The organism is Pseudomonas sp. CFBP 8770, from assembly GCF_014841705.1.
GTDB lineage: Bacteria > Pseudomonadota > Gammaproteobacteria > Pseudomonadales > Pseudomonadaceae > Aquipseudomonas.
Genome location: NZ_JACYUL010000007.1, coordinates 339,802 through 385,713, shown reverse-complemented (window position 1 = coordinate 385,713; position 45,912 = coordinate 339,802). Strand labels below are relative to the sequence as shown.

Here is a 45,912-nt window from a genome sequence, read left to right as displayed (position 1 = left end):
GCAGTGAAACGATGCATCGCCGATGGTAGTGTGGGGTTTCCCCATGTGAGAGTAGGTCATCGTCAAGATTCAATTCCGAAACCCCTATCTGCGCGAGCAGGTAGGGGTTTTGTCTTTTCCGGCCCTGTAGTTCGGGCGTCCCCGAAGCGTTGAATGCCAACAGCGGGCCTTAAAAAAGCCCCGCGATGGCGGGGCTTGGTGTGAACCGTTCGTTTATTGACTTGCCTCGACTTCAAGTGCCGCAACAGCCTTGGTCAACTCATCGTGGCGGCGGATGAATTTCCAGTCCGTTTCATCGATGTAGATGCCGTCACTACTGCTGCCGCCTTCGAGGTCGATGGCGACATGGGCGGATACCTGCGGCTTTACGCTGGCCAGAATCGGGGTAAAACCCAACTGCTGGCTGGTTTCGAGCAGGGCCGCCTGATTGCGCTCGTCGATGTCGGCGGCCTCATCCAAGTAGTAAGGCAGACGAATCCGGCCGGCCTGATCGCGGTCCATCAGGTGCAGCAACAGGTACATGTTGGTCAGCGCCTTGATGGTCATGGTGGTGCCATTGGACGCTGCGCCATCGATGTCCGTGTGGATGACCGGCTGACCGTTGACCTTGGTGATTTCGAAGGCCAGCTCGAACAAGTCCTTAAGGCCGAGTTGATTGTGGTTGGCCGCGACCATGCGGGCCAGATACTCCTTCGCCTCCTCGTTCTTGCTGTCCTGCTCCACACTCTGGTTGAGGTCGAACACGGACAGGGTCTCGCCTTCTTCGTACTGGCCTGCACTGTGGATGATCTGATCAATATGCTTGAGGGCATCCTTGTTGGGCGCCAGCACGATGCGGAAGCTTTGCAGATTGGACACCTGGCGTTTGTTGATCTCGCGGTTGAACAGGGCCAGCTGATGTTCGAGGCTGTCGTAGTCGCTGCGAATGTTGCGCAGGGTCCGGGCGATGTCAGTGACCGCGGCACGACGCGCCTTGCCCAGGGTCAGGGCCTCGTCGGTGCGATGGGCATAGGCGTTGATCAACAGCTGCAGGCGTCGCTCGACGTTGTCTTCGCTGTCGAACTTGGCCACGCCCTTGAGGCGCACCTGGGCGTACAGGGCTTCGATCTGTCCATCGACACGTTGCAGGCCTTGCCAGCTGTCCTGATAGTCATTGAGCAGGGGCAGCAGATTGTCCATCGAGTCGTCGACCTGCTCCATGAAGGGCGTACCGAAGGGCAGGTCGGCCGAGAGCAGGTGGCGACGACGCAGGGCATCGTCCAAGGTGCGCTGTTTGCTTTCCAGATCGGCGATCTGCCGGCCGACCAGTTGCAACTTGGCCGACAGCTGTCGGACCCGTTCGGTGAAACCGTCACTTGCCCGCGCCAGTTCGTCCTGAGCCGCCTCGAGTTGGGCGAGCTGCTCGAGTTTGTCCTGTTCCTCGACACTCAGGGTTTGGGCACGGCGGTAGTCTTCCAGGGCCTTCTGCGCATCCAGGACCTGTTGGTACAGCGTCTCGGATCGAGATTTGCTCGCGGACAGGTCGGCCGCCACGCCTTGCTGGGTCTTGAGCTGCTGCAGCTCCTTTTCCAGACGTGCACTCTGCTCACGCAGCGCGGCGCGATCGGCCAACGCCTGCAGCACCGGCGGCTCGATGGTTGAAAGGTCGATGGACATTCCGGGCAGCTCGAAGCGCTCGCCCTTGAAGTGGTCAAGCACGTTCTGCACGGTATCGACCCAGGCGTTGCTGTCATCCAGGTCCAGGCCTCGTGGGCCTGTGGGCAGGCTGAACAGGGCGCCATTGAACAGGCGCATCAGTCGATCGACATCCTGTTGCGAGAACTCCTCGCGCAGTCGCGCGTAGCTGTTGTTGTCGGCGTGTTCCAGTTGCTGGCGGATGGATTTGAGGCGTCGTTCGATGTCGCCGACGCGCTCCTGCAGATCTTGTGCGCTGAACTGCCGAGACTGTGCCAGGGCGCCGGCCAGCTCGTCGTGGGCATCCTTGGCAGCCAGCAACTGCTGCTCCAGCATGCGCACGTCGGTGACCAGCGCGAAGCGGTTCTTGAGCACTGAAAGCTCGCCAAGCCAGCGCTGGACACTCGAGATGTCACGCGCCAGGCGCATCAGTTCCTGGGTGCTCCCGCGTTGATTGTCCTGCAGTACGTCTTGTTCGTTGCGGTAATGTTCAGACTGGATGACCAGCTCTTCCTTGCGCGCCCCGGCGTAGTCCTGCCAGGTGCCGAGCAGCGCATCGAGCAGGGGTGACAGGCGGTGCAGCTTGCCGCGCAGCACGTCACGCTGGGCGACGCCGTTGGCCAGTGCTTCGACCAGAGGGCCGGCGGCGACCAGTGCGTTGTAGTCCTGCTCCATGCGGCGGACATCACGGAAGGCTTCTTCACAGGCTGCAATGTAGTCGACGCTACCTGAGCGCAGGCTGTGCTCGAACGCATCGAGGAACAATTGCTTGAGTTTCGCCGCGGTGATTTCGCGCATGTGCAGCAGGTTGATGAACAGCGCGCGAAAGGTCTTGAGGCTCTGTTCGCTGGTCGAACGCAACGGAATCAGGGTGAGGTCGAGCGGTACGCTGGTGTGACCGCCCACCAGTAGGCGGCGCAGTTCCTCGGGCTTGAGTTCGTAGGCCTTGAGGCCCTGGCGTTCCAGGTTGCCGAACAGCTCCTTCTGACGCAGGCAGGTGCCGTCCTGTTGATAGTGGGCAAGGTCCAGTTCACCCGCGTAGGCGAAGAACTGATGGCCGAACCCACCGCCGGGGCCGCGACCGACCACGCCGATCACATGGGGGCCGTGAGCCAGGACCACTTCGCAAAGGATGTAGCTGGTATCGGTCGCGAAATAGAAGCGGCGCGATTGTTCCAGCGTGTACTTGCCGAAGCTCATGTCGGACATGCGCGCCAGGATTGGAAACTGCAGGGCGTTGATCGAGGCGCTCTTGCCCAGGTTGTTGGCGCCGTACACCGACAACGGCTGCTCCAGCGGAAACAGTCCGAGGCTGTAGCCTGCGGTATTGAGCAGGGCGAAGCGGCGGATGCCGTAGCGTTCCTGAGTCATGTGTCGAACTCCTCTCGTTCCTGGGCTATTGCACGGGCCAAGGCCTGTTCGTCGGTGCTGTCGTCGCTATCTTCGTCGACAAGCATCGGCACCGGCAGGGGCAGAGCGCTGTGCAGGCTGGCGGCCAGGTCGCGGTCCTGCTGCACTGAAAGGCACACGTCGAGAAACCGATGCATCGGCGCCAGGAAGCGGTAGATGCCGTTGTCTTCGGCGGTGAAGCCCAGTTGGGTCATGCGTCGAAGAATCTTCTCTTCCAGTTCTTCCTGGGTCTGTACTTCTGCCTGCAGGAACAGGTCGCGGTACTTGTCCAGAAGCGCCGGCAGCTCATCGCGGCCAAGGCTTCCGCCATCCAGCACAGCGATCGGATCACGGCCTTGGTCAGCCAGGTGCTCGACCAGGATGAAGGTAAACAGGGAAAGGCGCTGGGCGGTCTTGTTGACTTGCGTGGCAGCCTGTTCGGGCACGAAATAGTAGAAGCCGCGGGTGTCGCACACCAGCTCGTAGCCCAGGGCCTTGAACAAGCCCCGGTACAGGTCCTGGAGATTGGACAACTGTGAGTACAACTCGGGATCGCGGCGGCTGATGTGGAAGCCTTTGAGCAGTTCGCGGAAAATCGGCGCCAGGTGGGTCAGTTCGTTCAAGTCAAGATGCATGATCGGTGCTCGCAGAGTGTGCCAGGGCGGCCGCGACGGCGGGCTCGGCGCTGGAAAGCAGGGCGAAGGAGCGCAGGCTCAGCTGATGCTCGCGGGTGTGGTAGTCGCGGCGTTCGAGGCGCTGTCGGGCAAAGCGTTTGTCACGCGAGAGGCGTGAGAACCAGTACAGCAGGTCGTCGGTGGCGCCATCGGGTTCCTGGTCGAGAAGCCAGAGCATCAAGTCGGGCATCGGCAGGGCATTTCCGCAGCGTTCGAGCATTTCCTTGACCGTGCGGGGCGCGCGCTGGGTGCCTGCCGTGTCGCTCTTGTGCGCCTTGGGAAAGGGCGCCGGCTTGGCTTCGAAGCGGGCCAGAGCGTAGACGTAGGCCTCGACTTGGCTGGCGCTGCCCAGGAATGTGCTTTGCGGGCGGCTGAATAACGGCAGGGCGGCTTGCGGCACGGCGTCCAGGCCCCTGCGGCGAATGGCCGAAAGCGCGAGGGCCGCGCCGCGGGTCACGGCGTTGTGCCGACGTGCTTCCTCGCGCAGCGGCAACAGCAGTTCGCGGGCGTGGCGCAAGGTCAGTTGAGCGCAAGTCTGCATTTCCAGAATGCGCGCGTGGGTACGCAGCAGCATGTCGTCGTCGACCAGGTGGCCGAGGCGCTGCTGCTCCCCAAGCAGGCGCAGGAGGACGTTCTCGACCTTGCGCACGCCTTGCTCGAACGCTCCATCGGCGTTGACCAGCTGGATCATCGGTTCGACGTATTCGTCCCAGGTCGCGAGGACCTCGGCGTAGCGCTGGCGCAGGGCTACCTGGCGGTCGCGGGTCTTCGCCCGCTCGGCCACGGCGACCAGGGCCTGTTCGTCATTCGCCAGTTTCTTCAGGACATCGCGCACGCGCATGTCGAGTAGCCGCAGTTGCCGAGCCAGGTCATTGCCGTCGCGGATATCGAATGCATCCTGAATGTGTCCGGCCAGACGTTCGAGGTGGCGCAGGTAGGCTTCGATCTCCAGGCACAGACCCAGCCGGTGCTCGCGCCGCAGATAGGCGAGAAAGTCGTGGATCTGCGCATTGAGCTCGAAGCGGTTGGGGCTTTTCGCGACAGGCACCAGAATGTCCAGCCGGATCCAGGTGTCGAGCAGGCTGGTGATCTCCTGAGCAGTGCTTTCCAGGCGCTGGGCAGCCAGTTGCTGGCGCAGCTCGACCAGGCTCAGGGTGCCTTGGTCGAAGTGCTCGCACAGCGGCTCCAGAAGGGCCCAGTGGTCGGCGAGGGCGCGCAGCACGCGCTTGGGTTCGATCATCGGCTGGTCGACTCATGCCAGTTAAAGGGTCGCGATTGTACTGCATGACGAGGCGGGTATTTGCGCTGCACGCGACGGCGTGCGCAAAACTTGGCGGCACATTGTGTCGAACATCGGTAGAATCCACCGCCTCGACTCACCCACAGATGGCTGACCTTTGCTCAACGAGTCCCGTCGCCGCGCCTACCTGGACGCCATGCAGGTCGTGCACTGGCTGCCCCGTACCGAACTGCCGTTCGCCGCGTCTTCGTGTGCCAGCGTGCTGGCGCATGTCGAGGCGTTGCCGCTGCCAGTACAGGCCGTGGATCAAGACGTGCCGGCGGCAGCGGTGGCCAGTGCGCCACCCGCGGTGGCGGCTGCCAGGTCCGAGCCTGCCAAGCCTCAGCGGCCCAGGATCGAGGTGCCGCGGCCGAGCAGCACCCGCCCGGCCGTGACTGCCGTGCCCGAGGTGGCCGTGGAGACGGCGGTCGCCAAGCCGGCCAATCTTCCGCCGCGCTTCGCCCTTCAGGTATTGCGTGCCGGACCTTGTCTGGTGCTGGTGGAATTGGCCACGGGGCAGGCGTTCCAGAGTCGTGACCCATCCTATCTCCTGCTCAAGGACATGCTGCGTGCTGCCGGTTTGCCCGATGCGCCACAGATTCTGGGCGAACCGATCCGCTGGCCGCTGCTGCAGCGCGGTCAATTGGACCAGGGGCCGGATGCAGCCTGCGATTTCGTTCAGGGCTTCGTCATGGCTCAGCTCGAACAGGCGCCGTGCACGTGCCTGTGGCTGGTTGGGCTGCCGGCGATTCGCTTTGCCGGGCGTGCCAATGCCGAAGACTACAACCGAGAGTTGGAAGTGGAGGGGCTTGGCGCCGCCTGGGCGCTGCCGGGCCTTGAGTTGTTGATGGATGAACCCGAGCGCAAGGCGGCCGTGTGGCAAGCCATGCGCCGTTTGATACCGCGTTGGAAAAACCGTGATGAGTGATGCCGTAAGCTTTCGTCGAATGACCGAGGCAGACCTGGATGCCGTACTGAAGATCGAATTCGCTGCCTACTCGCATCCATGGACGCGGGGTATTTTTCTCGACGGCCTGAAATCCTACGAGATCTGGCTGATGTTCGACGGGCAGCAGCAGGTCGGCCATGGCGTTCTAAACGTCATCATCGATGAAGCTCATCTGCTGAACATCACCGTGAAGCCCGAAAATCAGGGTCGTGGGCTGGGTTTGCAGCTGCTAGAGCGGCTGATGACGCGGGCCTACGAGCTGGGCGGGCGTGAATGTTTTCTGGAACTGCGAGCCAGCAATCAGTCGGCCTACCGTTTGTACGAGCGCTATGGATTCAATGAGATCGGCAAGCGGCGCGACTACTATCCAATGGCCGGAGGGCGCGAAGATGCGCTGGTGATGGCCTGCACCCTGTTCGAATAGCACGCCGGACAGCTGCCCGAGATTGCCTCGGACAGTGATCGGTGGTCGTAGTGGATTCAGCGTTTGCCATCGAGTGGGTCGATCAGCGCCAGTTCTTCTTCATCCAGGCCGTCGCCGCCGCCGATGTCGTCTTCGTCGACAAAACTGAGTTCCTGATCTGCGGCCCCGCTGTCGCCTGGCTCATCGGGCGAACGTGCGCCATCCTCATGAATCAGCGTCTCAGGGCTCATGTCGTCGTCGGTCGGGTTGTGATCATCCATCGAAGCGCCGGTCAGTCCTGCTTCGCGGGCGCGTTCGTCAGGCACCAGCTGCTCCAGCTCATCTGAAGGAATGACGTCGCCGATCTTGCCGCTTGGGCCGTCGGCATCATCGAAATTCAGCTCTCGAACCTGGCCCATGCGGTCTTCGGTGTCGTCGATCGGGCTGGGTTGTGGTGCATCGTAGGGGCGATGGGAGTCAGTCATTACGGCAATCCTCTGGTGTGTGTCTAGATAGGGTTGACCCCCACACGCGTGGAAAGATTCAGCATGATTTGTCCCCACTCACCGTGACCTTGTACAGCCAGGGCCAGTCATAATCCAAATGATTCTCGAGGGTTGAACATGCATGATCTACAGGAACTGATCGACAACAACGCGCGTTGGGCCGAAGCGATCAAGGAAGAGGATCCGGAGTTCTTCGCCAAACTGGCACGCCAGCAGACTCCTGAATTCCTCTGGATCGGGTGCTCGGACGCCCGCGTGCCGGCCAACGAGATTGTCGGCATGTTGCCAGGCGATCTGTTCGTCCATCGCAACGTTGCCAACGTGGTGCTGCACACCGATCTGAACTGCATGTCGGTGATTCAGTACGCGGTCGACGTGCTCAAGGTCAAACACATTCTGGTCACCGGCCACTATGGCTGCGGCGGTGTGCGCGCGGCGATGCAGGATCGTCAGCTGGGGCTGATCGATGGCTGGCTGCGGACCATTCGCGACCTGTACTACGAGCACCGCAAAACGCTGGCGACCTTGCCTAACGAAGAAGAGCAGGTCGACCGGCTGTGCGAGCTCAACGTCATTCAGCAGGTGGCCAACGTTGGGCACACCAGTATCGTCCAGAATGCCTGGCACCGCGGTCAGGAACTGTCGGTGCATGGCTGTATCTATGGCATCAAGGACGGCCGCTGGAAGAGCCTGGACGTGACCATCAGTGGCTTCGATCAATTGCCACCGCAGTACCGTTTGCGCGCGTTGGATTGATGGTCAGGAACGAGTGGGCTGCATTCGGGTTCTGAATCGGATGGGCGACGGCTTGGGTCGTGGCCTTTACGGTAATCAAACGCGAAGCGAGGGAGGCACGATGAAGTCTTATGGCTGGCTGGCACTGATGGCAGCGATGTCGATCGGTAGCGCCAATGCGGCATCCAAGGAAGTCCAGATCAACCTGGTCAGCGCCGAGGGCGCACCTCAGCCGATCGGCACGGTGATGATCGAGGAAACGGCCTATGGCCTGCAGTTCACCCCGCAGCTGAAGTCGCTGCCCGCAGGCGTGCATGGCTTCCATGTGCATGCCAACGGCAGCTGCGCGTCGGCGATGAAAGACGGCAAGATGTCGGCGGCGGAAGCGGCGGGCGGGCACTTCGATCCACAGAAGACCGGCAAGCACCTGGGGCCTTACGATGCGAAGGGGCATTTGGGTGATTTGCCGGCGATCTATGTGAACGCCGACGGTACCGCTACGTATCCTGTGCTGGCGCCGCGTTTGAAAAAGCTGAGTGAAGTGGAAGGGCATGCACTGATGGTGCACGCCGGTGGTGACAACCATGCCGATTCACCGGCGCCGTGGGGTGGTGGTGCGGCGCGGATGGCCTGTGGGGTGATCTGATCCCCGTATCAGGCTGGGGAGCAGCGGGCTCGCGGCCCGCTCCGCTCCCACACGTTTCAGAGCTGGACCGGTGTCAGCACAGGCTCGCCGGCGAAGAACGCGCTCAGGTTGCGTTCGACCATCTTCACTGTGTCTTGTGTGGCTTCCGGCGACAGGCCGGCCACGTGAGGCGTCAGGACTACGTTGCGCAGCGTTTTCAACGCATCGGGTACGTTGGGCTCGTTGTCGAAGACGTCCAGCGCAGCACCCGCGATGGCTTGCGTCTGCAGGGCGTCCAATAGGTCGGGCGTCGACACGACGCTGCCACGAGCGATATTCACCAGATAACCCTGAGGGCCAAGCGCTTCCAGCACGCCGGCGTCGACGATGGCGCGAGTCTGCGCGCCCCCTGGCGTGGCAACCACCAGAATGTCGCTGGTCGCAGCCAGCTCCACCGGGCTGGAACAGTACCCATAGTCCACACCGGCGCGTGGGCTCCGATTGTGGTACTTCACGCTCATGTCGAAGCCCAACGCGGCCCGTTTGGCGATTGCCAAGCCAACAGCGCCCAGCCCGATGATGCCCAGGCGCTTGCCCGCCACCGACGGGCGCATGGTCTTGGCCCATTCGCCTCGGCGTACCGATGCATCGGCGCCAGGGATGTCGCGCATCAGGGCCAGCAGCAGCGCCAGGGTGTGGTCTGCCACTGACGATGCATTCACGCCTGCCCCGTTGGTCACGGTCAGGCCGCGTGCCTTGGCGGCTGGCAGGTCAACGTTCTCATAACCCGCACCGAGCACACAGATGATGCGCAGTTTGGGCAGCGCTGCCATTTCATCTGCCGTCAGACCTAGTGGCCCGCGTGTGAGCACGGCGTCGATGCGATCTGCGTGTTGCTCGATGGCCTGCGCGCGGGCTACCGGTGAGGGCGCCATGATCAGCTCGTAGCCTTGATCTTCGAGAATCGAAACGTAGTCGTTGATGGTTTCGACCAGCACCAGCACGGTTGCGCGCATGTAGACCTCCGGGTGGGAAATGACGGTCATGGTAGCAATTTGCAGATGGGGAAAGTGGGTGCGCGAAAAAAAGCGCACGCCTACCTCCTTAAGTCGTTTAAGAGGGTTCTCCTGCGATAACAATAATGTTAATGCGAATCACTCTATGTTAATTTCCACCCCGATATATACCGTTACAAAATGGGCTGGCTTTCGCGGGATCTTCAGGGGAGGGGAAGGTAGATGGCTTGCAATAACAAGATGAATCTCGGCATGAATTCTTTGGCTTTGGTTGTTGCCACATTCAGTTGGCAGACGATGGCTTCTGCCGAAGAAGCAACGGCAAGGCCTGTAGGGAAAAACGCAGCTCTGCAATTACAGGACCTCGTCATCAGCGAACAAGCACCGGAAAGCCAGCAGACAGTGGGCTATCAGGTACGCAACAGCACTGCGGGTACTAAAACCAGCACACCTTTGTCCGAGACTCCGCGTTCGGTTTCGGTGGTGACACGCCAACGCATTCAAGACCAGGGCTCGCAGACCCTTACCGACATTCTCGGCTACGTGCCGGGCATTTTCGCGCCGCCTTTCGCTGTCGGTGACGGCCTGGCCGGTGATCTGTTTTCCATCCGCGGTTACAACGCCACCGACTATGGCTATGGTTTGCTGAAGGATGGTCTACGCCTGCAAGGTAACCGCTACGACACCACGACCGAGCCCTATGGCCTGGAGCGGACCGAAATCTTTCGAGGCCCCAGCTCGATTCTCTATGGTGAGAATGCGCCCGGCGGATTGGTCAATCTGGTGAGCAAGAAGCCGACCGAAACGGCGCAAGGCGAGGCCAAATTCACCTATGGCAGCAACAACCGTCGCCAGCTCTGAATCGATGTGTCCGGCCCGTTGACGGACGACAACCGCATTCTGGGGCGAATCGTGATGCTGGGCCGCAATGCCGATACGCAAGTTGACTCGGTGCCGGACGACCGCCTCTACATCGCGCCGTCGATGACGTTCAATTTCAACCAGGACACGGCACTGACCCTGCTCTCCAGCTACCAGCGCGACCGCACCAAACTGCTGCTGGGCTACCCTGCGGCAGGGACACTGCTCAATAACGTCAACGGCAAGATCGCCAGGGACCAGTTCAACGGCAATCCAAGTTGGGATGATTTCGAGCGCGAAACCTGGACCCTGGGTTACGAGTTCAGCCATCAGATCAACGACGTCTGGCAGTTCCGGCAGAACTCGCGCTACATGGAATCACGTTTGAACCGCCATGAAACCTGGCCGAACAATCTGAATCAGGCCGGCTTCGGAAGCACGTTGAGCAGCACTGCGTATGATCGCGACAACAAGTCGATCACTTATTCGGTGGACAACCAATTCGAAGGGCACTTCACTTCGGGGGCGCTTGAGAACACGGTATTGCTGGGCGCCAGTTACGACCGTACTTCATTCAATCAGGATTGGAATGCAGGCCTGGGCGGTACTTACAATGTATTCAGGCCGGTGTTTTCGACAGTTCAACCGAACGCGTCACAGTACGTGCAGAACTCCCAGCTCGATCAACACATGTACGGTGCGTATGGGCAATTGCAGAGCAAGTACGAGAACTGGATTTTCTTGCTGGGCGGGCGTCAGGACTGGGTGCAGAGCCAATACCGCAACCGTGCCAGCGCGGCTCGTCCAGGCAGTGCAGCGGTAGCGGCCACGGATCTTGACGGCTGGGATCATCGGTTCAGCTGGCAGACGGGCGTGATGTACCAGTTCGAAAACGGCATCTCTCCCTATGTCAGCTATTCCACTGCCTTCACGCCCGTACAGCAGTCGTCGCAGCCCAACGGGGATCTGCTCGATCCGATCCTCAGCGAACAGTATGAAGTGGGCCTCAAGTATGAGCCTGCAGGTTGGAACACCACCTTCAGCGCTGCGGTTTTCGACTTGACCAAATCTCGCGACGTAGTGACAGGCAGCAACGGTTTCAGCCAGCAAGTTGGCAAGAGCAAGTCCAAAGGCGTCGAGCTTGAGGTGAACAGTGATGTGACGCGCAATCTGAGTCTGGTTGCGTCATACACCTATACCGATGCGCGGGTGACCAAAGATGCGCCGGGGTCATTGTTCGAGGATCGTCAACTGACGGGCATTCCGCGCAATCAGGCGTCTACCTGGATGACATATCGCTTCCTGGAAGGTGCGCTGAGCGGTTTACGTCTGGGCGGCGGCGTGCGCTATTTCGACAGTACTTTTGCCTACACGGCGCCGACACTGTACGGCAAGCTGAAAGCGGGCGATGTGACGCTGGTTGACGCCTTGGTCGGGTATGACATCGACAAGCATTGGTCGGTGGACGTGAACGCGAAGAACGTGTTCGACAAGGAATACGTGTCGGGCTGCAACAACGCCGGTCGCTGCTATTGGGGTGATGAGCGCACGGTGCTGGGGACCGTGGCGTATCGCTGGTAATCCGCCTGGCTTGCCAGACAACCAGAAACAAGAAAGCCCGCACGAGGCGGGCTTCTTGAGGTGACTCACAGACTGCTGTAGACATCTGTGGATCGTACTTGGTGGCTGAACTCGATCATCAATACCCTTGCGGTCACTGATATGTTCCGATGAGGTGCACCCCTGCTCAGTCTCTTCTGATAGGCGCCATGATTTCTTTGAGGTAACCGAGTACTAGCCCTCCAAAAGCACTGCTGAAGAGCATTTTGTCCATGGACTGAAGCTCGGTGTCAGTCAGCCACCGTACGCTCTCTCCGAAAATAGCGTTCGGTCCGGCCAGATGCCAGAACCGAATAATGATTAGAACAGCGAAAAGGATGGCGCCAAACCTCAAAGCAAAGATGGCTAGCGAGTGGACCTCTTTTTGGACCTTAACTTTAGGATCCTCAAGAACGCTTTTTTCTTTTTCTGCTTTCTTCAGGTCTTGGGGAGTGGCGTTATGAGGTCCTGCCGATCCAATGGCGGCAAAGGGATCATCCTGCTGCATGCTGAGACGCTACCGCAATTTTGTGCTTGTAGTGTTCCTCGATCCAATCATTCGGAATGATGGCACCATGATATTGATCACCACCAGAAGCTTGCCATGTGCGATCCCATGGGGTGCCGTTCTGGTGAGTCATTGCCGAAAGCGCAACCCCATCGTAGTTGGCATATGAATTCCAAACTCTATCCAAAAGAGGCAGCGTTTGAGGATTAGGAGGAGGGTTCTGTGAGTCGCCAGCTACTCCATAACACTCGATGGGTGCGTAAATTTTATCTCGGCCATACTTCTTGACCTTCTGGTAGAGGTCAGGGATGACTGGACCGTACCGCCACGCTTGCACCGCATCGTTGATCAAATTCTGGGAAAAATACCCGCGGTGCCAGCCGTGAGCAATGTAAACGAGCTTGATCAGCTTCATGGGCGTAAGCGGGACACCCGTATCGAACGACTTTTGGATGAAGTAGTTGGCAACTGCTTCGCTGTCTAGCATGACCACTCCTCCCTAGGCTGGCTGATCGTCTGATGCTTGTAAAAATGGTGCGGAATTATGTAGATTTCAAGCAATATGTCAATGACCCATAGAAGTCAATACCTGTTCATTCATACAGTACGCTATGCCGTGCAGGTTATGTAGTCGACATTTGTATCTAAGTTTTGTAAGCCTTATCGTACGGTTCTCTTTGCATTGTCCGCAGCTTTAACGGAAGGGGCTATCGGTTTACCTGCCTGTAGATGCCGGAAACGGCGATACCCCTGCAAACCAAGACTGTATCCGAACGTCGACTGATTGAGAACAAATCGTCTGGTAAGAGACTTGCCAGGGTCTCGTAGGTTTGGTGACGCAGATTTGTGTCAGGACTGAAGGGCAATACCGCTCACGAAACGATCCTGATGATGCCGGAGATATCTGCATAGCAGATCGAGAAATACGCCAATGCTCATCTATAGCCAATGTCGAAGCCGAAGTGTTGGCATGGAACGACACTCACTCGTCATACGGCGGGAAGGTACAGCGAGAAACCCAGAAACAAGAAAGCCCGCACGAGGCGGGCTTCTTGAGGTGACTCACAGACTGCTGTAGACATCTGTGGATCGTACTTGGTGGCTACACAGGGACTTGAACCCCGGACCCCAGCATTATGAATGCTATGCTCTAACCAACTGAGCTATGTAGCCAAGTGGCGCGAATTATTCGCCTGAAACGAAATTGTGTCAACACCCCTTTGCAAAATATTTATGCGTGCGATCAAACGCTTAGGCTGCGCGTGGCATGCGACGGTGCGCGCAGCGCGGCGATCAGCCACCGAACCAGCCCAGTTTGATGACAAAGATGATCGACAACACGACCAGTGCCGAATTGAGTTCGCGCCACCGGCCACTCAGCAGTTTGACCGCTGTCCAGGTAATGAAGCCGAAGGCGATGCCGTTGGCGATCGAGTAGGTCAGCGGCATGGCCAGTGCGGTGACCAGGACCGGGGCGGCGACGGTGATGTCGTCCCAGTCGACTTCTGCCAGCCCGGAGGCCATCAGCACGGCCACGAACAGCAAGGCGGGCGCGGTGGCGAATGCTGGAACGCTGCCGGCCAGGGGCGCGAAGAACAGCGCCAGCAGGAACAGCACGGCGACCACGATGGCGGTCAGGCCGGTACGGCCGCCTGCGCTGACGCCGGCGGCCGATTCGATGTAGCTGGTGGTGGTCGAAGTGCCCAGCAGCGAGCCGGCCAGCGCCGCGGTGCTGTCGGCGATTAGGGCGCGGCCCATTTTCGGCATGTGGCCGTCCTTGCCCATCAGGCCGGCGCGCTTGGCCACGCCGATGAGGGTGCCGGAGTTGTCGAACAGGTCGACGAACAGGAAGGCGAAGATCACGCTGATCAGGCCCACATCGAATGCGCCTTTGATATCGAGTTGCAGGAAGGTCGGCGCCAGTGAAGGTGGCATCGATACCACACCCCCGAACGGGGTGACCCCAAGCAGGATCGACACCACGGTGATCAGCAAGATGCCGATCAGCACCGAGCCGCGGATCTTGAGGGCCTCGAGTGCGACGATGATGAAGAAGCCAAGGATCGCCAGTACCGGTTCGGGTTTCGACAGATCGCCCATGCCGACCAGAGTGGCTGGGTTGGCAACCACGATCTTGGCGTTTTGCAGCGCGATCAGTGCGAGGAACAAGCCGATGCCCGCAGCGATGGCCGACCGCAGCGGCAGGGGGATGCTGTTGATGATCCATTCGCGGATGCGGAAGATCGACAGCAGGAAGAAACACACCGCCGAGATGAAGACCGCACCCAGTGCAACCTGCCAGCTATGGCCCAGGTGCAGGACCACGGTGTAGGTGAAGAACGCATTGAGGCCCATGCCCGGCGCCAGCGCAATCGGGTAGTTGGCGATCAGGCCCATGATCGCCGAGCCGATGGCGGCGGCCAGGCAGGTGGCAACGAACAGCGCGCCCTTGTCCATGCCGGTTTCGCCAAGAATGCTGGGGTTGACGAACAGGATGTAGGCCATGGCCAGGAAGGTGGTGACCCCGGCGAGGATTTCCGTGCGCACGTTGGTGTTGTGCGCCTTGAGCTTGAAGAATGAGTCCAGCATGTTGCTCCCCTGGGGCGATAGGCGCCGTGGATCGTGCGGCGACGGTGTGTGTAGCGAGCAAGCCCGATCGAGCGTTGGCCGTGTGCTTAAACATAACTGCCTGGTCAGCTTTTGCGGTTTGCCTGTAGCAGATTCCGGGCCATATCGACGAAGCGGCTGCGCATGCGCCCTGGGTACTGCGCTGCGGTCTGCTTGCCACTTCCGGTTACACAACTGCTGCACTCATTGGAGGCATGCGCGGGTGGGTCGGTGCACCAAAGCGAAGCCGCAGCCGATGGGGCGTGATCCGCGCTGCAGGTAATGGTGGAGAAAGTCTGTTGGTCTGAATCTTGCTGCAGTGGCATTTTGCTGGCGCCACGTTTCCGTAGGTACCTGCATTCTCCGTGGAGTTGTCGGACATGCATGCTTTGTTGTCGCCGGGTATCCGGTTGCTGGGCCGCTATGGTTTCGCCCGCAAGTTTCAGCTGCTGTTTCTTCTGTTCATGCTGCCTCTGGTCGGCAGCCTGTGGTTGCTGGGCGAGGATTTTCGCGACCGGCTGGCGGTGATCGATGCCGAGCGCAGCGGCGTGCATCAGTTACAGGCACTCGACAGCCTGGATGCGCAGCTGTCTGCGCAACGCAATCGTGCCGCGCGCTGGAAGGCGGTGGATATCCAGCGTCAGCCGACCCCCGAGGCACAGGCCGCGATCGCCGCCCTGGAGGCGGCCGCGCCGGGAATTCAGGCATCGCTCGATAAGCTGGCCGCCGAGCTGGCGCACGAGAAAGCCCCAGCCGACACCCTGGAGCGAATGCAAGGGGCCCAGACCGCGACCAAAGGCCTCGACTTGGCGAGCCTGCGCCAGGTGGGCTGGTGGCCCGATGGATACGATCGTTTCACGGCGGCGCTGACGTCGGTGCAGGTGCTGCGCGAGCAGATCGCCATGGCCAGCGGATTGATCGTCGATCCGTGGCGCGAAAGCTATTTGTTGATGCAGATCGCCACTCAGCAAGCCCCTGATCTGATCGAGCGTGTGGGGCGTCTGGGCAGCATTGGCCAGTCCTCGCTGGTCGCCGGGCAATTCAGCCTGCAAAGTCGTTTGCAGATGCGTGACCTGCGCAGTCGTATCAATGATGCGCGCGAGCAACTGGTGAAAGCCGGTGGCACGCTGCAGCAACGCCTGCCGCAACAACTGCGCGGCTGGGACGAGCAGTATCAGCAGGCGCTGGGTACATTGGACGGTGAGTTGAAGCGTCTGGACGACAATCTGTTCGGCGGCGACATCAAGCTGTCTGCGGCTCAGTTCGAAAGCAGTGTGGACAGAATGCTCGGCGCCCTGAACGGTTTGCGCCACGAGTCGCTGATGTCGTTGGAGTTGCGTCTGGATCACTACCATGACCAGGCCGTTCGCCAGCTGATTCCGGGTGCGGCAGTGTTCGCCCTGCTGCTGTTGGCGGCACTCTATCTGTTCGTGTGCCTGCAGGCGTCGATTCGCCGCAGCGCCAGCGGCATCACCACGCTGGCGCAGTCGCTGCGCGACGGTGACCTGAGTGTGCAGGTGGCGGTGCAGGGACGCGATGAGTTGGCGGCGATCAGTACCGCGCTCAATGCCGCCGTGGTGCAGCTGCGTAGCAGCCTGCTGGGCGTCAACCATGAAACCGTGCAGTTGAGCCAGGCGGTGGTGACGCTCAACAGCCAATCCAGCGGCACGCTTGACGAGGTCGAGGCGCAGCAGCAGCAGATCAGTCAGATCGCTGCGGCCGCGACCGAGCTTGCGGCCACTTCGCAGGGCGTGGCACGCAGTTGCGAGCAGGCGTCGGGCAGTGCCCAACAGACCCGGCAGATCGCCGAGGACAGCAGCCGTGACAGCCAGCGCACGACGGCCAGTATCCAGCAGCTCAACCAGCGCTTGAACGACACGGCGCAGGCGCTTAGCCGGGTCAGCGAGCAGGGCCAGCAGATTCAGTCGGTGGTGGATGCGATTCGCGGCATTGCCGAGCAGACCAATCTGTTGGCGCTCAATGCGGCCATCGAGGCGGCGCGGGCGGGCGAGCAGGGTCGCGGTTTTGCAGTGGTGGCCGACGAGGTACGCAGCCTGTCACAGCGCACCCAGGCTTCGACTGGGCAGATTGCCGGCACGGTTGAAAGCCTGCGCTCGACGGTCAAGCAGGCCGTGGAACTGATGCAGGCCGCATGTGGGCAGGCGCAGGTCGATGCGCAGTCGGTCATGGGCCTGGGTCAGCGCCTGGGTGAGATTGCCGGGGCGGTGCAAGGGGTGACCGATACCCTGGCGCAGATCGCCACGGCAGTGGAGGAGCAGGCGGCGACGGCCGATGAGGTGAGCAGCAACATTCAGCAGGTGGACCAGGCGGCGGTGCGTCTGCTCGATGGCGCGCGGGCGGTGAACCAGGCAGCGGATCGGTTGGGGCAGGGGAGCCGGGTGCTGAGCGAGAATACGGCGCGGTTCAATCTGGGGTAGGGCGCGGGAATTGCGGTGCGGCTTTCGCGGCCGCGGACCGCTCCTACGAATGAGTGCGTGTGCAGTGCGTAGGAGTGGTCATCGGCCGCGAAGCAGTCGATGCGGTCTGTCTGACGGACCGCGGGGTGGCCTTCGCGGCCGCGGACCGCTCCTACGCGAGGGTGCTCATCAGGCCTGGGCGGTTTCGGCCGGGGAGACGATGCTGGTTTTCATGCCGCGCGAGCGGCCCGAGCTGAGGTAGGCGGCAATCGATTCCTGGGTCACCTCGCCGAGGAATACGTTCTCCGCGTCCAGCACCGGCAACCACGAGCGGTTGAACTCGTACATGCGCGACAAGAGGATGCGCAGGTGCTCGTCATACGCCGCCGTGGCGTTGAACTCGCGCAGGAAGTCCACACAGCTTCCGGTCTGGCGATGCAGGTCACGGCGGCGAACATAGCCCATGGCCTTGTTCTGCGCATCGGTCACCACGACGTAGCGGCGGTCGTGTTCGTCCATCAATTCCAGCGCATCGGCCACTGGCGTTTCCGGGCTCACCGAAGGCGCATTGTCGGCGGCGTCCTCGGCCTTGACCAGCAGCAGGCGCTTGAGCGTGCTGTCCTGGCCGACGAAGTTGCTGACGAAATCGTCCACCGGATGGGCCAGCAGGGTGTCGGGATGGTCGATCTGCAGCAGTTTGCCCGCGCGGAAAATGGCGATCTTGTCGCCCAGCTTGATGGCCTCGTCGATGTCATGGCTGACCATGATCACGGTCTTGTTCAAGGCCCGCTGCATCTCGAAGAACTCGTTCTGGATCATCTCGCGGTTGATCGGGTCGACCGCGCCGAACGGTTCGTCCATCAACAGCAGCGGCGCCTCCGCGGCCAGGGCGCGGATCACGCCGATGCGCTGTTGCTGGCCGCCCGAGAGTTCGCGCGGATAGCGGTGCAGATACTGCTTGGGCTCCAGTTTGATCATGCTCATGAGCTCGCGGGCACGCTCGGCGCAGCGCTTCTTGTCCCAACCAAGCAGGCGCGGGACCACGGTGATGTTCTCCTCGATGGTCATGTTGGGGAACAGGCCGATCTGCTGGATGACATAGCCGATGTTGCGACGCAGGGTGACCTCGTCCAGGCCGGTGGTGTCTTCGCCGTTGATCAGGACCTTGCCGGAGGTCGGCATGATCAATCGGTTGATCATTTTCAGCGTGGTGCTCTTGCCGCAGCCCGATGGCCCGAGGAATACGCAGATCTCGCCTTCGTTGACGGTCAGGCTTACCGCGTCGACGGCTTTGACTTCCTTGCCGTTGCTGTGGAAGGTCTTGGTCAGGTTCTGAAGTTCGATCATTTCAATAATCCTTTGGGGGTCAGGGCGCGTTGCAGCCATTGCAGGAGCAGGTCGGCGATGATCGCCAGGACACTGACCAGCACGGCGCCGACGATGAGCATCGACATGTCGCTGCGGCTGATGGATGTGAGGATGAGAACGCCCAGGCCGCCAGCGCCGATGGTGGCAGCAATGGTCATGACGCCGATGTTCATCACCACGGCGGTGCGCACGCCGGCGAGGATGACCGGTACCGCGATGGGCAACTCGACCATGCGCAGGCGCTGGCCGAAGGTCATGCCGATGCCTTTGGCGGCTTCACGGATGCCAGGCTCGACGCCGGTCAGTGCCAGGTAGGTGTTGCGCAGGATCGGCAACAGCGAATAGAGAAATACCGCAGTGATGGCCGGTAGCGGCCCCAGGCCTTGGCCGAACTTGGAGTAGAACGGCAGCAGCAGCCCGAACAGGGCAATCGAAGGGATGGTCAGCAGCACCGTGGCGCAGGCCTGCAGAGGCCCTGCCAGCGCTGGAAAACGGGTCATCAGGATACCGATGGGTACGCCGAAGACGATGGCCAGGCTGACCGCAATGCCGACCAACGTGATGTGCTGCCAGGTCAATTGCAGCACCAATGGCCAGTCGAGGTGGGAGAAGGTGTCGAGGAAACTCATGGCTTCTCCTGGGCTTGGACGTTGATCGGATGGGCCTTGAGAAACTCTGCCGCTACCACCGTCGGGCTGCGGTGCGCGACGTCGACCTGCGCGTTGAGTTCGCGCATGGTGGCATCGTCGAGCATCTCGGCCAGTGGCTTGAGCTGCGCGGCCAATTGCGGATGGGCATCGAGCAGTTGCTGACGGACCACCGGCGCGGCGGTGTAGTCGGGGAAGTACTTGAGATCGTCTTCGAGCAGCTTGAGCTTGAAGGCGTTCAGACGCCCGTCGGTGGTGTAGACCAGACCGGTGAACACCTGCCCGTTGCGCAGCGCGGTATAGACCAGGCCGGCGTCCATCTGGCGGATGTCACGCCGGGTGAATTTCAGGTCGTAGGTTTGGGTCAGTCCCACCAGGCCGTCAGATCGGTTGGCGAACTCGGTGTCCAGGGCCAGGATATGGCCTTTCTTCGGCTCGTCGATCAGCACCTGGTTCAGCTGGCTGATGGTGTTGACCTGAGGATAGGCCTTGGCCACTTCTTCAGGCAGCGCCAGGGCATAGGTGTTGCTGAACCGCGAGGGCGTCAGCCAGACCAGGCCTTTCTGGGCGTCCAGTTGCTTGACCCGTGCGTAGGTGGCCGCGCTGTCGAGTTTTTCGTCGATGTGGTTGTAGGACACCAGAGACACCCCGGTGTATTCCCAGAGCATGTCCAGCTGACCGCTTTCCTGAGCGCTGCGCGCCAGGTTGCTGCCCAGGCCGCCGGTGACGCGCACGTCATAGCCTTTGCTGCCCAGGTACTGGGCGGTGATTGCTGCCAGTACGGTCTGCTCTGTGAACACCCGGGCGCCGAGGCGGATCACCGGTCGGTCTGCGGCGTGCACGACGCCTGCGCACAACAGGGCCAGGCCCAGTACGATGCTTAACTTTTTCATTGGATTCATTCCTTCGCTCAGCGAGTCAGCCCACGTTCGAACCACAGGCGGCTGACCAGGGTCACGATGCCGTCCAGGATCAACGCCAGCAGCGCGGTGCAGGCAGCGCCCAGCAACAGCTGTGGCTGATTGTTCAAGGCGATGCCGGGGAAGATCAGGCTGCCCAGGCTGTTGGCGCCGATCAGGAACGCCAGGGGCGCGGTGCCGACATTGATCGCCAGCGCCACGCGCACCCCACCGACCATGATCGGCACGGCGTTGGGCAACTCGACCTTGAACAGCACCTGGCGCGGCGTCATGCCAATGCCGGTGGCGGCCTCCTTGAGCGAGCCCTGGACGTTTTTCAGGCCTTCGTAGGTGTTGCGCACGATGGGCAACAGGGAGGCGAGAAACAGCGCGAAGATGGCAGGACCGCTGCCGATGCCCAGAATGCCCAGAGCGATGGCGAGTACCGCCAGGGGTGGAATGGTGTTGCCGATGTTGAAGATCTGCATGAAGCGTTCGGCGCGCTTGACCATGCTGGGGCGGCTCAACGCGACTCCGGCAGGGATGCCCACCAGCAGTGCGGCGAACATTGAAACCAGCACCAGGATCAGGTGCGCCTGCAGGTAGAAAATCAGATCTTCGCGGTAGTGCTCGATAGTGCTTATGCCGATCCAATGGACCAGCAGGGCCAGGACGGCGACGATAACCGCGCCCCCTAACAGCCCTTTGCCATAGCGATTAGCCACAGGCGGACTCCTTTTTCAGTCGGCGCCTACCGGGCCTGCGATGAGCACTCGGGAGAGTGATCGGCCCAGGTAGGACGCGAATAGCAGCTCACGTGGTGCGAGCCATAAGCGCAGCCTCGTCAGGCTAACTTGCTGATTTTGCAGCCCCTGACGATAGCGCGAATCAGGGAATGGACGTCTCCGTGCGGCGAGAGGTTCCCACAGTGAGGCAGCATTTGGCCACCTTTAACCGATGTCACGGCCCACTGCGTGGCAGTGACAGACGCCTGGAACACGATTCGTACGGTACGTTTGCAGCGCAACGAAATCGGCAGGGGGCGAGTGGCGCAGGATGCGGTTTCGCCTGAAGCAGGCTATAATCCGCGCCCATTTTCTATCCCTCGCCAGGCGATCCCCCATGACCCAACAGGCCGCCGAAGTCGCGAAACGCCGCACCTTCGCCATTATCTCCCACCCGGATGCGGGTAAGACGACCATCACCGAGAAGCTCTTGCTGATGGGCAAGGCGATTGCCGTGGCCGGTACGGTGAAGTCGCGCAAGTCCGACCGTCACGCGACCTCCGACTGGATGGAAATGGAGAAGCAGCGCGGGATTTCCATCACGACTTCCGTGATGCAGTTTCCCTACCGCGAGCACATGGTCAACCTGCTCGACACCCCGGGCCACGAAGACTTCTCGGAAGATACCTACCGCACCCTGACGGCGGTGGACTCGGCGCTGATGGTGCTCGATGGCGGTAAAGGTGTCGAACCGCGCACCATTGCCCTGATGGATGTCTGTCGCCTGCGCGACACGCCCATCGTCAGTTTCATCAACAAGCTGGACCGTGACATTCGCGACCCGATCGAGCTGCTCGACGAGATCGAGGCGGTGCTCAAGATCAAGGCCGCGCCGATCACCTGGCCGATTGGCTGCTATCGCGACTTCAAGGGCGTCTATCACCTGGCGGACGACTACATCATCGTTTACACGCCGGGCCATGGCCACGAGCGCACCGATGTGAAAATCATCGAGAAGCTGGATTCGGACGAGGCGCGCGCGCACCTGGCCGACGAATACGACCGCTTCGTGGAACAGCTGGAACTGGTGCAGGGTGCCTGCCATGAGTTCAATCAGGACGAGTTTCTGAACGGGCAGCTGACGCCGGTGTTCTTCGGTACGGCGCTGGGCAACTTTGGTGTCGACCATGTGCTCGACGCCGTCGTGAACTGGGCGCCGCGTCCCCTGCCGCGAGTGGCGAACGAGCGGACCGTGGAGCCTGTGGAAGAAAAATTCACTGGTTTCGTGTTCAAGATCCAGGCGAACATGGACCCCAAGCACCGCGACCGTATCGCCTTCATGCGCATCTGCTCGGGCCGCTACGAGAAGGGCATGAAGATGCGCCATGTGCGCACGGGCAAGGACCTGCGCATAGGCGACGCCCTGACGTTCTTCTCCTCCGAGCGCGAGCAGTTGGAAGAAGCGTTCGCCGGCGACATCATCGGCCTGCACAACCACGGCACCATCCAGATCGGCGACACCTTCAGCGAGGGCGAAAGCCTGGGCTTCACCGGTATTCCGCACTTCGCCCCGGAGCTGTTCCGCCGGGTACGCCTCAAGGATCCGCTCAAGTCCAAGCAGTTGCGTCAGGGCTTGCAGCAGCTGGCCGAGGAGGGCGCCACCCAGGTGTTCTTCCCCGAGCGCAGCAACGACATCATCCTGGGTGCGGTCGGCGTGCTGCAGTTCGACGTGGTCGCCAGCCGCCTGAAAGAGGAATACAAGGTGGAATGTGCCTACGAGCCGATCACCGTATGGTCCGCCCGCTGGATCGAGTGCGCCGACAAGAAGAAACTCGAGGAATTCAGCAACAAGGCTGCGGAAAACCTGGCCCTCGACGGCGGTGGGCACCTGACCTACCTGGCACCGACTCGGGTCAACCTGGCGCTGATGGAAGAACGCTGGCCAGACGTGAAATTCCGCGCCACCCGCGAGCATCATTGATTGATCCCATGCTCGCCTCAGTGACGGATCTGGTTCCAGGTGCGGGTACGTAGCTGTTCGATATCGGCGGGCATGGGTTGCAGCAGGAACAGCTTGCTCATGACCTCGGCGCTTGGGTAGATGCGTCGGTCACCCTTGAGTGCAGGGTTGACCCACTCATCGGCGCCTTCGTTGCCATTGGCGTAGTGCACGCTGTTGGTGATGTCGGCCATGACCTTGGGTTCGAGCAGGTAGTTGAGAAAGGTGTACGCGGCGTCTTCGTTCGGTGCGTTGGCGGGGATGGCGACCATGTCGAACCACATGGTCGAGCCCTCGCGCGGCAACGTGAACTCGATCTCCACGCCTTGGCCCTCCTGTTTGGCCTGGGTCTGCGCCTGCAGCACGTCCCCGGAAAAGCCGACCACCGCGCACAGCTTGCCTTCGGCCAGTTCGTGGCTGTACTCCACCGAATCGAAATAGCGTACGTAGGGCTTGATGCTCAGCAACAGCGCGCGTGCCTTGTCATAGTCGGCAGGGTTGCGGCTGTGCGAGGGCAGGCCCAGGTAATTGAGTGCCATGGGCAGCAACTCGGGGCCGATGTCGAGGATGGCGACCCCGCATTTCTGCAGGCGAGCGATGTTTTCCGGCTTGAACACCAGGTCCCAGGAATCCACCGGAGCATCGTCGCCGAGTGCTGCCTTGACCTGCTTGACGTTGTAGCCGATGCCGCTGACGCCCCACAGGTACGGAAAGCCGTAGCGGTTGCCGGGGTCGTTGATTTCCAGGGCACGCAGCAGCACGGGGTTCAGGTACTTCCAGTTGGGTAGACGGGTGCGGTCCAGTGGCGTGAGGTTGCCGGCGCTGATGTGGCGGGTCATGAAGTGGTTGGAAGGGAAGATCACGTCGTACTTTCCAGGCGATTCGCGCAGGCGCTTCTGCAGGGTTTCGTTGCTGTCGAAGAAGCTGTATTGGGTTTCGATGCCGGTCTGGCGCTGGAAGTTGGGCAAGGTATCGGGGGCGATGTAGTCGGGCCAGTTGTAGATGCTGAGCTTGCCGGCGGCGAACGCCATGGGCGTGATGAGCGTTAGTGCGGCGAGGGCCAAGCGAAGCATGTGGTGATTCCTGAGCCGCCGTTGATTGCCTACTGTAATCATAGAAACGAAGTGGGGGAAGGCCCGGGGCTGCATAGAGCTGCGCGCTGTCAAGCGACAGCGGTATAGTGCCCGGCGCACCCTGTCATCGAGGAGATCGCCGTTGCGTTGGGTATCATGGATGCTGGCCACCGTTGTATGCGCCGCACAGGCCGCCGTCGCTGCACCACCGGTGGCGACTCTCGACCGCAGTCACTGGCCGGAACGCATCGATTCGCCGGTGTTGTTTGACGTCGCCTCACGTGCGCACATCCTGCTGTTTGCCCGCTCGTTGCTGGCCAGTGAAAGCCAGGACGAAGCACAGTTGACCGCGCGCCTGGGCCTGCGCCAGATCAATACGCTGGCGATCAACGATTTGCGCCAGCGGCTCTGGCAGCGGCTCTGGGCCAATTTCGACTTGGCCCAGCAAAGCTGCGAACAGGATGCCTCGTTCTGCTATGCCATCGACAGCGAAGGCGACCTGCGCACCCAGGCGGCCGACCTGGGAATCGATCCCGAATCCTTCTACTCCGGGTTTGCCGTGCCGGGCCAGGTGTTCAGCGAGGCCTATCTCAACGAACTGTTGCGCCTGGCTGCGGTGTCACCGCAGACCACTAGCGAAGTCCAACTGTTGTCGGAGCAGGAATTCGATGGCAACGGTTTTGCCGACCGCACGTTCCTGCTGACCTTCGATGGCGGACCGAGCCCGGTCGATGGCTCTACCGATGCGTTGACCGGGTATCTGCGAGCGCAGGATTGGAGCGCCACCTTCTTCGTGCCCGGACAAAGCCTGCAGGCGCGTGCCGAAAAGACCTCGGTGGCCCAGTTGCAGGCGCTGTATGCCGGGCAGTGCGTGGCGACCCTGGGTTGGCAATACGTGTCCCATGGGCAATGGGACAAATGGCAGGACTCGATCTTGCGCAGCATCGCCCTGCTGCAGACCGATCTGCCCGACAGCTACGTGCCTTGGTTTCGCCCGCCCTACGGTCAGCGTCGCGCCGACAGCGCCGCATTCTTTGCCGGAGCGGGGCTGAAAGTGGCGCTGTGGAACATCGATTCGATGGACGATGACAGCCGCCTGACGGCCATGCAGGCTGGCGAGCGGGCGCTGAGCCTGATGCTGCTGTGGCGGCGCGGAATCGTGGTGTTTCACGACAACCTGGCCAAGGCACAGACCGCGCTGCCCTGGCTGATGCAGGAAACCGCCCAGACCGGTATCAACTGGCAGGCCTGTGCGGATGTGCAATAGGCCCAGGCAGCAAACGCCAGCATTTACGGGGGGTTGGCGGTTTTTCGGGAAAAATTGCGCAGGCGAGGAGGGGCAGGACAACTTCTGACTCTAACGGCGTCCGCGCCACCCGCCAAGCGTTATTCGCACCGCTGAAAAATAAACTTCAAAAAACCGTAAAGAGCTTTTTTCCTTCATGGGTTTTGCGGTATTACGAAGACAGACCGCCGAACCCTGCATCACAGGTGGCGTCTTCGACAGACTCTCCACCTGTGCGCAGGTCCTGCTCCTTGATGTGGGAATCCGGCGGCCTTTTCGCGGCGCAGCACCGTCCAGGTATTGCGTTGTCAGGCTCCCAAAAAGGTGACCGAGTATGGATGAACAAGGACGCAGCACCTCTTCCAATCAGCCAATCCTTTATGTGCTCGATACCAACGTACTGATCCACGATCCAAACGCTCTGCTGAATTTCGAAGAACACCGTGTCGCCATTCCCATGACCGTGCTGGAGGAGCTGGACAAACTCAAGGATGGCAAGCAGACCGTCGCTGCCGAATGCCGGCAGGCCATCCGGCTGATTGACAAGACCCTGGGCGATGCGTCGCCGGCCGTGGTCGAATCCGGCGTGCCGATCATGCGCGTCAGCGGCAACACCAAAGGCTTTCTGTCCATTCTGATGGACAAGCGGCCCGAGCCCTCGAACCTGTTGCCGCAGAATCTCAACGACAACATCATCATCAACCAGTTGATCGACCTGCACACGCGTCACCCCGACCTGAGCGTGATTCTGGTCACCAAAGACATCAACATGCGCCTCAAGGCGCGCGCCTGCGGGATTGCCGCCGAGGACTACAGCACCGACCAGTTGGTGGACGACGTATCGCTGCTTTCGCGTGGCTATCACAACGTGACCGGCTCGTTCTGGGACCGCGTGAGCAAGGTCGAGACGCGTCAGGACCATGGCCGCACCTGGCACCGGGTGCAGTTGAGCGAAGTGCTGCCTTCGGTGCACATGAACGAATTCATCATCGACGAGCAGGGTTTCGTCGGCTGGATCAAGGGCATCAAGGACGACGAGCTGATGATCCTCGACCTGCACCAGGAGCCTTTGCTGCATCAGGAAGCCTGGGGCCTCAAACCGCGAGACATCTATCAGGGGCTGGCATTGTTCGCCTTGTTGGATCCGGACATCCATCTGGTCAACCTGACCGGTGCGGCGGGTTCGGGCAAGACCATCCTGGCCCTCGCTGCGGCCATCGAGCAGACCATGGTGACCAAGCGCTACCGGCGCATCATTGCCACCCGCAGCGTGCAGGGGCTGGATCAGGAGATCGGCTTCCTGCCCGGTACCGAGGCCGAAAAGATGGAGCCTTGGCTTGGCGCCATCACCGACAACCTCGAAGCCCTGCACATGGAGGATGAAAACACCCACGGCAGCGTCGACTACATCCTGAGCAAGGTGCCCTTGCAGTTCAAATCCCTCAACTACATCCGAGGCCGCAGCTTCCAGCAAAGCCTGATCCTGATCGACGAATGCCAGAACCTGACTCCGCACCAGATGAAAACCATCATCACCCGTGCCGGCGCTGGTTCCAAGGTCATCTGCCTGGGCAACCTGGCGCAGATCGACACGCCCTATCTGTCAGCCCCAAGTTCCGGGTTGACCTACCTGACGGAGCGCTTCAAGGACTTCCCGCAAGGCGTGCACATCACCCTGCAGGGTGTACCGCGGTCGATCCTGGCCGAATACGCCGAAAGTCATCTGTAAGTCAGCGACTTCCTCCGACCGGCTTCGCCTCGGTGCCCAGGCACCGATGGCGGGCCTAGCCTTCGAATGCCTCGTGGCGGCTCTGCGAACCCTCTTGCAGAACGAAGCGATAGGTACGCCCGGTTTTCTTTTCGAACGACAGTGTCTTGCCCGGCCGGATGTGGTGTTTGGTGGGCGGCGCGCAGTGCTGGCCATTGCGATCGCAATCATTGAAGTGATCCAGCACCACCGTGGCGTTGCCCTTGTTGGGGATAGCGAACCGGCCGGCCTCATGCAGCACTTCAGTGGCGTAGGTCGTCTGTGCCGGCTTGACGAACATCACCGCGCCATAGCCCGCCAGAATGCTCACCCCTGCCGATAGCGCGTCGTTGTACTGCCTGGCTTGCTCGCTGCTCAGGCCGAAACCATCGCCGGTTTCCGGAAGTACCGGAATGAAGCGCAAGCGGAAGTAGCGCTCGGCCAAGCGCTCGCCGCGGTACAGCAGGCGTACCTGCTGCATGCCGTCGGGCGGCACGATCACCCGTGCCGGGCTGGCGATCAGGCTACGCTGCTCGGCCGGCAAACCCTCCAACGGCACTTCGCTGACCGTGCCGTCGGCGGCGTAGACCAGTTCGGCCACGGTGATCTTGACGAACGCTGCGGTGTCGCCGCTGTTGTAGATACGCTTGAGGGAGGTGCTGCGGTTGCCGTCGAAATATTCATACAGGCTGCCGATGTTCAGTTGTGGCGCAGCGCAGGCATCGAAGCCGGTCAGGCCCAGCAATAGCACAAGGTATTTCATGAAGTGATCCTCACGGGTTGGCGTCGTAGATGATGGTGATCGCGCCGCTGTAGCGTGAGCCGGGGTAAAGGAGCATCTCGGCAGCGCGTCGGCCGGTGACATCGAAATGAAGCGTGCCGGGTGCGTTGGTGGCCGTCGTGGTAGGCGTGATGATTCGCCCTCTGCTGACATGGCTGTACAGCGGCAGGCGATCGACGGGCTGGCCATCGCTGGTGAACGCACCGGGAAGGGAGATCGCCGTGTCCACCTGCACGTAGTGATCGTTCGCCTGGTTCTTCATGCGGCAGTTATAGGCGTTGCCCAGGTGTTCGCAAGCCAGGTACACCTTGAAAGCCGCGCCAGCCCAAAGACGCAAGGGCGAATCATGAAAAAGCCGCTCGGGCGCCTTGCTGGAATTGATTGCGCTTTCCCAGCCGCCTTGTGGGGCGAGTTTCACCTCGGTGCCGTGGGCAGGAAAATCCACGCGGATATCGTGCTGGACGTCGAACCGGACGCGAAAACGGATCACGTCGGTGTCGCTCTGGACGATGGTGCCGAAGTCGAAGCCCTGGCCCATGCCTACCGGATAATCGAGTGTGCCCTCCCACCGGCCAGGTGCCAGGGAGGCTGCGGGCGGAAACTCGGGGCGGAACATGACGCCCGTACGCGTGAATTCCGAATCCTCGACGTGCGTGTTGCCAGTTTTGTTCGAGACGCACGGAGGAGGATTGGTGGTGTTGTTGACCGACCACAGAAACTGCGAGTAGCCCGGACCTCCACCCAGGCCTCCATAGGCTGTGCAACCGATCGGCTGACCGCCGACGACGGTTTCATTGAGGTGGCTGACCCGTTGGCTGACATCGGCGAACGCAATGAACATCGTCGCCGTCTGTCCGGTCAGCTGGTTCTGCAGCGTCAGCGCCTGGCGCGGGGGCAGCTTGATATAGACCTTGTCGCGGGCATTGGCGGCGTTCACGTCGACCCATTTGCGATAGGTGATGGGCAGATCCACGGTCCATTTGTTGACGCAATACGCTCCGCCTTGAAACGAGTTGCAGTAAGTGGCTTTGGGCGTGGTGTTGATGAAGTTGGTGCCTTCGATGCGGGCCGTTATCAGCGCTTCGTTGGCCTGGACATTGTGTGTTGCGGCCAGAAGTGCCAACAAGACGGTTAACCATCCAACTGAGTTCATCCTGCTTCTCCTTGCCCAAGGCCCTCGGACGCGGCCAGGGTATCTGTACTGCACTGCTGGTCACCGACCATCAACACTTGGTTCTCGCGCCGGGCATGGCCGCTGTCCAGTTTCAGGAAGCACAGGCGCACGCCGCTGCGACGCACTTCCAGGGTGGGTGTGGATTCGCTCATCTCGACGGCAAAGAAGCCGTCGGCTTCACTGACGCTGCGGCTGGCATGGTTGATGACCAGGGCGCCCTTGATCGGTTTGCCATCGGGATCGAGCAAGCGACCGAGCACCGTGACCGTGCGCATGACGCGAATTTTCTGGTAATCCACGGCGCCGCGGTTGAGGTGGTAGCTGAAGCTGGGTGGCTGAATCACTGCGGTGGGTGCATCGTGGTGCTGGAAATCCAACTGCACCTGGCCGGGCCGGAAGGCGCGCGCGGCGATGACGTTGCGGCCTGGGCGCAGGGTCGAACTGGGCCCTTGCGGGGTGTCGGCGCGCAGCTGCAGGTCAGCGAAGTCGGACTCCACATCCACGATCATGCCGGCCTCGTATGCCTGGAAGTCGCCGCTGACCGCTACTTGGCCAGCGCCCAGCGCTACGGTGCTTTCCAGATTGAGGCCGCCACTGACGGCATTGTCGTAGGAAGAGTTCTGCAGGTAGGCATCGCCGTACAGGGCACGGTTCTGGAACTGCACATTGCCGGCCAGGGCCGCGCCGTAGCGATCCCCGCTCAGCGTACCGGCGACGTTGCGCAGGGTGTGGTGGTCCAGCGCCTGCTGGTAGGTGAGCGATACGTTGCGGTCGCGGCTGCCATCCACTGCGGTGCGGCTGCCCAGGGTGGCGGAGAGTCGCCGACCGTCCTCGCCCAGGCTCATGCTCAGGGTGAAGTTGACGCCGCGGTTGCGCGCGCCAGCGGTGTTGCTGGTGCCTGGTCGGTCGAACACCGAGGCGCGCCAGTTGGCTTGCGAGCCCATCAGCGTGCCGTGATAGACCAGGCCCAGGTCCAGCGAAGTGCCGCCATACAGGCCGTCGGCCTCGGCGACGCGGGCATGGGTGCTGATGCGTTGGTTCAGGCGGTGCTGCCAGGACAGCGAACTCTGCGTCACTTGCTGCGCCGCCTGCGGCTCGCGCTCGCCGCGCAGCCGCGGATAGCGCTGCCAGTTCTGGCTGCGGCTGAGCACCAGGTTGCCCATCGGATAAGTCCACAGCGCCTGCAGGTCGTAGCCTTCACCGTGTTGATCGGTATGGAACAGGTTGGCGTACAGCTTCAGGCTCTGCAACGCATCCCAGTCGGCCGACAAGCCGTACTGATTGTAGCCATCGACCCGCTGCAGCGAGCCGCCCAGTACCACTCGGGCATGGGCGAGGTAGTTGAACAGCGCGCCGGCGCTCACTGAATGATCGTTGTCTTCTTCCCAGTTGCTGAGCAGCGCACTGCGCTGGCCCAGATACAGGTTGTAGCGCCAGGGCCGGTCGGGATCGCTCCAGTTCGACGGCTTGTAGATGAACGCTTCGCTGCTCGACGTGGTCCGGCCATCCTCGATCAGGCGTACCTCGATATCATAGATGCCGCCGGGCAGCACTTTGGTATCGATCGCTTGCAGCCCTGGCTGAACGGGCTGGCTGTTGATCAGCACGCCGTTGCGATAGATCTCCACCACACCGGGCCGGTTGGGCGTCACATAGATAGGCGTGGCACTGGGCTTGGCATTGTCGACGGCAAGGCTGTCACTGCTGCCGTACATGATGCCCAGCGCTGTGACCGGGCTTTCGCCGAGCAACCGTGGTTGGCGGCTCAGCCCTTGGGCATCCGGCATGAAGTAGCCCAAGCGGTAGAACCGGTCACGCTGTACCCGCTCGGCGTACAGCTGGTCGACCCTGTGCCGGGTCCCGTAGCGGCTGTCTTCGCTGCGGTCAGCCTGCAGTTGCGCCAGCGCCGTCCAGTCGCCGAGGCTGCCCTGGCCCTGCAGCGCATAGCGGCCGGTTTGCTCATGGCGTCCGGCGGAAATGTTCATCTGGTTGCGCAGGATCAAGCCATGGCTGCCCTCGTCGGGGAGACTGTAGTAACGCTCGTCGGCGCTGCTCCTCTCTGCGGTGCGAGTCAGGATCGACAGGCGAGAGTCGTAAAGGCTGTAGTGCAAGGCCACGAGTCCTTCACGACACTCGCCGGTGCAATCGCCCAGCGCGGTAGGCTCGGCAAGAAGTTCTGCCCAGCGTTGCCGCCGCGGATCGTGAGCCTGATAGGCCTCACTGTTGGTGAACTCGATCAACTGGACTCGCTCCCGGCGATCCAGAGTGATCAGCGCTTCGCCCAGCGGGCGGCCGTCGAGATCGACGTGCACGGCAAGGGGCACGTCGAAGAAATAGTCGTTGAATTCACGAGGCAGGCCTTCGGCCTGGCTCGACAAGCGTCCCGGCCCCGGGCTCGCTGCCTCGACCAGCAGTGGCAGGGCCGCCAGTGAAAGCAGGCCGAGCGCGAACGGGCCGGTGAAGACCGATGGGGTGTTTCTAGTCATGGGTATCACGCAGGCAGGGCCACCCTGCCAGACGCACAAGCGACCAACAGGGTGACGTTCCAGACACAAAGGGGACGAGCAGGGATCAGACCGGATCAGGTGTCTCGAAGACCAGGTTCACCGTGCCCTGATAGGCCCCTGGTGCATAACCTGCGGAGGGCTTGCCGCCAGCGGTGACCAGAAAGTCGACCACGGTGCCAGCTGCGGCGTCGGCGACGTTGGCGACGATTTCCGATGTGGTACTCAGCGCCTGGCTGCCGACCTTGACGTTCAGGCCGATCGAGTTGGTGCCGCTGGTCATGGTCGGGGTGTTCATCAACTTGGCGGTGATGGCGCCGCTGGTGCTCTTCATGGTCAGTTGTTTGCGAATCGGCTCCAGAGTGCCGTCCACGGGTTTGAAGCTCATGTTTTGTGGCTCGTTCATCCAGTTGCCGCCCAGGGGCTCGACGATGAATTTGTCGGTGGGTACGGTGGCGGTCACGGTGACGGTGTGATCGATGCGCTGGTCGGCCATGGCCACTCCGGCGAACAGCATGGCCAGGGGCAGAGCGAGGATTGAAGGTTTCATCGGGTTACAACTCCTTGGTTTCATATAAGCAACAGGTGCGCGCCCCGTTCCTGGTGAGCCCGCATGAGTACAGTGGCCCACCGGATTGGCGCGGAGAGGGAGTGTGCCGAGCGCAGGTCGATGAAAAAGTCAGACTGTTCCCAAACTTCGTAGGATCCTTCCTACAAAGCGGTGCTTCAGGGTTTGTGCAACCCACCGGCTCCGGGGCTACAATCGCCTCTTCTGGAACAGGAGTAAGGCTGTGCTGACCCATCTCGATTCACAAGGCCGCGCCCATATGGTGGATGTCACCGAAAAGGCCGTGACCTTTCGCGAAGCCGTGGCCCAGGCGCGCGTTCGCATGCTGCCGGCGACCTTGCGCATGATCGTCGAGGGCGAACATCCCAAGGGCGATGTGTTCGCGGTGGCGCGTATTGCCGGCATTCAGGCGGCGAAGAAAACCAGTGATCTCATTCCCCTGTGCCATCCGCTGATGCTGACCGGTGTGAAGGTCGAGTTGGCAGCCGATGGCGAAGACAGCGTCTTGATCACCGCCCGCTGCAAGCTGGCGGGGCAGACCGGGGTCGAAATGGAGGCGCTGACGGCCGCCAGTGTTGCCGCCTTGACCGTCTATGACATGTGCAAGGCGGTCGATCGCGGCATGGTCATCGAGCAAGTGCGCTTGCTGGAGAAGCAGGGCGGCAAGAGTGGGCACTTCAAGGCGGACGTGTCATGAAGTACACCGTGCTGTATTTCGCTCGCTACCGCGAACTGCTGGGCACCGGTGAGGAAGTGGTCACGGGTGAGTTCGCCAGTGTCGATGCATTGCGCGAATTTCTCATCCTGCGTGGCGATCGGGAGGTACTTGGAGAAAAGGGCCTGATGTGCGCTCGCAATCAGGAGATGTGCGGGCTCACCGAGCCGCTGTTCGATGGCGATGAGGTCGCTTTCTTTCCCACCGTGACCGGAGGTTGAAATGAGCGTTCGCGTGCAGCACGAGCCGTTCGACCCCGGGGCTGAACTCAATGCACTGCACCAGGCCAACACCGGCGTGGGTGCGGTGGTGAGCTTCGTCGGCTACGTGCGCGATTTCAACGACGGGCTGGAAGTGCGCGGGATGTTGCTGGAGCATTATCCGGGCATGACCGAAAAAGCCCTGGACAAGATCGTCTTCGAAGCGGCTCAGCGCTGGCCGTTGCTCAAGCTCGAGATACTGCATCGGGTGGGCGCGTTGGCGCCGGGCGAGCCGATCGTGTTCGTCGGCGTGGCCAGCGCCCATCGTCAGGCGGCGTTCCAGGCGTGTGATTTCGTCATGGACTATCTCAAGACCCGGGCGCCGTTCTGGAAAAAGGAGAGCACCGAAGATGGCCCGCGCTGGGTGCAGGGGCGCGAGAGCGACGAGGCAGCAGCGCAGCGCTGGGAGTGATGGTCCGCCCATGCGGTGAGGCAGGTGAAGCGCGGGGCGGCTTTCGCGGCCACGGACCGCTCCTACAGGGGGCTTGGGTCCATCCGTGGGAGCGGTCATCGGCCGCGAAGAGGGCGGTGCGGTGAAGCAGGTGTAGCGCGGTGCGGCTTTCGCGGTCACGGACCGCTCCTACAGGGGGCTTGGGTACATCCGTGGGAGCGGTCATCGGCCGCGAAGAGGGCGGCGCGGTGAGGCAGGTGAAGCGCGGGGCGGCTTTCGCGGCCACGGACCGCTCCTACAGGGGGCTTGGGTCCATCCGTGGGAGCGGTCATCGGCCGCGAAGAGGGCGGCGCGGTGAGGCAGGTGGAACGCGGTGCGGCTTTCGCGGCCACGGACCGCTCCTGCAGGGGTCAGGGGTGCTTGCGTTCGACGGGTTTCAGCAGCTCGGCCGACGGCATTTCGAAGTTGATCTTGCGACCCAGCAACGCCTCGATCGAAGGGAGTTGGTAGGAGTCGTCTTCGCCGGCGAAACTGATCGACACACCGCTGCTGCCGGCTCGACCGGTACGCCCGATGCGGTGAACGTAGTCATCCGGCACTTCGGGCAAGGTGAAATTGATCACATGACTGATGCCATCGATATGGATCCCGCGGCCTGCCACATCGGTGGCCACCAGCACACGGATCTTGCCCTCGCGAAAGCCCTCCAGTGTTTTGATGCGCTTGTGCTGCGGCACATCGCCGGACAGCTGTGCGGCATTCACGCCATCGCGCACCAGACGCTCTTCGATGCGGCGCACCTCGTCCTTGCGGTTGGCAAACACGATGACGCGCTCCCAGTCGTTGCTGGTGACCAGGTTGTAGAGCAGTTTGTATTTGTCGCTGCCGGCCACTGCATACACATGTTGCTCGACGGTCTCGCTGGCCACGTTTTCCGGTTCGATCTCGACAATGGCCGGGTCGGTGGTCCACTGCTGGGCGAGGTTCATCACGTCAGCGGTGAAGGTGGCGGAGAACAGCAAGGTCTGGCGTTCCTGCTTGGGCGGCGTCTGGCGAATGATCTGCCGCACCTGGGGGATGAAGCCCATGTCGAGCATGCGGTCGGCTTCATCGAGCACCATCACCTCGACCATGTCCAGATGCACTTCGCCGCGCTGGTTGAAGTCCAGCAGGCGGCCGGGGGTGGCAACCAGAATGTCGCAATGGCGTGCTTCGAGCTGCTTGAGCTGCTTGTCGAAATCCATGCCGCCGACGAACGTCATCACGTTCAGGCCGGTGTACTTGGTCAGCCCTGCGGCATCCTTGGCAATCTGCACCACCAACTCACGGGTCGGCGCGATGATCAGCGCGCGCGGCTCGCCCATGAAGCGCTCCTTGGGAGGAGGGGTCTGCTGCAGCTGGGAGATGATCGACACGAGGAAGGCCGCGGTCTTGCCGGTGCCGGTCTGCGCGCGGCCGATGGCGTCGCGGCCTTTGAGCGTGTAGCCCAGCACCTGGGCCTGGATCGGTGTGCAGTACGGAAATCCCAAGTCGTGGATGGCGTGCATCAGCTCGTCGGTGAGCGCGAAATCGTGGAAGCGTGTCTTGCCTTCCTGCGCCTCGACCTGAAAATCGGCACGGCTCCAGGCGGGAGCGACGGGCTTGGGCAGGCGGGCACGCGCAGGCTTTTCAGCGGCGATCACAGCCGGTGCGGGTGTTTCGGGTTCGGGGCTGACGCTGGGGGCTGGCGCAGCGACCACCGGCTGGGCCGATTCGTGGGTGTCGACGGGTAGGACGCGGGTGGCGCCAGTGTCGGCTGCAAGGGGTTGCGCCTCGCTTTTGCCGAACATCTTCTTGAGTGCTTTGAGCACAGGCTTCTCATCGATTGGTTGAGGAATGAACGTCAGGCAGTGTAATGCAAGAATCGAGCACGACGATAGAAGAGTGGTGGGGGCGTGCGGTGACCGCTGTGTGGCTGGTACTGCGCAGCGTCTGCTTCGCGGCCGATGACCGCTCCTACGAGTCGACCGCGAACCTATGTGGGAGCGGTCCGTGGCCGCGAAGGGCGCGCTGCGGTTGGCCGGACACCCCGCGGCGTCTGCTTCGCGGCCACAGGCCGCTCCCACGGATGGGCCAGGTGTCAGTGCAACCGTTCGGCCAGCCAGTCGCCGATGTCGGCGATCTCCTGCGGTAACACTTGGTGACCCATGGGGTATTCCTGCCACGCTGCGTCAACGCCCCAGCGTTTGAGGTATTCATAAGCGCTGCGGCCCATGGCGTTGATCACGACTTCGTCATTCTGTCCATGCAGGCACAGTGCCGGAGTGCGTTGCTGACTGGCAGCCAGTTCGATCTGATCGTCGAAGGTGGGTGCATAGGTCGACAGCGCCAGTACTCCCCCAAGCGGACCTTGCCAAGTGATATAGGCCGTATGCAATGCCACCGCGCCCCCCTGGGAAAAACCTGCAATGAAGATCCTTTCCGGCGGGATGCCGCTCGCCTGCTGCTCCTCGATCAGCCCGCAAAGCATCTGCGCAGACGCCTCCAGCTGGTTTTGGTCGATGGCCCGTGCCGGACTCATGGCAATGATGTTGTACCAGCTGGTCATGGCGTAGCCGCCATTGATCGTCACGGCGCGGGTGGGCGCCTGCGGCAGTACGAAACGCGTTCCCCGCAGCCGTTGCTGCAAGGCTTCCGCCACGGGCAGGAAGTCATAGCGGTCAGCGCCCAGGCCATGCAGCCAGATGACACAGGCGTCGACGCTGTTGTCGGGTTCGATGATCAAGGGGTCGGTCATGGTTGCTCCGTTGTGGGGCGCCCGCTCTGTTTGAGTGCAGTGCAACGAGGCGCGATGGTGCGATCTTTGAAGAAGATGTCGCAAGGCTACAAGTTTTTCTATTGACGCGCATTTAAACGCGCTCGCCGGCCACTATGGTACGGCGCTTGCTATGTTACTGGCGTAATACCAGCATCGTCATCGACGGTAACACTATAGAACCGTTATGGACTGACGCAGAGCAGTCAGCGGCGATGCGGAAAAATTTGCCGATGGTCACCAGAGACGCCGCAGACCACTGCGTCGAACCTTGCGGGGAGCGGGGGCAAGCGTTGCATATCCCGGTCGTGCCATTCGGTCGGTCGGGTTCATCACTTGTATTGCGATTGATGCTTGACCCAACAACTAGCCAACACGGGTCGAAACCGCCTCATTAAGGTGCAGCGCAATTCAAGCTCGGACACAACAAGAGCAACTGGAGGTTTTGAATGAAGATGTTGAAATCCACCCTGGCAGTACTGACCGCTGCGACCGTCCTGGGCGTAAGCAGCTTCGCTCAGGCGGGTGCCACTCTGGACGCCATCCAGAAGAAAGGTTTCGTACAGTGCGGCGTCTCCGACGGCCTGCCTGGTTTCTCCGTTCCTGATTCTTCGGGCAAGATCATCGGCATCGACGCCGATGTCTGCCGCGCAGTCGCCGCTGCAGTGTTCGGCGACGCCACCAAGGTCAAGTTCAGCCAGCTCAACGCCAAGGAGCGCTTCACCGCGCTGCAGTCCGGCGAAATCGACATTCTGTCGCGTAACACCACCTGGACCAGCTCCCGTGATGCAGGCATGGGCATGGTCTTCGCCGGCGTTACCTACTATGACGGCATCGGCTTCCTGGTGAACAACAAGCTCGGCGTGAAGAGCGCCAAGGAACTGGATGGCGCCACCATCTGCATCCAGGCCGGTACCACCACTGAGCTGAACGTGTCCGACTACTTCCGTGGCAACGGCCTGAAGTACACCCCGATCACCTTCGACACCTCCGACGAAAGCGCCAAGTCCCTGGAAGGCGGTCGTTGCGACGTGCTGACCTCCGACAAGTCGCAGCTGTTCGCCCAGCGCAGCAAGCTGGCCGCGCCGAACGACTACGTCGTGCTGCCGGAAACCATCTCCAAAGAGCCGCTCGGCCCAGTGGTACGCCGCGGTGATGAAGACTGGCTGGCGATCGTCAAGTGGACCCTGTTCGCCCAGCTCAACGCTGAAGAGGCAGGCGTGACTTCGAAGAACGTCGAAGCCGAGGCCAAGGCCACCAAGAACCCTGACGTGGCACGCTTGCTGGGCGCCGATGGCGAATACGGCAAGGACCTGAAACTGCCGAAGGATTGGGTCGTGCAGATCGTCAAGCAGGTCGGCAACTACGGCGAGATGTTCGAGCGCAACCTGGGCGCGAACACCCCGCTGAAGATCGACCGTGGCCAGAACGCTCTCTGGAACGCTGGCGGTATCCAGTACGCACCTCCGGTGCGCTGATCGGCCCGGCGCCTGACGGCACGTTGCCGTCGGGCGCTGTTCTCCATCTCTCCTGGGGCTTTCCATGCAAAATCAAATCGGCGCACCCAAGCAGGGGTTATCCCTGACTGATCCACGTGTGCGTGCGTGGCTTTTCCAGATCATCACCATTGTGGCGGTGGTCGGTATGGGCTGGTTTCTGTTCGACAACACACAGACCAACCTGCAACACCGGGGCATCACTTCCGGCTTCGACTTCCTTGAACGCAGTGCCGGCTTCGGCATTGCCCAACACCTGATCGACTACACCGAGTCGGACAGCTACGCGCGCGTGTTCCTGATCGGCCTGCTCAATACCTTGCTGGTGTCGATCATCGGCATCATCCTGGCGACCGTGCTGGGCTTCGTGATCGGTGTGGCGCGACTGTCGCCCAACTTCATGATCAACAAGCTGGCGACTGTCTACATCGAGGTGTTCCGCAACATCCCGCCGCTGCTGCAGATCCTGTTCTGGTATTTCGCGGTGTTCCTGACCCTGCCGGGTCCGCGCGCGGCGCATGGCTTCATGGACAGCTTCTACGTCAGCAGCCGCGGCCTGAACATGCCGGCCGCGCTGGCCGCGCCAGGCTTCTGGCCATTCGCGATCAGCGTGGTGGCGGCCATTATCGGCGTCGTGCTGATGTCCAAGTGGGCCACCAAGCGCTTCGAGGCCACCGGCCAGCCGTTCCACAAGTTCTGGGTGGGCCTGGCGATCATCATCGTATTGCCGGCCCTGTGCGCACTGATCTTCGGCACGCCGGTGCATTGGGAAAAACCCGAGCTCAAGGGCTTCAACTTCGTCGGTGGCTGGGTACTGATCCCGGAACTGCTGGCCTTGACCCTGGCGTTGACCGTGTACACCGCGGCGTTCATCGCCGAGATCGTGCGCTCGGGCATCAAGTCGGTCAGCCACGGCCAGACCGAAGCGGCTCACTCGCTGGGGCTGCGCAATGGCCCCACCTTGCGCAAGGTGATCATCCCGCAGGCCCTGCGCGTGATCATTCCGCCACTGACCAGCCAATACCTGAACCTGGCGAAGAACTCTTCCCTGGCCGCCGGTATCGGTTACCCGGAAATGGTTTCGCTGTTCGCCGGTACCGTGCTCAACCAGACCGGGCAGGCGATCGAAGTCATTGCCATCACCATGAGCGTGTACCTGGCAATCAGTATCAGCATTTCCCTGCTGATGAACTGGTACAACAAGCGCATTGCGCTGGTCGAACGGTGAGGATGAGCGCATGACGACCCATATTTTCAAACCCGACCAGCCGCCACCCAGCAAAGTCTTCGGACCTGTCGCGTGGATGCGCCGGAACCTGTTCTCCAGCTGGCTCAACACCCTGTTGACCCTGCTCTCGCTGTACCTGATCTGGCTGATCGTTCCGCCACTGTTGAGCTGGTCGATCTTCGACGCGAACTGGGTCGGCACCACCCGTGCCGACTGCACCAAGGAAGGCGCCTGCTGGGTGTTCATCCAGCAGCGTTTCGGCCAGTTCATGTACGGCTATTACCCGCCCGAGCTGCGCTGGCGCGTCGACCTGACCGTGTGGCTGGCAGTGCTGGGTGTGGCGCCGCTGTTCATGTCACGGTTCAAGCGCAAGGCGGTCTATGGCATCGGCTTTCTGGTGCTGTACCCGGTCATCGCCTACTTCCTGCTGCATGGCGGCGCGTTCGGCATGCCGAACGTGGCAACCAGCCAATGGGGCGGCCTGATGCTGACCCTGGTGATCGCCACCGTGGGCATCGCTGGCGCCTTGCCGCTGGGGATCCTGCTGGCGTTGGGCCGGCGTTCGAAAATGCCAGCGGTGAAGGTGGTCTGCGTGACCTTCATCGAGTTCTGGCGTGGCGTGCCGCTGATCACCGTGCTGTTCATGTCCTCGGTGATGCTGCCGCTGTTCCTGCCTGAAGGCATGAACTTCGACAAGCTGCTGCGCGCGCTGATCGGCGTGATCCTGTTCCAGTCCGCCTATGTGGCGGAAGTGGTGCGCGGTGGCATGCAGGCGATTCCCAAGGGGCAGTACGAGGCGGCCTCTGCCATGGCGCTGGGCTACTGGCGCAGCATGGGCCTGGTGATCCTGCCACAGGCCCTGAAAATGGTGATCCCCGGCATCGTCAACACCTTCATTGCATTGTTCAAGGACACCAGCCTGGTGATCATCATCGGCCTGTTCGACCTGCTCAACAGCGTCAAGCAGGCGGCAGCCGACCCGGCATGGCTGGGCATGGCAACGGAGGGCTACGTGTTCGCGGCCCTGGTGTTCTGGATCTTCTGTTTCGGTATGTCCCGCTACTCCATGCATCTGGAGCGCAAGCTGGACACTGGCCACAAGCGTTAGGAGCTTAATCATGAGTGAAGCGATCAAGAAACCGGCGGGCGCACCGGGCATCATCCAGATGCAAGGCGTGAACAAGTGGTACGGCCAGTTCCACGTGCTCAAGGACATCAACCTGAACGTGGCCCAGGGCGAGCGTATCGTCCTGTGCGGGCCGTCGGGCTCAGGCAAGTCGACCACCATCCGTTGCCTGAACCGCCTGGAAGAGCATCAGAAGGGCACCATCATCGTCGACGGTGTGGAGCTGACCAACGATCTCAAGCAGATCGAAACGGTACGTCGTGAAGTGGGCATGGTGTTCCAGCACTTCAACCTGTTTCCTCATCTGACCATCCTGCAGAACTGCACGCTGGCGCCGATGTGGGTGCGCAAGATGCCCAAGCGCCAGGCCGAGGAAATCGCCATGCATTACCTGGAGCGCGTGCGCATTCCAGAACAGGCGCACAAGTTTCCCGGTCAGTTGTCCGGTGGCCAGCAACAGCGTGTGGCCATTGCGCGGGCGTTGTGCATGAAGCCCAAGATCATGCTGTTCGACGAACCGACGTCGGCGCTCGATCCGGAAATGGTCAAGGAAGTACTCGACACCATGATCGGCCTGGCCGAAGACGGCATGACCATGCTCTGCGTCACTCACGAAATGGGCTTCGCCCGCACCGTGGCGAACCGGGTGATCTTCATGGACAAGGGCGAGATCGTCGAACAGGCCGCGCCGAACGACTTCTTCGACAACCCGCAGAGCGACCGGACACGGATGTTCCTGAGCCAGATCCTGCACTGATTGCCGTTTGCGGCACACGAAAAACCCGGGCCTGTGCCCGGGTTTTTTCGTCACTGGCCTGACACACCGCGGCGCCTGCTTCGCGGCCGATGACCGCTCCTACGGGTTGCGCGGTTACCAGTGGGAGCGGTCCGTGGCCGCGAAGGGCGCGCTGCGGTCCAGAGTGCACCCTGCTGGCTAGGTATTTGCCATTGCTGGCAATACGCTCTACGCTTCCTCGTTCAAAGCCGTATTCAAGAGACCATCAGGCATTCCCGTCCTGGCAATGGTCCGCACCTTCGTTTCTGGACCTTTATGCCTACTGCCAACTGTACCCCTTCGAGTCGCGATATCGTCACGCCGCTGCATAAACCCTGGTTGCTGATCCTTGGCCTGGTGCTGGTGGCGCTCAACCTGCGTCCGGCCTTATCGAGCATGGCGCCGCTGCTTGCACAGGTCTCTGCCAGCCTTGGCCTGAGCGGCTCGACGGCCGGCCTGCTGACCACGCTTCCGGTTCTTTGCCTGGGTCTGTTCGCGCCCTTGGCACCGCTGCTGGCTCGACGTTTCGACAGCGAGCGCGTGGTCTTGGGTGTGTTGCTCGTGCTGGCAGCCGGCATCGCACTGCGCAGCCAGTTGGGCGTCTGGGGCCTGTTCATCGGCAGCCTGGTGGCCGGTGGCAGTATCGGGATCATCGGTGTGCTGCTGCCCGGCATCGTCAAGCGTGACTTCGCTCGACAGGCCGGCACGATGACCGGTGTCTACACCATGGCATTGTGTCTGGGAGCTGCACTGGCCGCCGGTTCCAGCGTTCCCCTCAGTCAGTATTTCGATGACAATTGGCGCATCGGCCTGGCGTTCTGGATGGTGCCTGCCCTGTTGGCTGCGGTGTTCTGGCTTCCGCAGACGCGGCAGAAACATGGTATGCAGCGCGCTCGCTATCGGGTCAGCGGGCTGTTCCGCGACCCCCTGGCCTGGCAGGTCACGCTGTTCATGGGCTTGCAGTCGTCGCTGGCCTACATTGTCTTTGGCTGGCTGCCGTCGATCCTGATCGGCCGGGGCTTGTCTGCCGCCGAGGCAGGATTGGTCATGTCGTTCTCGATCATCGTGCAACTGCCCAGCGCGCTGACCGTGCCATGGCTGGCCACCCGCGGTCGTGATCAGCGGCTGCCGATTCTTGCGGTGATGGCACTGAGCCTGGCCGGTTTGTTTGGCCTGCTCTATGCACCGTTGAGCGGGATGTGGGGCTGGGCAATCGTGCTTGGGCTGGGGCAGGGCGGTGTGTTCGCGCTGGCGCTGACCTTGATCGTGCTGCGTTCACGAGACGCCCATGTTGCGGCCAACTTGTCTAGCATGGCCCAGGGTGTGGGCTACACCATCGCCTCGATGGGACCCTTCGCGGTAGGACTGGTGCACGACATGACGGGCGGCTGGAGCGCAGTGGGCTGGGTGTTTGCCGTGATTGGCATCGCTGCCACGGCAGCGGGTATGGGGGCCGGGCGTACGCTGCATGTGCGTGCGGTGGCGACGAAGGTGGAATGATGCCGCGGGTTTGCAGACAAGCGCTGCTGAATCAATGACCGACATCACGCCACCCAAACCCTGGTATGTCTACTTGGTCCGCGCGGCGAATGGCTCGCTCTACTGCGGCATCAGCGACGATCCACACCGACGCTTCGCCAAGCATCAGAGCGGCAAGGGCGCGCGTTTTTTTCTCTCCAGCCCGGCAGTGGCGCTGGTGTACTACGAAACCTGGCCCAGCAAGGGTGAAGCGCTGCGCCACGAGCGGCTGATCAAGGGCCTGCGCAAAGTTGCCAAGGAACGCTTGGTAGCGTCTTTCCGCCCCCTGTAGCAGCGGCGCGAGCCGCGTCCGGTGGCACCGCGTTGATTCAGGCACATCACGCACACCGCCGACGCGGCTTGCGCCGCTGCTACAGGGGTATGTGCTCTGCGCGCGGGCGAGTAAGCTGTGAGCTTTCCCCATCCTGCTGGAGCCGATATGTCCGAGTTGATCCTGCATCACTATCCGACCTCGCCGTTCGCCGAGAAGGCCCGCCTGATGCTCGGCTTCAAAGGGCTCGCGTGGCGCTCGGTGTTGATCTCGCCGATCATGCCCAAACCTGACCTGACGGCGTTGACCGGTGGCTACCGCAAGACCCCGGTGTTGCAGATAGGCGCCGATGTGTATTGCGACACGGCCCTGATCGCTCGCCGTCTGGACCAGGAAAAAGCCTTTCCATCGCTGTTGCCCCAAGGTCAGCAACTGACTGTCGCCACTTTCGCCGCCTGGGCCGATTCGGTGCTGTTCCAGCACGCGGTCAGCCTGGTGTTTCAACCCGAGTCCATCAGTGCCCGTCTGGCGCGCCTGCCGGAAGACGCCGCCAAGGCATTCATCGCCGATCGCATGGCGCTGTTCCAGGGTGGTACGGCTACTCGCTTATCGGTGGAGCAGGCCAAGCATCAGTGGCCGACGTTCATGGCGCGCCTGGAACAGCAGCTGCAGGACGCAGAAGGCGACTACCTGTTTGGCGAACCTACCCTGGCAGATTTCTCCCTGGCCCACCTGTTGTGGTTTCTCAAGGGAACGCCGGTCACTGCACCGCTGGTGGATATCTATCCCGCCATTCATGCCTGGCTGGGCCGCGTGCTGGGCTTTGGCCATGGTACCTACAGCGACCTGAGTGCCGATGAGGCGCTGGCGATAGCCAAGGCTGCTACTCCGGCGGCTTTGCCGGACGAGGGGTTCGAAGATATCAACGGGTTCAAGGCTGGTGATCAGGTAAGCGTCGCGGCAGTGGACTATGGCGTCGATCCCGTGCGGGGAGAGTTGTTGTTTGCCGGGGCCGAGGAATTGATCATCAGGCGCGAAGACGAGCGCGCCGGCGTGGTGCATGTGCATTTCCCGCGGGTGGGTTTTGCGCTCGCGAAGCAGTAACGGGCTTACGTTCAGCGCGATACACCGCGGCGCCTGCTTCGCGGGCGCTGACCGCTCCCACGGAATGCCCAGCACGCGCATGGGCCTGCTGTGGGAGCGGGGCGGGCGGTTGAACCCTCTGCCCGCTTCGCGGCCGAGGACCGCTCCTGCGGGTGGATGCGAACCTCTGTGGGCTCAGCTCAATCCTTGCGACGTTTGAGCTGGTCGGTCAGTTGGGAGGGCAGGCCCTTGATGATCAAGGTGCCGGCCTCTTCATCGTATTCGATCTTGGAGCCGAGCAAATGGGCTTCGAAACTGATCGACAACCCCTCGGCACGTCCGGTGAAGCGGCGAAACTGGTTGAGGGTGCGCTTGTCCGCCGGGATCTCTGGCGACAAACCGTAATCCTTGTTGCGAATATGGTCGTAGAACGCCTGCGGGCGGTCTTCATCTATCAGCCCGGACAGCTCCTTCAACGTCACCGGCTCGCCCATCTTGCTCTGGCTGGTGGCGTAGTCCACCAAGGTCTGGGTTTTTTCCCGTGCGGACTCTTCGGGCAGATCCTCGCTTTCGACGAAGTCGCTGAAGGCCTTGAGCAATGTCCGCGTTTCGCCCGGACCGTCCACGCCCTCCTGACAGCCGATGAAGTCGCGGAAATACTCCGAGACCTTCTTGCCGTTCTTGCCCTTGATGAACGAGATGTACTGCTTGGACTGCTTGTTGTTCTGCCACTCCGACAGATTGATGCGGGCCGCCAGGTGCAACTGCCCCAGGTCCAGATGCCGCGACGGGGTCACGTCGAGCTCGGAGGTCACCGCCACGCCTTCGCTGTGGTGCAGCAGGGCGATGGCCAGGTAATCCGTCATGCCCTGCTGGTAGTGCGCGAACAGGACGTGCCCACCGGTGGACAGATTCGATTCTTCCATCAGTTTCTGCAAATGCTCGACGGCCGTGCGGCTGAACTGGGTGAAGTCGCGACCCTCGTCCAGATAGTCCTTGAGCCAGCCACTGAAGGGGTGCGCCCCGGACTCGGCATGGAAGAAGCCCCAGGCCTTGCCCTGCTTGGCGTTGTAGCTTTCATTGAGGTCGGCAAGCAGATACTCGATGGCGCTGGACTCGGCCAGTTCGCTGTCGCGCGCGTGAAGCACGGCGGGGGTGCCGTCGGGTTTCTTGTCGATCAAGTGGACGATGCAGTGACGGATCGGCATGGGCTTCTCGGCTGGTCTGTTTGACGGGCACGGTGGACGTGGCGAGCCGTGCGGCAAAGGGGCGAAGTGTAACGTAGATAGGGGTTTTACGGATTGCTGGTGACGGGTGCGTGCGCTGAAACGACGAAATCGTCTACTTTTCGGCCAAACCCATGATAAAGCTGAATAAAAGGCCCGCTAGTGGCGGATATTTGTCTGGCTCTGTGCTAGTTTTGCCCGGTCTTGCGGCCCACAAGGCCGTGAAGCCCCGCAGAGAGCGGCTTTCGAGTCGAACCAAACGCCATTCTGGGTATCTACAATGGCGATTGGCATGACCGAAACGTGAGCCCCGGCGGACGTCGCACGCCCGGCTCCGACTTACGCTGCACTTTGCAATCCAATTGAATTTGATAGGGAAGGTACACCACCATGGCATTAACCAAAGACCAACTGATCGCCGATATCGCTGAAGCTATCGACGCGCCGAAAACCACCGCGCGCAACGCTATCGAGCAGCTGGGCCAGATCGTTGCCGATCAATTGGAAAATGGCAACGAGATCACCTTGCCTGGTATCGGCAAGCTGAAGATCACCGAGCGTCCTGCCCGTACCGGCCGTAACCCTTCGACCGGCGCTGCCATCGAAATCGCTGCCAAGAAAGTCGTCAAGTTCGTCCCAGCCAAAGTGCTGACCGATTCCGTCAACAAGTAATTGTAACGGCTCGACGAACCGTGCCGCGGGTCAACCCGGGCGCGGTTTTTTTATGCTCGCGAAATGTACCCGACCCTGTGGGAGCAAGCTCTGCCCGCGAGGGGCGCGCCGCGGTACGCCTGATACACCGCAGCGCTTGTTTCGCGGCCGATGACCGCTCCTACGAGGTTTGTAGTGAGCTGAACCAAGTATTGCGTGCCTGCTCGGGCTGAAAGGTCCAGGCGACGAAGCGGCTTTGCTTCTGGCCCTGACCCATTTCCACCACCCGCACCTGGGCCGCCTGGACCTTGCTCAGGGTCGTCTGGATGGCCGCCAGGTTGGAAGCCTTGGACACCAGCGTAGAAA

At 61.5% G+C, this 45,912-nt stretch carries 40 protein-coding genes, 1 tRNA gene and 2 pseudogenes (1 of these 43 only partly in view); 21 read left to right on the top strand and 22 right to left on the bottom strand.

What is annotated here, in order from left to right; genetic code table 11:
- Window positions 1-213: 213 nt before the first annotated feature.
- Genes mksF through mksB form a run of 3 tightly spaced genes read right to left on the bottom strand, consistent with a single transcriptional unit; the run spans window position 214 to window position 4,977 of the window.
- Complete coding sequence (gene mksF, locus IFT98_RS17930; RefSeq protein ID WP_192050421.1) at window positions 214-3,045, bottom strand: Mks condensin complex protein MksF; 2,832 nt, start codon at window positions 3,043-3,045, stop codon at window positions 214-216.
- Window positions 3,042-3,698, bottom strand: coding sequence for an Mks condensin complex protein MksE (mksE, locus tag IFT98_RS17925; RefSeq protein WP_192050423.1), 657 nt, complete (start codon window positions 3,696-3,698; stop codon window positions 3,042-3,044). The genes mksF and mksE overlap by 4 nt, the downstream gene beginning before the upstream one ends.
- Complete coding sequence (gene mksB, locus IFT98_RS17920) at window positions 3,688-4,977, bottom strand: Mks condensin complex protein MksB (protein ID WP_192050425.1); 1,290 nt, start codon at window positions 4,975-4,977, stop codon at window positions 3,688-3,690. Before mksB ends, mksE begins: the two co-directional genes overlap by 11 nt.
- A gap of 157 nt (window positions 4,978-5,134) precedes the next feature.
- On the opposite strand from mksB, the gene IFT98_RS17915 reads away from it, so the two are divergent.
- Together IFT98_RS17915 and rimI are read left to right on the top strand one after the other, a co-directional pair.
- A complete protein-coding gene (locus IFT98_RS17915; protein ID WP_192050427.1) occupies window positions 5,135-5,944 on the top strand; it encodes an energy transducer TonB in 810 nt (269 codons plus the stop codon).
- Complete coding sequence (gene rimI / locus IFT98_RS17910; RefSeq protein ID WP_192050429.1) at window positions 5,937-6,389, top strand: ribosomal protein S18-alanine N-acetyltransferase; 453 nt, start codon at window positions 5,937-5,939, stop codon at window positions 6,387-6,389. Before IFT98_RS17915 ends, rimI begins: the two co-directional genes overlap by 8 nt.
- A gap of 56 nt (window positions 6,390-6,445) precedes the next feature.
- Here rimI and IFT98_RS17905 read toward each other — a convergent pair whose 3' ends face one another.
- Entirely contained in the window at window positions 6,446-6,853 is a 408-nt protein-coding gene (locus IFT98_RS17905; protein ID WP_192050431.1) for a serine kinase/phosphatase, read from the bottom strand.
- 138 nt (window positions 6,854-6,991) lie between these two features.
- Between IFT98_RS17905 and can the strand changes: the two genes are divergently transcribed.
- Window positions 6,992-7,630 (top strand): carbonate dehydratase, encoded by a 639-nt coding sequence (gene can / locus IFT98_RS17900; RefSeq protein WP_192050433.1) that lies wholly within the window; start codon window positions 6,992-6,994, stop codon window positions 7,628-7,630.
- Between the two features lie 100 nt (window positions 7,631-7,730).
- A complete protein-coding gene (gene sodC, locus IFT98_RS17895; RefSeq protein ID WP_192050435.1) occupies window positions 7,731-8,255 on the top strand; it encodes a superoxide dismutase family protein in 525 nt (174 codons plus the stop codon).
- Between the two features lie 56 nt (window positions 8,256-8,311).
- On the opposite strand, the gene IFT98_RS17890 is transcribed toward sodC, so the two are convergent.
- On the bottom strand, window positions 8,312-9,250 hold the full coding sequence (locus IFT98_RS17890; RefSeq protein ID WP_192050822.1) for a 2-hydroxyacid dehydrogenase: 939 nt from the start codon (window positions 9,248-9,250) through the stop codon (window positions 8,312-8,314).
- Window positions 9,251-9,547: 297 nt separating this feature from the next.
- Between IFT98_RS17890 and IFT98_RS17885 the strand changes: the two are divergent.
- Window positions 9,548-11,692 (top strand): annotated as a pseudogene (locus tag IFT98_RS17885) (TonB-dependent siderophore receptor).
- A gap of 166 nt (window positions 11,693-11,858) precedes the next feature.
- On the opposite strand, the gene IFT98_RS17880 reads toward IFT98_RS17885, so the two are convergent.
- The 4 genes from IFT98_RS17880 to IFT98_RS17865 all read right to left on the bottom strand — a co-directional run bounded on the left by IFT98_RS17880 (window position 11,859) and on the right by IFT98_RS17865 (window position 14,807).
- Complete coding sequence (locus IFT98_RS17880) at window positions 11,859-12,218, bottom strand: hypothetical protein (protein WP_192050438.1); 360 nt, start codon at window positions 12,216-12,218, stop codon at window positions 11,859-11,861.
- Window positions 12,205-12,705, bottom strand: a complete 501-nt coding sequence (locus IFT98_RS17875; RefSeq protein WP_122713566.1) for a Panacea domain-containing protein — start codon at window positions 12,703-12,705, stop codon at window positions 12,205-12,207. Before IFT98_RS17875 ends, IFT98_RS17880 begins: the two co-directional genes overlap by 14 nt.
- Before the next feature lie 609 nt (window positions 12,706-13,314).
- Window positions 13,315-13,391 (bottom strand) — tRNA-Met (locus IFT98_RS17870).
- A 120-nt stretch (window positions 13,392-13,511) separates the two neighbouring features.
- Window positions 13,512-14,807: an NCS2 family permease gene (locus IFT98_RS17865; protein WP_192050440.1), complete on the bottom strand. Its 1,296-nt coding sequence runs from the start codon at window positions 14,805-14,807 to the stop codon at window positions 13,512-13,514.
- A gap of 398 nt (window positions 14,808-15,205) precedes the next feature.
- Between IFT98_RS17865 and IFT98_RS21260 the strand changes: the two are divergent.
- Both IFT98_RS21260 and IFT98_RS21255 read left to right on the top strand, forming a co-directional pair.
- A pseudogene (locus IFT98_RS21260) lies at window positions 15,206-16,402 on the top strand (HAMP domain-containing protein); the annotation flags it as partial.
- Window positions 16,400-17,263, top strand: coding sequence for a methyl-accepting chemotaxis protein (locus IFT98_RS21255; RefSeq protein ID WP_446731009.1), 864 nt, complete (start codon window positions 16,400-16,402; stop codon window positions 17,261-17,263). The pseudogene IFT98_RS21260 and the gene IFT98_RS21255, both read left to right, overlap by 3 nt.
- Window positions 17,264-17,431: 168 nt before the next feature.
- On the opposite strand, the gene IFT98_RS17855 is transcribed toward IFT98_RS21255, so the two are convergent.
- Genes IFT98_RS17855 through IFT98_RS17840 form a run of 4 tightly spaced genes read right to left on the bottom strand, consistent with a single transcriptional unit; the run spans window position 17,432 to window position 20,881 of the window.
- The gene (locus tag IFT98_RS17855; RefSeq protein WP_192050444.1) at window positions 17,432-18,589 is read right to left on the bottom strand and encodes an osmoprotectant ABC transporter ATP-binding protein OsmV; all 1,158 of its coding nucleotides are present in this window, start codon (window positions 18,587-18,589) and stop codon (window positions 17,432-17,434) included.
- Window positions 18,586-19,239, bottom strand: coding sequence for an ABC transporter permease (locus IFT98_RS17850; RefSeq protein WP_122479650.1), 654 nt, complete (start codon window positions 19,237-19,239; stop codon window positions 18,586-18,588). Before IFT98_RS17850 ends, IFT98_RS17855 begins: the two co-directional genes overlap by 4 nt.
- Window positions 19,236-20,150, bottom strand: coding sequence for a glycine betaine ABC transporter substrate-binding protein (locus tag IFT98_RS17845; RefSeq protein ID WP_192050446.1), 915 nt, complete (start codon window positions 20,148-20,150; stop codon window positions 19,236-19,238). The genes IFT98_RS17850 and IFT98_RS17845 overlap by 4 nt, the downstream gene beginning before the upstream one ends.
- A gap of 17 nt (window positions 20,151-20,167) precedes the next feature.
- Complete coding sequence (locus tag IFT98_RS17840) at window positions 20,168-20,881, bottom strand: ABC transporter permease subunit (RefSeq protein WP_192050448.1); 714 nt, start codon at window positions 20,879-20,881, stop codon at window positions 20,168-20,170.
- A 397-nt stretch (window positions 20,882-21,278) separates the two neighbouring features.
- Here IFT98_RS17840 and IFT98_RS17835 point away from each other — a divergent pair, with 397 nt between their 5' ends.
- A complete protein-coding gene (locus IFT98_RS17835) occupies window positions 21,279-22,862 on the top strand; it encodes a peptide chain release factor 3 (protein ID WP_122479646.1) in 1,584 nt (527 codons plus the stop codon).
- A 17-nt stretch (window positions 22,863-22,879) separates the two neighbouring features.
- On the opposite strand, the gene IFT98_RS17830 is transcribed toward IFT98_RS17835, so the two are convergent.
- Window positions 22,880-23,953: a polyamine ABC transporter substrate-binding protein gene (locus tag IFT98_RS17830; RefSeq protein ID WP_192050450.1), complete on the bottom strand. Its 1,074-nt coding sequence runs from the start codon at window positions 23,951-23,953 to the stop codon at window positions 22,880-22,882.
- A gap of 160 nt (window positions 23,954-24,113) precedes the next feature.
- On the opposite strand from IFT98_RS17830, the gene IFT98_RS17825 reads away from it, so the two are divergent.
- The gene (locus tag IFT98_RS17825) at window positions 24,114-25,220 is read left to right on the top strand and encodes a polysaccharide deacetylase family protein (protein WP_192050823.1); all 1,107 of its coding nucleotides are present in this window, start codon (window positions 24,114-24,116) and stop codon (window positions 25,218-25,220) included.
- A 352-nt stretch (window positions 25,221-25,572) separates the two neighbouring features.
- A complete protein-coding gene (locus IFT98_RS17820) occupies window positions 25,573-26,967 on the top strand; it encodes a PhoH family protein (RefSeq protein ID WP_122713557.1) in 1,395 nt (464 codons plus the stop codon).
- A gap of 55 nt (window positions 26,968-27,022) precedes the next feature.
- Here IFT98_RS17820 and IFT98_RS17815 read toward each other — a convergent pair whose 3' ends face one another.
- The 4 genes from IFT98_RS17815 to IFT98_RS17800 form a co-directional block, all read right to left on the bottom strand.
- Complete coding sequence (locus IFT98_RS17815; protein ID WP_192050452.1) at window positions 27,023-27,748, bottom strand: molecular chaperone; 726 nt, start codon at window positions 27,746-27,748, stop codon at window positions 27,023-27,025.
- A gap of 10 nt (window positions 27,749-27,758) precedes the next feature.
- A complete protein-coding gene (locus tag IFT98_RS17810; protein WP_192050454.1) occupies window positions 27,759-28,892 on the bottom strand; it encodes a hypothetical protein in 1,134 nt (377 codons plus the stop codon).
- A 23-nt stretch (window positions 28,893-28,915) separates the two neighbouring features.
- Window positions 28,916-31,426 (bottom strand): TcfC E-set like domain-containing protein, encoded by a 2,511-nt coding sequence (locus IFT98_RS17805; RefSeq protein WP_192050456.1) that lies wholly within the window; start codon window positions 31,424-31,426, stop codon window positions 28,916-28,918.
- 85 nt (window positions 31,427-31,511) lie between these two features.
- A complete protein-coding gene (locus IFT98_RS17800; protein ID WP_192050458.1) occupies window positions 31,512-31,994 on the bottom strand; it encodes a CS1 type fimbrial major subunit in 483 nt (160 codons plus the stop codon).
- Window positions 31,995-32,235: 241 nt separating this feature from the next.
- Here IFT98_RS17800 and moaC point away from each other — a divergent pair, with 241 nt between their 5' ends.
- The 3 genes from moaC to moaE are packed head-to-tail and all read left to right on the top strand — an operon-like array spanning window position 32,236 to window position 33,399.
- A complete protein-coding gene (gene moaC / locus IFT98_RS17795) occupies window positions 32,236-32,709 on the top strand; it encodes a cyclic pyranopterin monophosphate synthase MoaC (protein WP_192050460.1) in 474 nt (157 codons plus the stop codon).
- Window positions 32,706-32,948, top strand: a complete 243-nt coding sequence (locus IFT98_RS17790) for a MoaD/ThiS family protein (RefSeq protein ID WP_122796091.1) — start codon at window positions 32,706-32,708, stop codon at window positions 32,946-32,948. Before moaC ends, IFT98_RS17790 begins: the two co-directional genes overlap by 4 nt.
- A gap of 1 nt (window position 32,949) precedes the next feature.
- Entirely contained in the window at window positions 32,950-33,399 is a 450-nt protein-coding gene (gene moaE, locus IFT98_RS17785; protein ID WP_192050462.1) for a molybdopterin synthase catalytic subunit MoaE, read from the top strand.
- Between the two features lie 389 nt (window positions 33,400-33,788).
- Here moaE and rhlB read toward each other — a convergent pair whose 3' ends face one another.
- Window positions 33,789-35,228, bottom strand: a complete 1,440-nt coding sequence (gene rhlB, locus IFT98_RS17780) for an ATP-dependent RNA helicase RhlB (RefSeq protein WP_192050464.1) — start codon at window positions 35,226-35,228, stop codon at window positions 33,789-33,791.
- Between the two features lie 269 nt (window positions 35,229-35,497).
- Entirely contained in the window at window positions 35,498-36,154 is a 657-nt protein-coding gene (locus IFT98_RS17775; protein WP_192050466.1) for an alpha/beta hydrolase, read from the bottom strand.
- Window positions 36,155-36,621: 467 nt separating this feature from the next.
- Here IFT98_RS17775 and IFT98_RS17770 point away from each other — a divergent pair, with 467 nt between their 5' ends.
- The 7 genes from IFT98_RS17770 to IFT98_RS17740 all read left to right on the top strand — a co-directional run bounded on the left by IFT98_RS17770 (window position 36,622) and on the right by IFT98_RS17740 (window position 43,690).
- Window positions 36,622-37,650, top strand: coding sequence for an amino acid ABC transporter substrate-binding protein (locus IFT98_RS17770; RefSeq protein ID WP_192050468.1), 1,029 nt, complete (start codon window positions 36,622-36,624; stop codon window positions 37,648-37,650).
- Between the two features lie 64 nt (window positions 37,651-37,714).
- Window positions 37,715-38,896, top strand: coding sequence for an amino acid ABC transporter permease (locus tag IFT98_RS17765; protein WP_192050470.1), 1,182 nt, complete (start codon window positions 37,715-37,717; stop codon window positions 38,894-38,896).
- A gap of 10 nt (window positions 38,897-38,906) precedes the next feature.
- Entirely contained in the window at window positions 38,907-40,004 is a 1,098-nt protein-coding gene (locus IFT98_RS17760; protein WP_192050472.1) for an amino acid ABC transporter permease, read from the top strand.
- 10 nt (window positions 40,005-40,014) lie between these two features.
- Entirely contained in the window at window positions 40,015-40,779 is a 765-nt protein-coding gene (locus IFT98_RS17755) for an amino acid ABC transporter ATP-binding protein (protein WP_043186354.1), read from the top strand.
- A gap of 294 nt (window positions 40,780-41,073) precedes the next feature.
- Window positions 41,074-42,297, top strand: coding sequence for an MFS transporter (locus IFT98_RS17750; protein ID WP_192050474.1), 1,224 nt, complete (start codon window positions 41,074-41,076; stop codon window positions 42,295-42,297).
- A gap of 34 nt (window positions 42,298-42,331) precedes the next feature.
- Entirely contained in the window at window positions 42,332-42,607 is a 276-nt protein-coding gene (locus IFT98_RS17745) for a GIY-YIG nuclease family protein (protein ID WP_192050476.1), read from the top strand.
- A gap of 147 nt (window positions 42,608-42,754) precedes the next feature.
- Window positions 42,755-43,690 (top strand): glutathione S-transferase family protein, encoded by a 936-nt coding sequence (locus IFT98_RS17740; RefSeq protein WP_192050478.1) that lies wholly within the window; start codon window positions 42,755-42,757, stop codon window positions 43,688-43,690.
- 179 nt (window positions 43,691-43,869) lie between these two features.
- On the opposite strand, the gene yejK is transcribed toward IFT98_RS17740, so the two are convergent.
- On the bottom strand, window positions 43,870-44,877 hold the full coding sequence (yejK, locus tag IFT98_RS17735) for a nucleoid-associated protein YejK (RefSeq protein WP_192050480.1): 1,008 nt from the start codon (window positions 44,875-44,877) through the stop codon (window positions 43,870-43,872).
- A gap of 408 nt (window positions 44,878-45,285) precedes the next feature.
- Between yejK and IFT98_RS17730 the strand changes: the two genes are divergently transcribed.
- Window positions 45,286-45,567, top strand: coding sequence for an HU family DNA-binding protein (locus IFT98_RS17730; RefSeq protein WP_122479627.1), 282 nt, complete (start codon window positions 45,286-45,288; stop codon window positions 45,565-45,567).
- A gap of 160 nt (window positions 45,568-45,727) precedes the next feature.
- Here IFT98_RS17730 and rlmF read toward each other — a convergent pair whose 3' ends face one another.
- On the bottom strand, window positions 45,728-45,912 hold the final stretch of the coding sequence (rlmF, locus tag IFT98_RS17725) for a 23S rRNA (adenine(1618)-N(6))-methyltransferase RlmF (RefSeq protein ID WP_192050482.1). 769 nt of this gene lie beyond the right edge of the window; only the last 185 of its 954 coding nucleotides appear in the window; the start codon falls outside the window, past its right edge; its stop codon occupies window positions 45,728-45,730.

Bases quoted from the DNA above. Each gene is read 5' to 3' on its own strand.
- mksF (WP_192050421.1), bottom strand. From the start codon at position 3,045: ATGACTCAGGAACGCTACGGCATCCGCCGCTTCGCCCTGCTCAATACC.
- mksE (WP_192050423.1), bottom strand. From the start codon at position 3,698: ATGCATCTTGACTTGAACGAACTGACCCACCTGGCGCCGATTTTCCGC.
- mksB (WP_192050425.1), bottom strand. From the start codon at position 4,977: ATGATCGAACCCAAGCGCGTGCTGCGCGCCCTCGCCGACCACTGGGCC.
- rimI (WP_192050429.1), top strand. From the start codon at position 5,937: ATGAGTGATGCCGTAAGCTTTCGTCGAATGACCGAGGCAGACCTGGAT.
- IFT98_RS17905 (WP_192050431.1), bottom strand. From the start codon at position 6,853: ATGACTGACTCCCATCGCCCCTACGATGCACCACAACCCAGCCCGATC.
- can (WP_192050433.1), top strand. From the start codon at position 6,992: ATGCATGATCTACAGGAACTGATCGACAACAACGCGCGTTGGGCCGAA.
- sodC (WP_192050435.1), top strand. From the start codon at position 7,731: ATGAAGTCTTATGGCTGGCTGGCACTGATGGCAGCGATGTCGATCGGT.
- IFT98_RS17890 (WP_192050822.1), bottom strand. From the start codon at position 9,250: ATGCGCGCAACCGTGCTGGTGCTGGTCGAAACCATCAACGACTACGTT.
- IFT98_RS17880 (WP_192050438.1), bottom strand. From the start codon at position 12,218: ATGCAGCAGGATGATCCCTTTGCCGCCATTGGATCGGCAGGACCTCAT.
- IFT98_RS17875 (WP_122713566.1), bottom strand. From the start codon at position 12,705: ATGCTAGACAGCGAAGCAGTTGCCAACTACTTCATCCAAAAGTCGTTC.
- IFT98_RS17865 (WP_192050440.1), bottom strand. From the start codon at position 14,807: ATGCTGGACTCATTCTTCAAGCTCAAGGCGCACAACACCAACGTGCGC.
- IFT98_RS17855 (WP_192050444.1), bottom strand. From the start codon at position 18,589: ATGATCGAACTTCAGAACCTGACCAAGACCTTCCACAGCAACGGCAAG.
- IFT98_RS17850 (WP_122479650.1), bottom strand. From the start codon at position 19,239: ATGAGTTTCCTCGACACCTTCTCCCACCTCGACTGGCCATTGGTGCTG.
- IFT98_RS17845 (WP_192050446.1), bottom strand. From the start codon at position 20,150: ATGAAAAAGTTAAGCATCGTACTGGGCCTGGCCCTGTTGTGCGCAGGC.
- IFT98_RS17835 (WP_122479646.1), top strand. From the start codon at position 21,279: ATGACCCAACAGGCCGCCGAAGTCGCGAAACGCCGCACCTTCGCCATT.
- IFT98_RS17830 (WP_192050450.1), bottom strand. From the start codon at position 23,953: ATGCTTCGCTTGGCCCTCGCCGCACTAACGCTCATCACGCCCATGGCG.
- IFT98_RS17825 (WP_192050823.1), top strand. From the start codon at position 24,114: ATGCTGGCCACCGTTGTATGCGCCGCACAGGCCGCCGTCGCTGCACCA.
- IFT98_RS17820 (WP_122713557.1), top strand. From the start codon at position 25,573: ATGGATGAACAAGGACGCAGCACCTCTTCCAATCAGCCAATCCTTTAT.
- IFT98_RS17815 (WP_192050452.1), bottom strand. From the start codon at position 27,748: ATGAAATACCTTGTGCTATTGCTGGGCCTGACCGGCTTCGATGCCTGC.
- IFT98_RS17805 (WP_192050456.1), bottom strand. From the start codon at position 31,426: ATGACTAGAAACACCCCATCGGTCTTCACCGGCCCGTTCGCGCTCGGC.
- IFT98_RS17800 (WP_192050458.1), bottom strand. From the start codon at position 31,994: ATGAAACCTTCAATCCTCGCTCTGCCCCTGGCCATGCTGTTCGCCGGA.
- IFT98_RS17790 (WP_122796091.1), top strand. From the start codon at position 32,706: ATGAAGTACACCGTGCTGTATTTCGCTCGCTACCGCGAACTGCTGGGC.
- moaE (WP_192050462.1), top strand. From the start codon at position 32,950: ATGAGCGTTCGCGTGCAGCACGAGCCGTTCGACCCCGGGGCTGAACTC.
- IFT98_RS17775 (WP_192050466.1), bottom strand. From the start codon at position 36,154: ATGACCGACCCCTTGATCATCGAACCCGACAACAGCGTCGACGCCTGT.
- IFT98_RS17770 (WP_192050468.1), top strand. From the start codon at position 36,622: ATGAAGATGTTGAAATCCACCCTGGCAGTACTGACCGCTGCGACCGTC.
- IFT98_RS17765 (WP_192050470.1), top strand. From the start codon at position 37,715: ATGCAAAATCAAATCGGCGCACCCAAGCAGGGGTTATCCCTGACTGAT.
- IFT98_RS17760 (WP_192050472.1), top strand. From the start codon at position 38,907: ATGACGACCCATATTTTCAAACCCGACCAGCCGCCACCCAGCAAAGTC.
- IFT98_RS17755 (WP_043186354.1), top strand. From the start codon at position 40,015: ATGAGTGAAGCGATCAAGAAACCGGCGGGCGCACCGGGCATCATCCAG.
- IFT98_RS17750 (WP_192050474.1), top strand. From the start codon at position 41,074: ATGCCTACTGCCAACTGTACCCCTTCGAGTCGCGATATCGTCACGCCG.
- IFT98_RS17745 (WP_192050476.1), top strand. From the start codon at position 42,332: ATGACCGACATCACGCCACCCAAACCCTGGTATGTCTACTTGGTCCGC.
- IFT98_RS17740 (WP_192050478.1), top strand. From the start codon at position 42,755: ATGTCCGAGTTGATCCTGCATCACTATCCGACCTCGCCGTTCGCCGAG.
- yejK (WP_192050480.1), bottom strand. From the start codon at position 44,877: ATGCCGATCCGTCACTGCATCGTCCACTTGATCGACAAGAAACCCGAC.
- IFT98_RS17730 (WP_122479627.1), top strand. From the start codon at position 45,286: ATGGCATTAACCAAAGACCAACTGATCGCCGATATCGCTGAAGCTATC.